This is a genomic window from Janthinobacterium sp. ROICE36 (genome assembly GCF_002869965.1).
In the GTDB taxonomy this organism is placed as follows: domain Bacteria; phylum Pseudomonadota; class Gammaproteobacteria; order Burkholderiales; family Burkholderiaceae_D; genus Janthinobacterium.
Map to the genome: position 1 here is coordinate 1 of NZ_PEBS01000031.1, position 56,201 is coordinate 56,201.

The 56,201-nt window shown below is 62.5% G+C and carries 53 protein-coding genes; 31 read left to right on the plus strand and 22 right to left on the minus strand.

The features are described from left to right. Positions 1-251 precede the first annotated feature (251 nt). Positions 252-1,133 carry a LytR/AlgR family response regulator transcription factor gene (locus CSZ94_RS14045; RefSeq protein WP_180977476.1) on the minus strand — a complete coding sequence of 294 codons (882 nt, stop codon included), beginning with the start codon at positions 1,131-1,133 and terminating at the stop codon, positions 252-254. Further along, positions 1,130-2,245 carry a sensor histidine kinase gene (locus CSZ94_RS14050; RefSeq protein WP_102122070.1) on the minus strand — a complete coding sequence of 372 codons (1,116 nt, stop codon included), beginning with the start codon at positions 2,243-2,245 and terminating at the stop codon, positions 1,130-1,132. The genes CSZ94_RS14045 and CSZ94_RS14050 overlap by 4 nt, the downstream gene beginning before the upstream one ends. Positions 2,246-2,444: 199 nt before the next feature. Here CSZ94_RS14050 and ugpQ point away from each other — a divergent pair, with 199 nt between their 5' ends. After that, a complete protein-coding gene (ugpQ, locus tag CSZ94_RS14055; protein WP_102122071.1) occupies positions 2,445-3,185 on the plus strand; it encodes a glycerophosphodiester phosphodiesterase in 741 nt (246 codons plus the stop codon). 3 nt (positions 3,186-3,188) lie between these two features. On the opposite strand, the gene CSZ94_RS14060 is transcribed toward ugpQ, so the two are convergent. Beyond that, the gene (locus tag CSZ94_RS14060; protein WP_180977477.1) at positions 3,189-5,267 is read right to left on the minus strand and encodes a TonB-dependent receptor domain-containing protein; all 2,079 of its coding nucleotides are present in this window, start codon (positions 5,265-5,267) and stop codon (positions 3,189-3,191) included. Between the two features lie 160 nt (positions 5,268-5,427). On the opposite strand from CSZ94_RS14060, the gene CSZ94_RS14065 reads away from it, so the two are divergent. The 6 genes from CSZ94_RS14065 (at position 5,428) to CSZ94_RS14090 (ending at position 12,941) form a co-directional block, all read left to right on the plus strand. Beyond that, positions 5,428-5,871 carry a Fur family transcriptional regulator gene (locus tag CSZ94_RS14065; RefSeq protein ID WP_102122073.1) on the plus strand — a complete coding sequence of 148 codons (444 nt, stop codon included), beginning with the start codon at positions 5,428-5,430 and terminating at the stop codon, positions 5,869-5,871. A gap of 119 nt (positions 5,872-5,990) precedes the next feature. Continuing rightward, positions 5,991-8,609 carry an alanine--tRNA ligase gene (gene alaS, locus CSZ94_RS14070; RefSeq protein WP_102122074.1) on the plus strand — a complete coding sequence of 873 codons (2,619 nt, stop codon included), beginning with the start codon at positions 5,991-5,993 and terminating at the stop codon, positions 8,607-8,609. Between the two features lie 229 nt (positions 8,610-8,838). Beyond that, on the plus strand, positions 8,839-9,066 hold the full coding sequence (locus CSZ94_RS14075; RefSeq protein WP_010395510.1) for a sulfurtransferase TusA family protein: 228 nt from the start codon (positions 8,839-8,841) through the stop codon (positions 9,064-9,066). Positions 9,067-9,334: 268 nt separating this feature from the next. Beyond that, positions 9,335-10,084, plus strand: a complete 750-nt coding sequence (locus CSZ94_RS14080; RefSeq protein WP_102122075.1) for an electron transfer flavoprotein subunit beta/FixA family protein — start codon at positions 9,335-9,337, stop codon at positions 10,082-10,084. Positions 10,085-10,126: 42 nt separating this feature from the next. Continuing rightward, a complete protein-coding gene (locus tag CSZ94_RS14085; protein WP_102122076.1) occupies positions 10,127-11,059 on the plus strand; it encodes an electron transfer flavoprotein subunit alpha/FixB family protein in 933 nt (310 codons plus the stop codon). 91 nt (positions 11,060-11,150) lie between these two features. Beyond that, positions 11,151-12,941, plus strand: a complete 1,791-nt coding sequence (locus CSZ94_RS14090) for an acyl-CoA dehydrogenase (protein WP_102122077.1) — start codon at positions 11,151-11,153, stop codon at positions 12,939-12,941. 110 nt (positions 12,942-13,051) lie between these two features. Here the strand turns inward: CSZ94_RS14090 and CSZ94_RS14095 are convergent, their stop codons facing one another. Then, on the minus strand, positions 13,052-13,678 hold the full coding sequence (locus CSZ94_RS14095) for a glycine zipper 2TM domain-containing protein (protein ID WP_102122078.1): 627 nt from the start codon (positions 13,676-13,678) through the stop codon (positions 13,052-13,054). Between the two features lie 134 nt (positions 13,679-13,812). After that, positions 13,813-14,247 (minus strand): NINE protein, encoded by a 435-nt coding sequence (locus tag CSZ94_RS14100; RefSeq protein ID WP_102122079.1) that lies wholly within the window; start codon positions 14,245-14,247, stop codon positions 13,813-13,815. A 277-nt stretch (positions 14,248-14,524) separates the two neighbouring features. Here CSZ94_RS14100 and rpsP point away from each other — a divergent pair, with 277 nt between their 5' ends. The 9 genes from rpsP (at position 14,525) to CSZ94_RS14145 (ending at position 21,607) form a co-directional block, all read left to right on the plus strand. Further along, on the plus strand, positions 14,525-14,776 hold the full coding sequence (gene rpsP / locus CSZ94_RS14105) for a 30S ribosomal protein S16 (protein ID WP_010395524.1): 252 nt from the start codon (positions 14,525-14,527) through the stop codon (positions 14,774-14,776). A gap of 13 nt (positions 14,777-14,789) precedes the next feature. Beyond that, on the plus strand, positions 14,790-15,347 hold the full coding sequence (rimM, locus tag CSZ94_RS14110; RefSeq protein ID WP_102122080.1) for a ribosome maturation factor RimM: 558 nt from the start codon (positions 14,790-14,792) through the stop codon (positions 15,345-15,347). A 50-nt stretch (positions 15,348-15,397) separates the two neighbouring features. Beyond that, positions 15,398-16,144: a tRNA (guanosine(37)-N1)-methyltransferase TrmD gene (trmD, locus tag CSZ94_RS14115; RefSeq protein WP_102122081.1), complete on the plus strand. Its 747-nt coding sequence runs from the start codon at positions 15,398-15,400 to the stop codon at positions 16,142-16,144. Positions 16,145-16,274: 130 nt separating this feature from the next. After that, positions 16,275-16,658, plus strand: a complete 384-nt coding sequence (rplS, locus tag CSZ94_RS14120; protein ID WP_010395528.1) for a 50S ribosomal protein L19 — start codon at positions 16,275-16,277, stop codon at positions 16,656-16,658. Positions 16,659-16,738: 80 nt separating this feature from the next. Next, a complete protein-coding gene (locus CSZ94_RS14125) occupies positions 16,739-17,398 on the plus strand; it encodes a CoA pyrophosphatase (protein ID WP_102122115.1) in 660 nt (219 codons plus the stop codon). A gap of 97 nt (positions 17,399-17,495) precedes the next feature. After that, positions 17,496-18,455 carry a CobD/CbiB family protein gene (locus CSZ94_RS14130; protein ID WP_102122082.1) on the plus strand — a complete coding sequence of 320 codons (960 nt, stop codon included), beginning with the start codon at positions 17,496-17,498 and terminating at the stop codon, positions 18,453-18,455. A 225-nt stretch (positions 18,456-18,680) separates the two neighbouring features. After that, on the plus strand, positions 18,681-19,016 hold the full coding sequence (locus CSZ94_RS14135) for a DUF3579 domain-containing protein (protein WP_029496213.1): 336 nt from the start codon (positions 18,681-18,683) through the stop codon (positions 19,014-19,016). 318 nt (positions 19,017-19,334) lie between these two features. Continuing rightward, positions 19,335-20,153, plus strand: a complete 819-nt coding sequence (locus tag CSZ94_RS14140) for an AraC family transcriptional regulator (protein ID WP_102122116.1) — start codon at positions 19,335-19,337, stop codon at positions 20,151-20,153. 2 nt (positions 20,154-20,155) lie between these two features. After that, positions 20,156-21,607 (plus strand): carbon-nitrogen hydrolase family protein, encoded by a 1,452-nt coding sequence (locus tag CSZ94_RS14145; RefSeq protein WP_102122083.1) that lies wholly within the window; start codon positions 20,156-20,158, stop codon positions 21,605-21,607. Positions 21,608-21,798: 191 nt separating this feature from the next. Here the strand turns inward: CSZ94_RS14145 and CSZ94_RS14150 are convergent, their stop codons facing one another. Continuing rightward, positions 21,799-22,539: a GntR family transcriptional regulator gene (locus CSZ94_RS14150; protein WP_046685321.1), complete on the minus strand. Its 741-nt coding sequence runs from the start codon at positions 22,537-22,539 to the stop codon at positions 21,799-21,801. 460 nt (positions 22,540-22,999) lie between these two features. On the opposite strand from CSZ94_RS14150, the gene CSZ94_RS14155 reads away from it, so the two are divergent. From CSZ94_RS14155 to CSZ94_RS14165, 3 genes are all read left to right on the plus strand, one after another. Then, positions 23,000-25,690 carry a TonB-dependent receptor gene (locus CSZ94_RS14155; protein WP_180977478.1) on the plus strand — a complete coding sequence of 897 codons (2,691 nt, stop codon included), beginning with the start codon at positions 23,000-23,002 and terminating at the stop codon, positions 25,688-25,690. Between the two features lie 123 nt (positions 25,691-25,813). Next, positions 25,814-27,118: a glycoside hydrolase family 18 protein gene (locus CSZ94_RS14160; protein WP_102122085.1), complete on the plus strand. Its 1,305-nt coding sequence runs from the start codon at positions 25,814-25,816 to the stop codon at positions 27,116-27,118. Beyond that, positions 27,115-28,227 carry an acyltransferase family protein gene (locus tag CSZ94_RS14165; protein WP_102122086.1) on the plus strand — a complete coding sequence of 371 codons (1,113 nt, stop codon included), beginning with the start codon at positions 27,115-27,117 and terminating at the stop codon, positions 28,225-28,227. The genes CSZ94_RS14160 and CSZ94_RS14165 overlap by 4 nt, the downstream gene beginning before the upstream one ends. On the opposite strand, the gene CSZ94_RS14170 is transcribed toward CSZ94_RS14165, so the two are convergent. The 11 genes from CSZ94_RS14170 to CSZ94_RS14220 form a co-directional block, all read right to left on the minus strand. After that, a complete protein-coding gene (locus tag CSZ94_RS14170; RefSeq protein ID WP_180977479.1) occupies positions 28,224-29,423 on the minus strand; it encodes a DUF5009 domain-containing protein in 1,200 nt (399 codons plus the stop codon). The genes CSZ94_RS14165 and CSZ94_RS14170 overlap by 4 nt on opposite strands. A gap of 80 nt (positions 29,424-29,503) precedes the next feature. Further along, entirely contained in the window at positions 29,504-30,820 is a 1,317-nt protein-coding gene (locus tag CSZ94_RS14175; protein WP_102122088.1) for a hypothetical protein, read from the minus strand. A 158-nt stretch (positions 30,821-30,978) separates the two neighbouring features. Then, positions 30,979-32,112: an ABC transporter ATP-binding protein gene (locus CSZ94_RS14180; protein ID WP_102122089.1), complete on the minus strand. Its 1,134-nt coding sequence runs from the start codon at positions 32,110-32,112 to the stop codon at positions 30,979-30,981. A 14-nt stretch (positions 32,113-32,126) separates the two neighbouring features. Then, the gene (locus CSZ94_RS14185; RefSeq protein ID WP_102122090.1) at positions 32,127-33,452 is read right to left on the minus strand and encodes an MFS transporter; all 1,326 of its coding nucleotides are present in this window, start codon (positions 33,450-33,452) and stop codon (positions 32,127-32,129) included. A gap of 26 nt (positions 33,453-33,478) precedes the next feature. After that, the gene (locus CSZ94_RS14190) at positions 33,479-34,327 is read right to left on the minus strand and encodes a carbohydrate ABC transporter permease (RefSeq protein WP_258000978.1); all 849 of its coding nucleotides are present in this window, start codon (positions 34,325-34,327) and stop codon (positions 33,479-33,481) included. A 13-nt stretch (positions 34,328-34,340) separates the two neighbouring features. Next, a complete protein-coding gene (locus CSZ94_RS14195; protein WP_102122091.1) occupies positions 34,341-35,210 on the minus strand; it encodes a carbohydrate ABC transporter permease in 870 nt (289 codons plus the stop codon). Between the two features lie 7 nt (positions 35,211-35,217). Then, the gene (locus CSZ94_RS14200; RefSeq protein WP_102122092.1) at positions 35,218-36,477 is read right to left on the minus strand and encodes an ABC transporter substrate-binding protein; all 1,260 of its coding nucleotides are present in this window, start codon (positions 36,475-36,477) and stop codon (positions 35,218-35,220) included. A 130-nt stretch (positions 36,478-36,607) separates the two neighbouring features. After that, positions 36,608-37,621 carry an SIS domain-containing protein gene (locus CSZ94_RS14205; protein WP_071079063.1) on the minus strand — a complete coding sequence of 338 codons (1,014 nt, stop codon included), beginning with the start codon at positions 37,619-37,621 and terminating at the stop codon, positions 36,608-36,610. Continuing rightward, on the minus strand, positions 37,611-38,723 hold the full coding sequence (nagA, locus tag CSZ94_RS14210) for an N-acetylglucosamine-6-phosphate deacetylase (RefSeq protein ID WP_102122093.1): 1,113 nt from the start codon (positions 38,721-38,723) through the stop codon (positions 37,611-37,613). The genes CSZ94_RS14205 and nagA overlap by 11 nt, the downstream gene beginning before the upstream one ends. Beyond that, positions 38,720-39,454 (minus strand): GntR family transcriptional regulator, encoded by a 735-nt coding sequence (locus CSZ94_RS14215; RefSeq protein ID WP_102122118.1) that lies wholly within the window; start codon positions 39,452-39,454, stop codon positions 38,720-38,722. The genes nagA and CSZ94_RS14215 overlap by 4 nt, the downstream gene beginning before the upstream one ends. A 2-nt stretch (positions 39,455-39,456) precedes the next feature. After that, positions 39,457-40,329: a BadF/BadG/BcrA/BcrD ATPase family protein gene (locus tag CSZ94_RS14220; protein ID WP_102122094.1), complete on the minus strand. Its 873-nt coding sequence runs from the start codon at positions 40,327-40,329 to the stop codon at positions 39,457-39,459. Positions 40,330-40,675: 346 nt separating this feature from the next. Between CSZ94_RS14220 and CSZ94_RS14225 the strand changes: the two genes are divergently transcribed. The 9 genes from CSZ94_RS14225 (at position 40,676) to bufB (ending at position 48,829) form a co-directional block, all read left to right on the plus strand. Beyond that, positions 40,676-40,963 carry a hypothetical protein gene (locus CSZ94_RS14225; protein ID WP_102122095.1) on the plus strand — a complete coding sequence of 96 codons (288 nt, stop codon included), beginning with the start codon at positions 40,676-40,678 and terminating at the stop codon, positions 40,961-40,963. A 230-nt stretch (positions 40,964-41,193) separates the two neighbouring features. After that, complete coding sequence (locus CSZ94_RS14230; protein ID WP_102122096.1) at positions 41,194-41,718, plus strand: hypothetical protein; 525 nt, start codon at positions 41,194-41,196, stop codon at positions 41,716-41,718. A gap of 51 nt (positions 41,719-41,769) precedes the next feature. Next, the gene (locus tag CSZ94_RS14235; protein WP_102122097.1) at positions 41,770-43,401 is read left to right on the plus strand and encodes an ExeA family protein; all 1,632 of its coding nucleotides are present in this window, start codon (positions 41,770-41,772) and stop codon (positions 43,399-43,401) included. A gap of 1 nt (position 43,402) precedes the next feature. Further along, on the plus strand, positions 43,403-44,101 hold the full coding sequence (locus CSZ94_RS14240; RefSeq protein WP_102122098.1) for a general secretion pathway protein GspB: 699 nt from the start codon (positions 43,403-43,405) through the stop codon (positions 44,099-44,101). Between the two features lie 100 nt (positions 44,102-44,201). Then, entirely contained in the window at positions 44,202-45,650 is a 1,449-nt protein-coding gene (locus CSZ94_RS14245) for an alkaline phosphatase family protein (protein WP_180977480.1), read from the plus strand. Between the two features lie 156 nt (positions 45,651-45,806). Next, on the plus strand, positions 45,807-46,331 hold the full coding sequence (mobB, locus tag CSZ94_RS14250) for a molybdopterin-guanine dinucleotide biosynthesis protein B (protein WP_102122100.1): 525 nt from the start codon (positions 45,807-45,809) through the stop codon (positions 46,329-46,331). Between the two features lie 57 nt (positions 46,332-46,388). After that, positions 46,389-46,589, plus strand: a complete 201-nt coding sequence (locus CSZ94_RS14255; RefSeq protein WP_102122101.1) for a YjfB family protein — start codon at positions 46,389-46,391, stop codon at positions 46,587-46,589. A gap of 300 nt (positions 46,590-46,889) precedes the next feature. Beyond that, positions 46,890-47,192 (plus strand): BufA1 family periplasmic bufferin-type metallophore, encoded by a 303-nt coding sequence (locus CSZ94_RS14260; protein WP_102122102.1) that lies wholly within the window; start codon positions 46,890-46,892, stop codon positions 47,190-47,192. A 17-nt stretch (positions 47,193-47,209) separates the two neighbouring features. Then, a complete protein-coding gene (gene bufB / locus CSZ94_RS14265; protein ID WP_102122103.1) occupies positions 47,210-48,829 on the plus strand; it encodes an MNIO family bufferin maturase in 1,620 nt (539 codons plus the stop codon). An 11-nt stretch (positions 48,830-48,840) separates the two neighbouring features. Here the strand turns inward: bufB and CSZ94_RS14270 are convergent, their stop codons facing one another. The 3 genes from CSZ94_RS14270 to fumC form a co-directional block, all read right to left on the minus strand. Beyond that, positions 48,841-49,125 carry a hypothetical protein gene (locus tag CSZ94_RS14270; protein WP_102122104.1) on the minus strand — a complete coding sequence of 95 codons (285 nt, stop codon included), beginning with the start codon at positions 49,123-49,125 and terminating at the stop codon, positions 48,841-48,843. Between the two features lie 108 nt (positions 49,126-49,233). After that, entirely contained in the window at positions 49,234-49,455 is a 222-nt protein-coding gene (locus CSZ94_RS14275) for an RNA-binding S4 domain-containing protein (RefSeq protein WP_035825476.1), read from the minus strand. Positions 49,456-49,550: 95 nt separating this feature from the next. Next, positions 49,551-50,945, minus strand: a complete 1,395-nt coding sequence (gene fumC, locus CSZ94_RS14280) for a class II fumarate hydratase (RefSeq protein ID WP_102122105.1) — start codon at positions 50,943-50,945, stop codon at positions 49,551-49,553. 171 nt (positions 50,946-51,116) lie between these two features. Here fumC and CSZ94_RS14285 point away from each other — a divergent pair, with 171 nt between their 5' ends. Further along, positions 51,117-52,220 (plus strand): type IV pilus assembly protein FimV, encoded by a 1,104-nt coding sequence (locus CSZ94_RS14285; protein WP_146009805.1) that lies wholly within the window; start codon positions 51,117-51,119, stop codon positions 52,218-52,220. A gap of 429 nt (positions 52,221-52,649) precedes the next feature. Here the strand turns inward: CSZ94_RS14285 and CSZ94_RS14290 are convergent, their stop codons facing one another. Beyond that, the gene (locus CSZ94_RS14290) at positions 52,650-52,889 is read right to left on the minus strand and encodes a flagellar protein FliT (protein WP_308410565.1); all 240 of its coding nucleotides are present in this window, start codon (positions 52,887-52,889) and stop codon (positions 52,650-52,652) included. Between the two features lie 83 nt (positions 52,890-52,972). Continuing rightward, on the minus strand, positions 52,973-53,302 hold the full coding sequence (locus tag CSZ94_RS27635) for a hypothetical protein (protein WP_146009806.1): 330 nt from the start codon (positions 53,300-53,302) through the stop codon (positions 52,973-52,975). Here CSZ94_RS27635 and CSZ94_RS14295 point away from each other — a divergent pair. Both CSZ94_RS14295 and CSZ94_RS14300 read left to right on the plus strand, forming a co-directional pair. Then, positions 53,297-55,360, plus strand: a complete 2,064-nt coding sequence (locus tag CSZ94_RS14295; protein ID WP_102122108.1) for a M13 family metallopeptidase — start codon at positions 53,297-53,299, stop codon at positions 55,358-55,360. The genes CSZ94_RS27635 and CSZ94_RS14295 overlap by 6 nt on opposite strands. 69 nt (positions 55,361-55,429) lie before the next feature. Further along, positions 55,430-56,071: a class I SAM-dependent methyltransferase gene (locus tag CSZ94_RS14300; protein ID WP_102122109.1), complete on the plus strand. Its 642-nt coding sequence runs from the start codon at positions 55,430-55,432 to the stop codon at positions 56,069-56,071. Positions 56,072-56,201 lie beyond the last annotated feature (130 nt).

Sequence of the window (56,201 nt, forward strand, 5' to 3'; positions counted from 1 at the left end):
ACAAACCACGTTCACTTTCGCCGCTTACAACCTGACGCGCATGGCGACGATCTTTGGCTGGCGTTTATCGGCGGTGGTTGGATAACTCCGTCCATAGAGTACGGAAAGCGCTAAAAAATGTCAAAAAACGGCCTGAAAAGTGGCTGAAAACTGCTTTTTAGGAAAAATGCGGCTTCCAGCCCGAAAAATTCGCATGTCTGGCGACAAAATCCGAAGGACTGGGGTCCTTTTTCAACACCCTGTTAACCGTTTTACATCTGGCGGAACAGATGGGCATATAAGGGACTGACGCGCAGTTGCGCCGGATGCTGGCGCAGGGTCAGCGACAGCTTGCCCGCGTCGTCGCGCACGGCCGTGGCGATGGCGCTGGCATTGACGATGGTGCCCCGGTGGATTTGCCAGAATTGTTGCGGGTCCAACTGGGGCAGCAACTCCTTCAGGCTCGTGCGTATCAGCGCTTCGCTGTCCTGGCAGACGACGTTGATGTATTTGTCCAGCGCTTCGAAATACACGACGTCGGCCAGCGCGATCATGCGCACGCTGTTGCCGACTGCCGCCCGTATCATTTGCAGGCGCGGCGCGGGTGGCAGCATGGCTTGCAGTTGGCTCAGCAGGCGGGCCAGGTTGTCGTCGCTGGCGGACGCTGTTTGCGTCGCCGCCATGGGGGCCAGCGTGGTGCTTGCCGCTGGTGCTGCCGTTACTGTAGCGCTTGTACCGCTGCCGCCGGCGTTGTCGCGCAAGCGCTGCTGCAGGCGTTCCACCGTCTTCCCCAGGCGCGCATCGTTGACGGGTTTTAAAACGTAGTCGGCGGCCGCATGTTCGAAGGCGGCCAGCGCGTATTCGTCATAGGCCGTGACAAACACGATGTAGGGGAAAGGCACGCCGTCGGGCCACTGTTCTGCCATCTCCTCGGCCGCTTCCAGGCCCGTCTTGCCTGGCATCTTGATGTCGAGAAATAGTATGTCGGGCTGCAGCGCCAGGCCTTGTTGCAAGGCTTGCACGCCGTTCGGGCAGGTGGCGACGATGTCGAGTTCCGGCCATAGCCGCTGCAAGGCGTGTGCGAGGGCGGCGGCAAGGATGGGTTCATCTTCGGCGATCAGGGCGCGTGGCGCGCGCAGGGTGTGTTGGCTCATGCGAGGGGGCTCGTGATGGTGGGTGGAAGGGGGAGTGTCAGGCGGGCGATCACGCCTGCCGGATGGTTGGCGGCCAGCGACAGGCTGGCGCAATCGCCATGCATGCCGTGCAGGCGTTCGCGGATATTCGCCACGCCCAGGTGCGTGCCCTTGCTCTGGCCCGGATGCGCGAGGCCCAGGCCATCGTCGCTGACGGTGAGCAGCAGCATGCCGCCGTCCATGCAGGCCTGCACATGGATATGGCCGCCTTCGATCTTCGGTTCCAGGCCGTGCTGGATGGCGTTTTCCACCAGCGGTTGCAGCAGCATGGGCGGCACCTTGATTTGGCGCAAGGCCTCGGGCAAGTCCAGTGTAAAGCGCAGGCGCGCGCCCATGCGGATGGACATCAGGCCCAGGTAGGCTTGCATCAGGGAGAACTCCTGTCCCAGGGTGGTGGACCCGGCGCGCGAGGAGGAAAGGGTGGCGCGCAAATACTGGATCAATTGATCGAGCAGCAACTGGGCACGGTCGGGGTCGAAGCTGATCAGGCCCTGCAGGTTGGCCAGGGTATTGAACAGCATGTGCGGTTCGATCTGCGCCTGCAGCAGTTGCAGTTGCGCTTGCATGGCCTGGCGCGCTACGGATTCGGCGCGGGCCTTTTCCTGGGCTGCTTCCATTTGCAGGCGAGCAATTTTTTCTCGGCTGGAGAAAAACAGCACGGCGCCGCCAGTGGCCAGCAGGGTGAACACGAGCGTGCCCATCATTTGCGTAGGCAGCATGTTCTCGATGCCGCCCACCTCCACGCCCGTCAGCCAGCTGAACAGGCCCAGGCCCAGCATTTGCGCCGCAGGCACGGAAATCAGGATGATGAGCATGAAGGGCAGGAATTTCGGGCGGTGGCCTTCGCCCCACAGGGTCAGGCGCATGCCGTCGATCAGCAGGAAGGCGATCGTGCCGATGCACATCGAGGCGACCAGGTTTTGTCCGAAATGGCTGCCCGGATTGAGGATGAAGGTGATGACCAGTGCGCAGATCACGTTCAACGCCAGCGCATAGCGCGCGTCGTGCAGCATGCGGTAGTAGGGCGAGCGGCGCTTGGCGGGGGCGTTGGCGGAGGGAGCGTCGGATTTCATGTCAGTGTCTGCTGGTAGCGATGGGGCATTGTGTGCCAGCGCAGGCCAGGGCGCAACAGGACTGCGACGAAACGGGGTAGTCGCGCCGCCATTCGCAGCGGCGCGTCGCGAAACGGGGCCGCTTTACTTTTCAGGACGGGCGCGGGATAGTATGGCAAAACAGTCTTGAAACGCTAGATTTGCAACAAAGGAAATCCCCATGTGGCCCTATCCACGCACCCTGGCGCACCGCGGCGGCGGCACCCTGGCGCCTGAAAATACCTTGGCCGCCCTGCGCTGCGGCCTGGCGTACGGCTACCGCGCCGTGGAATTCGACGTCATGCTGGCGGCCGACGGCGTACTCGTCGTCGTGCACGACCCCGAGCTGGGGCGCACGGTGGCCGGCAGCGGCGCCATCCATGACTACACGGCCGCGCAGTTGGGGGCCATGGAGGCGGGCGCCTGGTTCGGCCCCACTTTCGCGGGCGAAGGCGTGCCCACGTTTGACGCCGTGGTGGCGTATTGCAAGGCGCAGCGCATCTGGATGAATATTGAAATCAAGCCGGCGCCCGGCTTTGAGCTGGCCACGGGCGAGGCGGTGGCGAGCGCCACGCGCGCGCACTTTTCAGAGGAAATTGCTGCAGGAGAATTATTGCCGCTGCTATCGTCGTTCAGCATTGTTGCATTGGAAGCGGCGCGTCAGGCGGCGCCGGCACTGGCGCGCGGTTGGCTGGTCGAAGCCATACCATCCGATTGGGCGCAAAAGGCGAAGGAACTGGGCGTGCTGGCGCTCCATTGCGACCACCAGCAGCTGACGCACGCGCTGGCGCTGGCCATCAAAGAAGAGGGATTGGGATTGTTTTGCTACACCGTCAACACGCCCGAACGGGCCAGCGAGTTGCTGGCCTGGGGCGTGGACGGCTTTTGCACGGATCGGATCGACCTGATCACGCCGTCCTGAAGATTAAAACGTGACGCGCATTCCCACAGTCAAGTTGCGCCCCATCAACGGCGCCGCATTCTTGATGAATGAAGTGTGGCTGTACGCCAGTGCATTCGTCAGATTGTTCGCCTTGAGGTAGAACTGGGCTGGCGTCGTGCCGATGCGCGTGTCGTAGTTGGCGGAGAGGTTCAGCATATGGTAGCCCGGGGTTGTCGTTTCAAACGCGGCGACCTTGTCTTGCTTGCCCACGCGGTAGAACTCGGCCACGCCGCTCCACGCCTGCCAGTTGGCGTCAACCTTCACGCCGACGCGCTGGGCGGGGATGCGGGGCAGATTGTTATTGTTACCTGCGCCGCCGTCGGCCAGCTTGGCCCGCACATAGTCGCCGAATACGCTGGCGCCGAACATGGGGTTCAGTTGCTGGCGCACTTGCCCTTCCACGCCCGTAAACGTGGCGTCGCGCTGGGCGTACTGGATCAGCTGGAAGCCTTCGTGGCTGTCCAGCGTGCTGCCGAAGATGTAGTTGTCCACCTTGTTGCGGTAGGCGCTGGCCGAGAACGTCGTGGCGCCCGCATATTTGCGCAAGGTCAAGTCGATATTGTTTGACGTTTCCTTGCCCAGGTTTTGATTGCCCAGTTCATATGTGGCCGTGGCCATGTGCACGCCGTGCGCATACAGTTCCTCGGCGCTGGGCAAACGGTGCGTGCGGGAGATGGTCGAGCCCAGCGAATACTGGGGCGCGAATTTCCACACGGCGCCCAGCGACACGGACGTGCCCTTGGCGCTGCGGTCTTGCAAGGTGGCGCTGTCGACGGTGATGTCTTGCCATTCGTGGCGCAAGCCCGCCTCGAAGCGCCATTGGTCGAGCTTGTATTCCTCGACCAGGAAAGCCGCGTGTTTCTTCGTTACCGTGGGCGCCACGTAGGCTTCCTCGCCCAGGGCCGAGAAATCGCGCTTCGACGTTTGCAGGCCGACCACGCCGCGCCAGCCGTAGACGGGATGGTGTTCCATTTCCAGGCGCGCATCGTGGCCCTTGTTCTTGAACGTGGTGGCGATTTCCGAGCCTTCGATTTCATTGTGCTTGTAATCGGTGAACGCGGCGCGCAGGCGCAACTTGGCGAAGCCGGGCACGGGATCGCGCAATTCGCCGCGCACATCCCAGCGCTCGCTCTTCAGTTTCACGTAGGGAACGGCACCGTCTTCGTGGTCATGCTCTTCGCCATGATCGTCTTCCCCCGCACCATGGTCGTGGCCTTCGTGGCCGCCGCAATGCAGGTGCGTGCCGTGCGGGTGGCAGCTTTCGAATTCGTGGTTGTGGCCAGGCAAGCCGTATTGCGCATGCTGGCTGGTGAAGGCCAGGCCCAGGAAGCCGCGTTGACCCACCCACGACACGCCCACGCTGCCCGTGTCCGTCTTGTTGTAGCTGCCGGCCACTTTGGCACCGCCTTCCCAGCCGCTGCCGACCTTGTATTCTTTTGCGTCGCGCTTGACGCCTTCCGCGTGGAAGGCGATGTTGCCGGAGCCGCCAGTGACTTCAAAGGCGCCCGCCTTTTCGCGCGCGTTTGAATTGGCGCGCACTTCCGCGCTGCCTTCAAGGCCTTTCGCCGGCACGCGCGTGGGGATTTTCTTGTCGATCACATTGACGACGCCGCCGACGGCGCCGCCGCCGTAGGCCAGCGCGGACGGGCCGCGCAAGACTTCAATCTGTTCCGACAGCATCGGTTCGGCCGCCACGGCATGGTCGGGGCTGATGGTCGAGGCATCCTGCACTTCGGCGCCATCGGACAGCACTTTGACACGCGGGCCATCCATGCCGCGGATGATGGGACGGCTGGCGCCGGCGCCGAAATGGCTGGATGTGATGCCGGGCTGGCCGGCCAGGGTTTCACCCAGGGTCGCAGCCCTTGCCAGCACCAGTGCCTCGCCTTCCAGCACGGTGACGGGCGTGCTCATGTCGTCGCTGCCCAGCGCCAGGGCGCTGGCCGAGACGGTCACGGCCGGCAAGTTAGCCGTCTGCTGCGCCAGTGCGCTGGCCGGGGTGGCAAAGGCCAGCATGATGGCCAGTGCGAGGGGAGTTGGTTGTTGAGGACGGACGGACATGGGCAAGAATTCCTTTATCGGCTATCGGTGTTGGCGGGGTTTGGGCAGGCTGTTGCCGGATGGGGTGACTGCCAGAAGATGATAATGATAACCCATTATCATTACTGTGTGACAGTTTTTCCGGGCGGTGGAAGAAGGCGGATGGTGTATTCTGTCGGCTATGGAACGCACAACACGTCAAAAAACCGCTATTCAAGCCGCCATCGAGTCGGCCCAGCGCCCGCTGTCGGCGCAGGAAATCCTCGTACAGGCCAGTTTGCAGGTGACGCAGCTGGGCATTGCCACCGTTTACCGCAACTTGAAGTCCTTGGTGCTGGAAGAAAAGGTGCACGTGGTGACCTTGCCGGGCGAAAACCCGCGCTATGAGTCGAACACGGCCGCCAATCACCACCACCATCATTTCCAGTGCACCACGTGCCAGCGCGTGTTTGACGTGCATGATTGCCCGGGCGACTTGAAGCGCATGGCGCCGCAAGGCTTTGTTGTCGAGCGCCACGAGCTGACCCTGTACGGCCGCTGCGCCGACTGCAATGCGGTAGCCGGCGCCACTGGGGCAGTTGCCACCGCTGTGCACGCCTGCGCCAGCGGCCACGACCCGGCCTGAGCGGTCCGGCCGTCCGTGTTGGCACGGACGCAACAATGCCCGTGCCTGGCGCAATTGCCACACCCCATATCACGTATAATCTTCCCTTTAAAGCTGCCGCCACTCTTTGCCAAAAAAACATGAAATCATCTGAAATCCGCGACAAGTTCCTCAAATTTTTCGAGTCCAAGGGCCATTCCATCGTCCGTTCCAGCTCCCTGGTGCCAGGCAACGATCCGACCTTGCTGTTGACGAACAGCGGCATGGTGCAATTCAAGGATGTATTTACGGGCACGGACAGCCGTCCCTACACGCGGGCCACCTCGGTGCAGCGCTGCGTGCGCGCCGGCGGCAAGCACAACGACCTGGAAAACGTCGGCTACACGGCGCGCCACCATACTTTCTTTGAAATGCTGGGCAACTTCAGCTTCGGCGACTATTTCAAGCGCGACGCGATTCAATATGCGTGGGAATTGCTGACCAAGGTATATGGCTTGCCGGCCGACAAGTTGACCGTCACCGTGTACATCGAAGATGACGAAGCGTATGACATCTGGGCCAAAGAAATCGGCGTGCCTGTCGAGCGCATCATCCGCATCGGCGACAACAAGGGCGCGCGCTATGCGTCCGACAATTTCTGGCAGATGGCGGACACGGGCCCATGCGGTCCATGCACGGAAATCTTTTACGACCACGGCGCCGACATTCCTGGCGGCCCGCCGGGTTCGCCTGACGAAGATGGCGACCGCTTCATTGAAATCTGGAACCTGGTGTTCATGCAGTTCAACCGCGATGAAGCGGGCGTCATGCACAAGCTGCCCAAGCCTTGCGTCGACACGGGCATGGGCATGGAGCGCCTGGCCGCCGTGCTGCAGCACGTGCATTCGAACTATGAAATCGACCTGTTCCAGCATTTGATCAAGGCTGCCGCGCGCGAAACGGGCGCCACCGACCTGGAAAACAAGTCGCTGCGCGTGATTGCCGACCACATCCGCGCCGCCGCCTTCATGATTGTCGATGGCATCATTCCGGGCAGCGAAGGCCGCGCGTATGTGTTACGCCGCATCATACGCCGCGCCCTGCGCCATGGCCACAAGCTGGGCCAGACGAAACCGTTCTTCTACAAGCTGGTGGCTGACCTGGCCATCGAGATGGGCGGCGCCTATCCGGAGCTGGAAGAAGCGAAAGCAAACGTCGCCAACATGCTGAAAGCCGAGGAAGAGCGTTTCGGCGAAACTCTGGAAACGGGCATGAAAGTGCTGGAAGCGCAGCTGGCCAAGGATGCCACGGGCATCGATGGCGCCACCGCCTTCACCCTGTACGAAACCTACGGCTTCCCGCCAGACTTGACGGCCGATATCTGTCGCGAACGCAATATCAGTTTCGACCAGGTGGCTTACGACGCGGCGCTGAAGGAAAGCCAGGAACTGTCGCGCAAGGGCGGCAAGACGCACAAGGACAGCAAGGTCGAGTACACGGGCGAGAAAAACAAATTCGTCGGCTACGATCAATTGACGTTCAGCAGCAAGATCGTGGCGCTGTACGCAGCCGGCACGCCCGTGCAAGAGCTGAAAGCGGGCCAGGATGGCATCGTCGTGCTCGACACCACGCCGTTCTACGCGGAATCGGGCGGCCAGGTGGGCGACCAGGGCGTGATCGCCTCGGGCGCGGCGACGTTTGCCGTCAGCGACACCTTGAAAATCCAGGCCGACGTGTTTGGCCACCACGGCGTGCTCGCATCGGGCGTGTTGAAGGTGGGCGACGCCGTCTCGGCCGAGGTCGAGACGGCCAAGCGCGCGCGCACGATACGCAACCACTCGGCCACGCACTTGATGCACAAGGCCTTGCGCGAAGTGCTGGGCAGCCACGTGGCGCAAAAGGGTTCGCTGGTCGACCCCGATAAAACCCGTTTCGACTTCAGCCATCATGCACCGATGACGGCAGAACAGATCGCCGCCGTGGAAACCATCGTCAATAAAGAGATCCTGGAAAACCGCGCCACGCAGTCTCATCTGATGTCGTTTGACGATGCCGTCAAGCATGGCGCGATGGCCCTGTTCGGCGAGAAATACGGCGACGAAGTGCGCGTGCTCGACATCGGCAGCTCGAAAGAGCTGTGCGGCGGCGTCCACGTGCAGCGTACTGGCGACATCGGCCTGTTCAAGATCATCGCCGAAAGCGGTGTTGCCGCCGGCATCCGCCGCGTCGAGGCCGTGACGGGCGAGGGCGCGCTGGCGCTGGTGCAAACCATCAACCGCCGCCTGGTCGACGCGGCCAATACCCTGAAGGCGCAGCCGGAAGAATTGACGGCCCGCATCGTCCAGGTGCAAGACCATGTGAAGGCGCTGGAGAAGGAACTGGCCGCGCTGAAATCGAAGCTGGCGTCCGGCCAGGGCGATGAGCTGCTCACGCAAGCCGTCGATGTGAACGGCATCAAGGTGCTAGCCGCCGTGCTGGAAGGCGCCGACGTGGCCCGTTTGCGCGAAACCATGGACAAGCTGAAGGACAAGCTGAAGACGGCTGCCATCGTGCTGGCCAGCGTGACTGACGGCAAGGTCAGCCTGATCGCCGGCGTGACGGCGGACGCGACTTCCAAGGTCAAGGCGGGCGAGCTGGTGAACTTCGTTGCACAGCAAGTGGGCGGAAAAGGCGGCGGACGCCCCGATATGGCGCAGGCGGGCGGCACCGATGCCAGCGGCCTGGCGAACGCCCTGGCCGGCGTGCCGGCCTGGGTCGGCGAACGCGCTACACAGGCGTAAGCCAGAGGGCATGCGGGGTTTTCGCCCCACAGCCCCTTGAGGCGGCCCGCAGACACTGTTTGCGGGCCGTTTTGCCGTGTGGAATCTCGTTGTGACCCCACAACAGCCGATGAACTATTTTGGTGCAGCGCGTCAATGCCCCTGATTTAGAGTAGTATGTCGAAAATCAGTGCAACAAAACAATGGTGGGATATTGATGATGAGCGACACACTACTTGATACCGAGATTATGGAATTTCACAAAGAACTCGACGCGCGGGGCTTGAATTGCCCCTTGCCGATTCTGAAGGCGAAAAAGGCTTTGTCAGAGCTGCAGAGCGGGGAAGTGCTGCGCATCATGGCAACCGATCCCGGTTCCGTGCGCGACTTCCAGGCTTTCGCCAAGCAAACGGGCAATGCCCTGCTGTCGCATGTGCAGACGGGCACCGAATTCGTCTTCCTGATGCAGCGCAAATAATTCTGCCAGCCGGGGCCGCCGTGGCGCGGCCTGCTTGATACCTTGCCGTGCTGCATTATTTTTGCGTCACTTTCATGCCCTTTTGCTGCCCTGCAGCGTAGCGGCAGACTCCCTTGAAATCCCCAAAACTGGACAGTTTAGATGGATTGCTCTAACAAAAAATCGCACGATCGTGCTTAAATTCGGTTCGGGATTCAAATTTCTCTTATAATCGAACACACAATCAGCACTTGATCCGTCATTTTTATAATTTCCCAAAGGCATAGCTATGAAAGTCTTGGTACCCGTCAAACGCGTGGTCGACTATAACGTCAAGGTCCGCGTCAAGAGTGACGGCACTGGCGTCGATACCGCCAACGTCAAAATGTCGATGAACCCTTTCGATGAGATCGCGCTGGAAGAAGCGATGCGCCTGAAAGAAGCTGGCAAGGTCACTGAAGTGGTCGCCATCTCCTGTGGCGTGACGCAGTGCCAGGAAACCTTGCGCACCGCCATGGCCATCGGCGCCGACCGCGGCATCCTGGTGGAAACGACGACTGAACTGGAACCGCTGGCCGTGGCCAAGCTGGTGCAAGCCCTGGCCGAGAAAGAGCAGCCGCAACTGATCATCCTGGGCAAGCAAGCCATCGATGACGACAGCAACCAGACCGGCCAGATGCTGGCAGCCCTGCTGGGTTGGCCGCAAGCCACGTTCGCCTCGAAAGTCGTGCTGGAAGACGGCAAAGTCACCGTCACGCGCGAAGTCGACGGCGGCCTGGAAACGCTGGCATTGACTTTGCCAGCGATCATCACCACCGATTTGCGTTTGAACGAGCCACGCTACGTGACCTTGCCGAACATCATGAAGGCGAAGAAAAAGCCACTCGAGACCGTCAAGCCGGAAGACCTGGGTGTCGACGTTGCGCCACGCCTGAAGACCTTGAAAGTCGTCGAGCCAGCCAAGCGCTCGGCCGGCATCAAGGTGCCGGACGTGGCCACGCTGGTCGCCAAGCTGCGTACCGAAGCCAAAGTCATCTAAGCGCGGCCCCGCCGTTTATCCAGAACAATTACAGGACACATCATGGTCGCATTAGTTATTGCTGAACACGACAACGCTACCTTAAAGGGTAGCACTCACCACACCGTGACCGCGGCTGCCCAGTGCGGCGGCGACGTGCACGTGCTCGTCGCTGGCTCGAACGCCTCGGCCGCTGTCGCTGCCGCCGCGCAAATCGCCGGCGTGACGAAAGTCATCGTGGCCGACGCGCCATACTTCGCCGACGGCCTGGCCGAAAACGTGGCCGAGCAAGTGCTGGCCATCGCCGGCAACTACAGCCACATCCTGGCTCCCGCTACCGCCTACGGCAAGAACATCCTGCCGCGCGTGGCTGCCAAGCTGGACGTGGCGCAAATCTCGGAAATCACCAAGGTCGACTCGCCTGACACCTTCGAGCGCCCGATCTACGCCGGTAACGCCATTGCCACCGTGCAATCTGGCGACAAGGTCAAGGTCATCACCGTGCGCACCACCGGTTTCGATGCGGCTGCCGCCACCGGCGGTTCGGCTGCCACCGAAACCGTCGCCGCCGTTGCCGACGCGGGCAAATCGGCCTTCGTGGGCCGCGAACTGGCCAAGTCCGACCGTCCTGAACTGACCGCCGCGAAAATCATCGTGTCGGGCGGCCGTGGCATGGGTTCGGCCGAGAACTTCCACATCCTGGAACCGCTGGCCGACAAGCTGGGCGCCGCCATGGGTGCCTCGCGCGCCGCCGTCGACGCCGGCTTCGTGCCGAACGACTGGCAAGTGGGCCAGACGGGCAAGATCGTCGCGCCAGCGCTGTACATCGCCGTCGGTATCTCGGGCGCGATCCAGCATCTGGCCGGCATGAAAGACTCGAAAACCATCGTTGCCATCAACAAGGATCCGGAAGCGCCGATCTTTGCCGTGGCCGACTACGGCATCGTGGGCGATCTGTTCGAAATCGTGCCGCAACTGGTCAAGGAACTGGGTTAATTTCAACCCGTCCCGGTTTTGTTACTGACAAAGCCACGCCGGCCCGCCCCACACGGCGAGCCGCGCGTGGCTTTTTTCTTGGAGAGAGACGATGAGCTATCAAGCCCCGCTGAAAGACATGTTGTTCGTGATGAAAGAACTGGCCGGCCTGGCCGAAATCCATACTTTACCTGGCTGCGAAGACGCCACGCCCGACACGGCCGAGGCCGTGCTGGAAGAGAACGCCAAATTCTGCAGTGCCGTGGTGGCCCCCCTGAACTGGCCCAGCGACAAGGAACCGAGCTTCTGGCACGACGGCCAGGTCACCACCTCGAAAGGCTTCAAGGAAGCCTTCAAGGCCTACGGTGAAGCGGGCTGGCAGGGCGTACAGCATCCGACCGAGTTCGGCGGCCAGGGCTTGCCCAAGCTGCTGGCCACGCCGTGCATCGAAATGCTGAATTCGGCCAGCATCTCGTTTGCCCTCGTGGCCCTGCTGTCGGACGGCGCCATCGAAGCGCTGTTGACGGCCGGCAGCGATGAACAGAAGGCGGTCTACCTGGAAAACCTGGTGTCGGGCAAGTGGACGGGCACCATGAATCTGACGGAGCCGCAAGCGGGGTCCGATCTGGCCGCCGTGCGCACGCGCGCCGTGCCGCAGGGCGACGGCACGTATAAAGTCTTCGGCACGAAAATTTTCATCACCTACGGCGAGCACGACATGGCGGAAAACATCGTCCACCTGGTGCTGGCCCGCACGCCGGACGCGCCCGCTGGCGTGAAAGGCATCTCGCTGTTCATCGTGCCGAAATTCCTCGTCAATGCGGACGGCAGCCTGGGCGAGCGCAACGATGCCCATTGCGTCTCCATCGAGCACAAGCTGGGCATCAAGGCCAGCCCGACGGCGGTATTGCAATTCGGCGATCATGGCGGCGCCATCGGCACCCTGGTGGGCGAGGAAAACTGCGGCCTCGAATACATGTTCATCATGATGAACGCAGCCCGTTTCGGCGTGGGCTTGCAAGGTATCGGCCTGGCCGAGCGCGCTTACCAGCAGGCCGTGGCGTTCGCCAAGGACCGCGTGCAATCGCGCGACCTGGCGGGTTCGCCTGGCCCCGTTTCCATCATCCACCACCCGGACGTACGCCGCATGCTGATGTCGATGCGCTCGCAAACGGAGGCGGCGCGCGCGCTGGCCTACGTGGGCGCGGCCATCAGCGACGTGGCGCACCACCATCCGGACGCTGCCGTGCGTGCGGAAAGCCTGGCCACCTATGAATACCTGGTGCCGGTGATCAAGGGTTGGTCCACGGAAATGTCGCAGGATGTCACGCGCGACGGCGTGCAAGTGCATGGTGGCATGGGTTTCATTGAGGAAACAGGCGCGGCTCAGCATTACCGCGACGCCAAGATTCTCACCATCTACGAAGGCACGACCGCCATCCAGGCGAATGACCTGGTGGGGCGCAAGACGGTGCGCGACGGCGGCGCCGTTGCCAAGGCCATCATCGCCCAGGTGCGCGCCACGGAAGCCCAGTTGGGCGAGCTCTCCGGCGCCGACTTCCAGGCCATGCAGCGCCACCTGGCCGAAGGCAGCGCCGCGCTCGAAGCGGTGGTGGAATACGTGGTGGCGAACATGAAGACGGATATCAAGGCCGTGTTTGCGGGCAGCGTGCCGTATCTGACACTGGCCGGCATCGTGCTGGGCGGCTGGCAAATGGCGCGCGCGGCCGTGGTGGCGCAGCAAAAGCTGGGTGAGGGCAGCGGCGACGCCTCTTTCTACAAGGCAAAAATCGCCACGGCGCGCTTCTTTGCCGACCACATCCTGTCGCAAGCGCCGGGCTTGCGCGCCACCATCATCGACGGCAGCGCGGGCGTGATGGCTTTGTCGGAAGAGCAGTTTTAAGTTGCCTCCTTGCCGGTGAAAACCGGCAAAATGCAAAAAAAGCGCTGGAGAGTGATTTCCAGCGCTTTTTTATTTCTAGCAAGAATGCTTGGGAAAGCGTTCAGGCATTCTTATCGGCGGGCGATGCCGTTGCCGGAATTGCGTACCAAGTCGCCAGCCGCCAGGCCAGGGTCCTGGTCAAACGCGAAGTCGGCCTTGGCGCCCGTTTCATATTGCACGGTGACGGTCCACGTCTTGGCATTCTTCATGTGACCTTCGACTTGCTTGCCTGCGTAAGCGCCGCCAGCGGCGCCGGCCAGGGTGGCCAGGTCCTTGCCGCGTCCGCCGCCGACCTGGCGGCCCAGCAGGGCGCCTGCCACGCCGCCGCCGATCAGGCCCAGCGCGCCGCCTTCGCCCGCTTTTTCAGCGACGTTGACTGCCAGCACCTTGCCGCAATCGGCGCAGATCTGATGCTGTGGCTGCTTGGCTGGCTGGCTGGCGTAGGAATTGCCTGCCTTTTGCGCGGCCTTGGCGTTGATGATGGCTTGGTTGTATTCGCCCTTGGCGTCGCGCAGGCATTGCATGCGGGTTTTCGAGGTGGTTTCTTCTGCGCACAGTTTCTTGTCGTCCGCATAGCGCGTGCTGGCTTGCTTCGTGTCGTAGGCGTATTGCGCCTTCGGCGACAGGTTTTGCGCGAAGGCGGATGTGCTGAACAGGGCCGTGATGGCGACTGCGAGGATGAGTGGGCGACGAATCATGATCTTCTCCTAGGGGTGTTGAATGTGCCAGTAATGCCGGTATTGTGACTGCAGTATAGAGGAAAATCATGATTGCTTACCAACACTTACATGTGCGTGCAAGGGGGCGGAGTGATGCTGTTCCCATGGGGAAATTAACCGTAGGCGCCGCCTGTGTACAGCAAATCGAACAGGCGCGCCATGGTGGCGATCAGCACGCCGGCGCCTAGCATCAAGGTAGCGACCAGCACCACGGCCAGGGGCCAGCCCGTGTCCGACAGGCGGCCGGAGGCGACGTTGTAGCGGGCATCCCACTTGTCATCCGGCATCAAGCCGAGGACCAACGCTTCCAGGAAGCCGCCCAGGGCGGACAGGGTCAGCGGCAGTATCTGGTAAAACCAGTCGGCCTCGGGAAACAATTGGCGCAGCAGCAAGGTGGCGGGCAGGGCGGCCAGATGCAGCCAGCCCCAGCGGTCTTTGGCGCCATGCAGGTAGAAGCGGTGCGCGCCCAGCATGCCCAGCAGGAAGGCCAGCAAGGTGGTGAATGCCTTGTTCTTGTGCGACTGTTGCAAAATGGTGGCGGTGGTCATGGGACTCCAGAGTTGCTCATCGGTAAAGATTGCCAGTATCGGCCATCGTCTCGCACAACGATAGCACTTTCCTGTGGCGTTTATGCAATGATTTGGCGTGATTTAATGCCATGGCCGGCACGATAGGCGCAGACGCCTATTGCGTCTTCGTCCACGACTGGTCATAATGTTTGATTAGCCCAAATTACACGCCCGTCATCATAACGCTTGCTGCCTGGCGGTAAAGCGCGCTATAATTTGCGGCTTTTTCCGCCTCAGCACACTTTTTGGAAATATTATGGTCGTTATTCGTTTAGCTCGTGGAGGCGCCAAGAAGCGCCCGTTCTTCAACATCGTCGCTACTGATTCGCGCAATCGCCGCGACGGTCGCTTCATTGAGCGTATCGGTTTTTACAACCCGATGGCGCAAGGTGGCGAAGTTCCACTGCGTATCACCGCAGACCGTCTGGCCTACTGGCAAGGCGTTGGCGCACAATTGTCGCCAACCGTTGCTCGCCTGGTAGCCAGCAACAACAAAGCAGCAGCTTAATTAGATCACTGGTTTGACGGTCAAGACTGCATCCGGGGTGAAAGTCCCCGATGACCTGGTACAGGTAGGCTATGTCTCCGGTGCTTATGGCATTGCTGGCGGGGTCAGGATCACTCCTTTCTCCGACGACGCGGATGCATTATTAAGCGTCAATACCTGGTGGTTTGATAAACCGACCTTGCATGATGTTCAAGTCAGGCAAGCGAAGTTACACGGCGGCGACGTCGTGGCCCAGCTGGTGGGTGTGGTCGGGCGGGATGCCGCAGAAGCGCTGAAAGGCGTCTCTGTGCAAATTCCGCGTAGCCATTTCCCGACGCTGACGGCCGATGAATTTTATTGGTCCGATCTGATCGGACTGACAGTTGAGAATTTGCAAGGCGAGTGCCTCGGCACAGTGCACGACATGATGAGCAATGGTCCGCAGTCGATCTTGCGCGTTACGCCCGTCGCCACTGCCGATGAGACCGTTGAAAAGGCGCCTGAGCGCCTGATCCCGTTTGTTGCTCAGTTTGTCATCAATGTTGACAAGGCTGCCAGCAAGATCACGGTCGACTGGGGCCTCGATTATTAAACCGCCTGCGCTTTATATTGCGCCGGGCAAACTTTGCAGGATGGTGAACGATGCAATTTGATGTCGTGACCCTGTTCCCGGAAATGTTTGCCGCGCTGACGCAGTCGGGTGTGACCCGGCGCGCCTTCGAGCAGGGTAAATGTGGCTTGTCGCTGTGGAATCCCCGTGATTTCACGACCGACAATCACCGTACCGTGGATGACCGCCCGTATGGCGGCGGCCCCGGCATGGTGATGATGGCGCGTCCCCTCGAAGCGGCAATGAATGCCGCGAAGCAACGCCAGACCGCATTGGGACTGGCGGCGCCGCGCGTGGTGTTCATGTCGCCGCAAGGCCGTCCGCTGACGCACGAGCGCGTCACGCAGCTGAAAGCCGAGCCTGGTTTGGTGATCCTGTGTGGTCGCTACGAAGCCGTGGACCAGCGTTTGCTGGAGCGTTGCGTCGACGAAGAAATTAGTGTCGGTGACTTTGTCCTGTCGGGCGGTGAATTGCCTGCCATGGCGCTGATGGATGCGGTGATCCGCCTGTTGCCGGGTGTCTTGAACACCGAGGCATCGGCCATCGAGGATAGCTTCGTCAATGGCTTGCTCGATTCGCCGCACTACACGCGGCCGGAAACATATGAAGGCATGGCCGTGCCGCCCGTCTTGATGGGTGGTAATCATGCCGAGATCGTCAAGTGGCGCCGCCAGCGCATGCTGGAAGCGACCGCGACAAAGCGGCCTGACCTGCTGGTCAGTGCACGCGCAGCCGGCTTGCTCAGCAAGACCGACGAAAAATTCTTGGCCAGCCTGTAAGCCGTCTGCGGACGACCGGCAGGGTGGCCAGTAGTGCCGGGCATGTTGCCCAAATTGTGTTACCCATCCTCTACCGGGCGGATACTTGCTATCCACAGTGCGCCGGCATGATGGTTTTCGGAGTTATAAAATGGACTTGATTCAACAATTAGAGCAGGAAGAAATTGCTCGTCTGGGTAAAACCATTCCTGAATTCGCACCAGGCGATACCGTTATCGTCAGCGTCAACGTAGTCGAAGGCACGCGCAAGCGCGCCCAGGCTTACGAAGGCGTCGTTATCTCCCGTCGTAACCGTGGCCTGAACTCGAACTTCATCGTTCGCAAGATCTCGTCCGGCGAAGGCGTCGAGCGTACGTTCCAACTGTACTCGCCGCTGATCGCTTCGATCGAAGTGAAACGCCGTGGTGATGTTCGCCGCGCCAAGCTGTACTATCTGCGTGAGCGTTCGGGTAAATCGGCGCGTATCAAAGAAAAATTGCCAAATCGCCGCGTTGTGGCGAAAGCAAGCGCGTAATATCAGCGTCTGCGTTGGGAAAAGGGGTGCCGTATTGGTGCCCCTTTTTTTATTCTGAATTACTAATGGGACAAGCTGCCATGGCCACCATCGCATTTGATCCACAACAACTCGCCATCGATAGTATCGCCGGCGAGGCGGCGCTGGACGCCGTGCGCCTGACGCCCGACTGGCTGCGTCAGCGCCTGGCCGAACAGCCTGACTGGCAGCCAGAGATTACCCAGGATTTCCTTTCCGTCCGTGCCGTGCCCGTGCGCGCCGCCGTGCTCATTCCCCTGGTGCAACGCCCGCAAGGCTTGACCATCTTGCTGACCATGCGCACCAACCACCTGAGCAGCCATGCGGGTCAGGTCAGCTTTCCCGGCGGTCGCAGCGAAGCCTTCGATGCGTCGCCCATCGCCACGGCCTTGCGCGAAACGCAAGAAGAGGTGGGCCTGGCGCGCGAGCATATCGAAGTGCTGGGTTGCCTGCCCGACTACCTGACGGGCACCGGCTACCAGGTCACGCCCGTGGTGGGCCTGGTGACGCCGCCGTTCGAACTGCGTGCCGACCCGTCCGAAGTGGCGGAAATCTTTGAGGTGCCGCTGGCCTTCCTGATGGATGGCCTCAACCATCAGCGCCTGTCGGTAGAATTGCCCGGTGGACGGCGCTCGTTCTACGCCATGCCGTACGAGCGCTTCTACATTTGGGGCGCCACCGCCGGCATGCTGCGTAATCTGTTTCACCTCTTGCGCGCGTAAAATGGCGCCCCGCACGTAATAAGTTTGATTCCAGCACTGCACTGCGCTATCGTAGCGGGCATTGCGGTATTGCTGAAAAAGACAAAAAGGACGTTTGATGACATTTCTCTCCATACTTTGCGCATTGCTGATCGAGCAGCTCAAACCTTTGCGCGCGGACAATCCGATCTACGCCGAAATCAAGAGCCTGGCAATGCGCATGGAGACCTGGTTCAATGCCGGCCACGCCAACCATGGCCGCATGGGCTGGTTCCTCATGATCGGCGTGCTGATGCTGCCGACGGCAAGCGTGTACTGGCTCTTGCAGCATTATCAGCTGACCCTGCTGGCCTTTGCCTGGAACGTGCTCATCGTCTACCTGACCCTGGGTTTTCGCCATTACAGCCATTACTTCACTTCGATCCAGCTGGCCCTGAGCGCCGGTGACGAAGCGACCGCGCGCACCTTGCTGGCAGACTGGACCAAACTCGACACGGTGGGCATGGAAGCGAGCGAAATCGCCCGCATCGCCGTGGAAAAAGCCCTGATCACCACGCATCGCAATGTGTTTGGCGTCTTCTTCTGGTTCCTCATGCCGCTGGGCCCTGCCTGCGCCGTGATGTATCGCGTGGCCGAATACCTGGCACGCGCCTGGAACGAACCCGAACACATGCGTAATGAAGCTTTCGGCCAGTTTGCCGCGCGCGCCTTTTACTGGATCGACTGGATCCCCGTGCGCCTGACGGCCGTGGCGTTTGCCGTGGTCGGCAATTTCGAGGATGCCATTTACGCCTGGCGTAATTTCGCCCAGCGCTGGCAGGACGAGGCCATCGGCATCATCCTGACGGCTGGTGGCGGCGCCATGGGCGTACGCCTTGGCACGCCTGCGGAAACGGCGGCGCGCGTGCTGACGACGCCGGATCTGGCCGTCGATGACAGCGACAGCGAAAACGATATCTTGCCCGGCGAAGAGCCGGGCGCGCGCGCCTTGCAGAGCACAGTGGGCCTGGTATGGCGCGCCTTGCTGCTGTGGATGCTGCTGCTGCTGTTGATGTCGGGCGCCGTTTTCCTCGGCTGACGCGGGCGCACACGCGCTGTCCATGCGCCTTGCGCGTGGAACAAGGTTAAAATGGGGGCTGGCGCGTTACGCGTGCCGGCCCCTGTTTGCAGGGTTGGGGCAGATCGAGGTAGAACCCAAGTCTTCTATAAGATATAATACTGACTTACCGCAGCAAACGTAGTTGAATTACCAGCCCGGCTTACCCGCCGGGGCCATTCACGCAATCCAGTCCCGACAAGCCACATGGCCGAGTTATCTCAAAAAACAGGGGAACTCTCAGACGAGTTCTTCATCCTTGGTCTCACCAGCAATGGCAAGCAATTCCGACCCAGCGATTGGGCCGAGCGCCTTTGCGGAGTGATGTCCTGTTTCAATCCCGAAGGTGGCGGGCGCAATGCGCACCTCCAGTATTCGCCCTACGTGCGCCCGACCGTCGTCAATGGCGTCAAGTCGGTGGTGGTCAACACCAAGCTGCGCGAGATCGAGCCCATGGCGTTTCACTTCGTGCGCGAGTTCGCCAAGGATAACGACCTGCAGATCGTCGAAGCCTGCTTCCTGCCGCCCCCCGAAGAAAAGTAAGACCCGTTCATTTGATCTGGCGCAAAGCCCGCCACGGCCGGGCGGCGTAGCGTGGACACTCTGCCTCAAACGCAGTGGCGACATGCGTATCGGCGACATCTGTACCCTGCACACCATTCATCGCGTCGCGCTTTGCGGCCGGCGATGCTCACCGGCTCGGCGCCCCCATACAGAGTACCGTTGCGCTTCTCCGCCACAAATCACTGCCGCTCGCTACGGCTTTGTCAGGTGTTCCGCTCGCCCGGTATTGCGCAATTCCGGTCAAGTCACGGCTTGCTGAAAATGCTACAGTCGCTGCTCGTTCAAGGGGAAGCGTTCATGCATTATCTGGCCAAGGCACTCTGGTATATCGAATCGCATTTTGCCGACAATCTCTCGCTCGGCGATATCGCCCACGTGGGCGGCGCCTCGCCCTGCCACCTGACGCGCGCGTTTGGCCTGGCCACGGGCCACTCCGTGATGCGCTATGTGCGGGCGCGCCGGCTCAGCGAGGCCGCCCTCTTGCTGGCGCAGGGCGCGCAAGACATTCTCAGTGTTGCGCTGCAGGCTGGCTACAGTTCCCACGAAGCATTTACACGGGCGTTCCGCGACCAATTCCAGATCACGCCGGAAAGAGTGCGGGCCCAGCGCCACGTCGACAACCTCGCACTGGTGGGTGCCATCAAAATGGATGTGGCGCCCGGCGTGGCCCTGCAAGCACCGCGTTTCGAGCAGGGGCCCGCCTTGCTGCTGGCGGGCCTGGTCGAACGGTATCGCGCGGAAACGTCTGCCGGTATTCCCGCCCTCTGGCAGCGCTTCCTGCCCCATGTGGCGCCCGGCCAACTGGTGTATGGCGTGTGCTGCAACAATGACGAGGCGGGCAATTTCGATTACCTGTGCGGCATGCCCGTAAGCGATTTTTCCCAGGCCCCCGACGGCTGGACGCGGCTGCGCATCGCGCCGCAGCGCTATGCCGTGTTTCGTCACCGGGGCCATATTTCCACCATCCGCGCCACCTGGCACACGCTGTGGAACGCGTGGCTGCCGCAGTCCGGGCTGGAGGTGGCGGACGCGCCTGATTTTGAACGCTACGACCAGCATTTCGATCCCGCCAGCGGCATCGGCGGCGTGGAAATCTGGCTCCCCTTGAAAGCCTGAGCATGTTCCCAACCCTGACTACGCCGGCTGCCGGCGGCGCCGCGCTGCGCCAGCGCCTGCTGCAAACCGCCGCCGCGCTGGCGGCAGGCCTGCCCCTGTACTGGATGCTGGGGCCGCAGCCGCTGGGCTGGCTCGCCTGGTGCGCGCCGCTGCCTGTGCTATGGCTGGCCCTGCGCGCGTCGCGCCGCGATGCCGCCTGGATGACGTTCCTTGCCGCCATGTTGGGCCTGTCATCCAACGTTGCCTATTTTCGCCTGCTCATGCCCTTGCCGACTGTACTGGCCGTGATGCTCGTCAAGGCACTGCTGTGGTTGCTGGTGGTGCTGGCCACGCGGCGCCTCGTGCTGCGCTATCGCTCCGGCTGGACGGTACTGGTCTATCCCGTGCTGTGGGTGGCCATCGATACCCTGATGGCAGCCTTGCTGCCCGACGGTAACTGGGGCAGCCTCGCGTATTCGCAAGCCGATAACCTTGCTATATTGCAAGTGGCGGCGCTGGCGGGCGTGCCTGGCTTGCTGTTTTTGCTGTGCCTGTTGCCATCCGCACTGGCCTTGCTGCTGGCCGGCGGGCGCGCGTATGCGCCAGCGGCGGGCGCGACCGCGTTGTTGCTGGCGGCCGCGTTCGCCGGTGGCGCCTGGCGGGTGCAGGGAGCGCCTCCACCAGACGGGCCGCTGGCCGGGCTGGTTGCCATCGATGACTTTATCGGCCCGGCCACGCCGCCGGCGCGTGCGCAAGCCATCTGGAACCAGTACGCGCGCCACGTCGAGCAACTGGCCGGGCAGGGCGCCAGCCTGGTGCTGTTGCCGGAAAAGATAGCCGTGCTGGCGCCGGCACAGGCGGGTGCCGTGCGGCAGCGTTTCCAGGCGCTGGCGCGCAGCACGGGCGCGTGGATTACGCTGGGCATCGGTGTGCAAGACGCTGCCGGCCGACGCAACCTGGCCTGGTTGTTCGCGCCCGATGGCGCCGTGCCTGTCAGTTATCAGAAACATCATTTGGCGCCGCCCGAGCGCGATTTTCTTGCTGGCAGCGCCTATGCCGTGCAGCCGGTGTCGGGGCAGGCGATGGGGTTGGCCATCTGCAAGGACATGCATTTTGCCTCTCTGGGGCAGGCGTATGGGGCGGCCGGGGCGCAAACGATGTTGGTGCCGGCCTGGGATTTCCAGCTCGACGCCTGGATGGGCGCGCGCATGACGGTGGTGCGGGGCGTGGAAAACGGTTATGCCGTGCTGCGCGCGGCGCGTGAGGGCGTGCTGACGGCCAGCGACGCGTATGGGCGGGTGCTGGCGGAGCGGGCCAGCAGTGCCATGCCGGGCAACACCCTGCTGGCGCCGCTGCCGGCAGGCGCATCCGTCGCCACCTGGGCAGGATGGCTGGGGCCGCTGTTCGGCTGGCTGTGCGTGGCGCTGGGCGTGATTGTGCTGTGCCTGGGACGCCGCACCGCGCCTGCTCCCTGATGGGAAGTGTTGCGTTTTGCTGCAATGCGCAAAACCGCATTGCGCCGCTTTTTTATACTGTTTGAGAGGCTGCCACATAATCGCTGCCGATGACTGCACCATTGCCGTGCCTATATCGGCGCGATGCCGACCTATATATTGCACTGCAATAAGTGGTGTTATCTGGTATTGAGAAATTCGCGCACCTGGTATTAATTGGTACTTAATTCGGCCACGAAGTCATACATATCGCCGCGAAAGTAGGAGCGGCAAAATTCCACGGCGCGGCCATCGCGCAAAAAGCCCAGCCTTTCCACCGACAAGCCCGCGTCGCCTTCCTCCGCCTGCAGCAGGCTGGCCTGCTCGCCCGTCAGTAAAAGCGCGCTGAGGCGCTGCAAGGCGCGCACGGGCCGGTTGCCCGCCTGTTCCAGCGCGTCATACATGGAGATATCGACAGCGTCCAGCGCCGGCAGGCAACTGGCGACGATGGTGGCGTACTCCAGGCACATCGGCACCTCGTCCGCATAGCGGATGCGGTGAAAGCGGTACACGGGCGCGCCCGGCGACAGCCGCAGGCGCAAGGCCTCTTCCGGCGTGACAGTTCCCTCTGCGCGCTTGAGCCAGACACTGCGGGGCGTGCGCCCGCGCGCCCGCATGTCCTCGGAAAATGAGGTCAGCTTGGCGAAATTCTTCTCGATGCGCGTATTGATGAAATTGCCCGAGCCGGGCCGGCGCACCAGCAAGCCCTCGTTGACGAGGCCATCGATGGCCTTGCGCACGGTAATGCGCGAGACGGCCAGGTCGCTGGCCAGCTGGCGCTCGGCCGGCAGGGCTTCGTCGGGGCCGAGGATGCGCTTGTCGATTGCTTCGCGCAGCGCGCGCTGCAGTTGCTGGTACAGGGGCAGGCTACTCGTCTGCCCCAGGCCTTGCATGATGTGAGCCAGGGTTGTCATACGCTGAGGGTCTCCGTTACGGCGCGTTGCAGACGCGCTCTGTATCTGTTTTGTGTCGCTGGATAATACCAAAAAAGACCGTTATAAAACCAATTTGAATTATCAGGCCGGCAATTTATGCCTGGCCTCGCTGGTATTTACCCCGCTCGTACGGGCTACAGATTGATTCAGCTGAAGTGGTCTGTGTGATTCAAACAACGTTATAAAAAATAAGTTGCAACTGGTAGTGTTCTGGTATTGGATAGTAGTATATTGGCGTTGAATTGGTTTTGTAAGTGGTTGTGCCGAAGGGTCTGCAGCATGCCGGCGAGAGTGGGCGGGCTGGAAAGAAGACCTACGTTAAAAATGAAAAGGTTCCAATCGTGGAGCCTAAATCAAGGGGGAGTACATGAAACGCAATTTGACAGCTAGCTCTGCAGCACGAAATTTGACGCCTATCGCCGCTGCTGTGGCTATGTTGATGGCAGGCGCGAGTTTCTCGGCGTATGCGCAGGAAGCCGTGGCCAAAGAAGCCAAGCCGGCAGCAACGGCTGATGCTGACGCCGGTCAGACCGTCGTCGTGACGGGTATCCGTGCATCACTGGAACAATCCTTGAACCAAAAACGTAATTCCGACAGCCTGGTTGAAGTGATCACGGCGGAAGACGTGGGCAAGATGCCAGATAAGAACGTTGCTGATTCCCTGCAACGCTTGCCAGGCGTCAGCGTGGCCGCTGCCGGCGGCGGCGAAGGCAGTTTTGGCGAGAACGACCGTGTCGCCCTGCGCGGCACACCGTTCGGCCTGACCCTGACCACATTCAATGGCCATTCGGTTGGCAGCGGCGACTGGTTTGCCGACAACATCATCGGTGGCGGCCGCAGCGTCAGTTTCTCGCTATTCCCTTCGGAACTGATCGGCCGCGTGACGGTGCATAAAGGTTCGCAAGCCAACCTGCTGGAAGGCGGCGCCGAAGGCGTTGTCGATATCGAGAGCCGCAAGCCGCTCGACTTCAAGAAATCCTTGACGGGTCAGGTCAGCCTGGGCGCAGTCTATTCGTCCAACTCGGGAAAGAAAGATCCCCAGTTCAGCGGCATGATTAACTGGAAGAATGAAGCCAGTACGCTAGGTGTATTGGTGCAGGGTTTCCATCAGAAACGTACGCTGAGCCGCGTCGGCCAGGAAAATCAGATCTGGTACGACAAAGTTGAGCCAGGTTCGGCCATGGCCCAGGGCATTCCTGGTGCAGCTGGCGCCATGACCAACTATTTGGGTGGCACCGCCTGGTTTGAACAGCAGCGTACCCGCGATGGCGGCCTGATCGATATCCAGCTCAAGCCATCGAAGGACCTGATGCTGGACCTGACCCTGTTCCACTCGCAGCTCGACGCGCCTAACATCAACCACAACTTCATGCAATCGCTGGGTCGCGCAATCGGCAATACCTGGGCTTCGCCTGGCTATCCTGGAGCGAATGTCAGCGGTACCGTCAGCAATGGCGTCGTGACCAGCGTCAATACCACGATTCCCGCCAATTGCCCGACTTGCGCCACGATGTCCGGTTCGGTGCAGGAAATCTTTAGCCGTCCTGTCGCCAAGAGCAAGTCTGACTTCATTAATCTGGATGGTAAATATCGCGTCAACGACCGCCTGATGTTGACCGGTAAGCTCGGCACCACCAAAGGTGTCGGCGAAACCGTGAGTGGCGCGCTCGGTGTTTGGATGCCTTGGACTGGCGGCGGCTACGCCATGAACGGTGCAAACAATCCGATCAGATATAACATACCTGGCGCTGACAAGTTTTCGATCGGCGGCAATATCGATGATCCGTACACCTATGGCTCGCATGTGAAGGCCGTGGACAAGGAAACGTATGGCCAGGTCGATGCTACGCTGAAACTCGATTTGCCTGCCATTTCGTCCCTGCAGTTTGGCGTGCGCGTAGCACAGCACGAGCGCAAACTGGATGCGATCGGCATCAATTCGAATGTCGCAGGCAACACGGCTGCTGGCGCCCTGGGCAATCCAGCCAACCTGCCATTCGGCGGCCTGACCTCGTTCCCAAGTGGTTTTAACGACCTGGGCACGAATGGCGCGGGCTATTGGACGTTCTCGCAAGATGCCGTGAATGGCTGGCTGAGCAAGTATGCCAACTATTCCGGCAACCTGCGCCAGAATGAATTCAACATCAAGGAGCCGACCCAATCGGCCTATGCAATGTTGAATTTCGGTGCAGACAGCTTCTCGGGTAATATCGGCGTACGTTTTGTGCATACCAAGGAAGATGTCGACCGCTACGAATTGAATCCGTCGGCACAGTATGTCATCAAGAACTATACGAATACGTATAACGACTTCTTGCCTAGCGCTAACTTCCGCCTGGATGTGACAAAAGATGTCGTTGGCCGTTTCGGCATCAGCCGCACGATGGCGCGTCCTGAACTGGGCATGATGGCTGGCCTGGACTTGCGCGATCAGCAATTGTTCGGCATCGTCGGCAATCCTGACCTGCGTCCGATCCGTGCCAACAATGCTGAAATCGGCGTGGAATGGTATTTCGCTCCGAAGTCGATGCTGTCGGCTGGTGCTTTCTACTCGGCACTGGATGGTTATGTGACGTATGGTAGTGGCAAAGCAACGTTCTTCAATCAGTTGCAAGGTAAAAACACCGAGTACGTGATAGGCACCCCGATCAACACGACGGCTGAAGTCAAAGGTGTGGAACTGGCCTACGTGCAAGCGCTGCCAGCTGGCTTTGGTGTCAATGCCAACTATACCTATACGGATGGCAAGGAAACCGGCAAAGCAGCAGGTTCGGCTTGCGGCGCCTTGGTCAGCCCGGATTGCACGCTGATCGGTACGTCGAAAAATGCATACAACGTTGGCGGTTTCTTTGAAAACGACAAGTTCAGCGCGCGTTTGACGTACAACTTCCGTTCGGGTTACCTGAACGGTACCAGCCGTAACAGTGCGGCCTTCCAGTCGTCGATCGGTAGCCTGTCGGCATCGATTGCCTATCAGTTGACCGAAAACCTGGCAATCACGCTCGATGGCAAGGACTTGAACAATCCGACTGTGCGTTCCGTCATCCATACTCCGGGTGCCGGCGATATGCCAGGCGCGCTGTACAAGAACGGCCGTCAGATCTACCTGGCGCTGCAAGGCAAGATGTAAGATGTTTTATGTAGTGGATGCCTGCCGGCGGACACCCGGCATGGCATGACAATGGCGGAGCGCAACTGGCTCCGCCATTTTTTTATTGCAAGATGGTTTTCTTTATATTGTGGGATACCTCCGATGACATTACATGCAATGCTGGCTTGCTTCGCCTGCGCGTTGCCACTGGCCGCTTCCGCCGCTCCGGCCTTCGCGCCGGAAGTGGTGGCTTATTATCCCGGCTGGAAATCGGCCGATTTTCCCGTTAACGGGCACAATATTCGCACCGGTAATGTCAGCCTGATCCAGTACGCGTTCGCCGACATCTGCTGGGATGGCGAACATGGCAATCCCGCACCCGAGGGCGGCGGCGTAAGCGCCTGCCTGGATGCGCAGGGCCAGCCGTCTCGGCCGGCCAATGGCAGCATCGTGCTGCCGGAGCCGCAAGCCGATGCCGACAACTTGCGCAAGCTCAATGCGCTCAAGCAAAGTCATCCACGGCTACGCGTCCTGCTGTCGGTGGGCGGCTGGATCTGGTCGAACCGCTTTTCGGACATGGCAGCCACGCCGGCCGCGCGCCAGGCATTCATCGCTTCCGCGCTGGAACTGGTGCGCCGGCATGGCCTCGATGGCATCGATATCGACTGGGAACATCCGGCGAGTGGGGGAATCCCCTGCATCGAAGGCAAGGTCTGCCACCGAGGCGACGACAAGGAAAATTATGTGCGCCTGGCTAGCGAGCTGCGTAGCGCCTTCGACCAGGCGGGCAAGCAGGCGGCCGGCCGCCAATACCTGATCACCATCGCCGCCGGTGCACACGCCAGCCTGAGCGACGACAGCGACACCGCGCCCGGCTGGATGGCCCGCCTGGCGGCGCAGCTGGACTGGATCAACCTGATGACGTATGACTATCGCGGCGTGTGGGATGCCGAGAATGGCCAGTTGGCGCCCCTGTATGCCGATCCCGCCGACCCGCAGCGTGAAAAGCAGCTATATGTGGACGCCACTGTGACGCGCTTCCTGCGCGCCGGCGTGCCTGCCGCCAAGCTGGTGCTGGGCGTGCCCTTCTATGGCTATGGCTGGAGGCAGTGCGCCGCCGGTCCCCGCGGCGATGGTCTGTACCAGCCTTGCCAGGGCGCGGCCAGCGGCAATGACGGTACGCCGACCTTCACTTACCGGCATCTGCTGGAGCAAGGTTATCTGGTCGACGGCAAGGGCGCGCGCGGCTTCCAGCGCCATTGGAACGCCGCGTCGCAAGTACCGTATCTGTACAACCGCGACAGCGGCGTCTTCATCAGCTATGAAGATGCGCAGTCGCTGGCCCATAAAGTGCGCTATATCCGTGACAAGGGTTTGCGCGGTGGCATGTTCTGGGAATTGAGCGGCGATGCGCAGCAGGTGCTGGGCACTGCCCTGGCGCCTGTCTTGCAGGGGGCGCAGCCATGAACCAGCGCTACCTCGCCCTCGACGTCCTGCGCGGCCTGACCGTGGCCCTGATGATCGTCGTCAATACGCCCGGCGACTGGGGCAGCGTGTATGCGCCCCTCCTGCATGCTGAATGGCATGGCTTTACGCTGACGGACCTGGTGTTTCCCAGCTTTTTGTTTGTCGTCGGCAATGCGCTGGCCTTTGCGCTGGGCAAGTATGAAAACCTGGGCCATGGCGCCGTGCTGGCCAAGCTGTGCAAGCGCAGCGCGCTGATCTTTTTATTGGGCTTCTTGCTGTACTGGTTCCCCTTCTTCAAGCTCGACGATGCGGGCCAGTTCGCCTGGTCGCCCCTGTCGCACACGCGCATTCCCGGCGTGCTGCAGCGCATCGCCGTATGCTACCTGGCCGCCGCCCTGATCTTGCATTACTGGAAGACAAGGGGCGCGCTGGTGTTTTGCGCCTGCGCCTTGCTCGGCTACTGGGCCATCCTGGCGACCTGGGGCGATTACAGCTTGCACGGCAATGCGCCGGCCAAGCTGGATTTGTTCCTGTTGGGCGATAGCCATTTGTACCACGGCGAAGGCCTCGCCTTCGATCCGGAGGGTATCCTCGGCACCTTGCCAGCTATCGTCAACGTGATTGCCGGCTACGTGGCGGGCAGTTTCCTGCGCCAGGCGGTACCGGCGCAACTGCGCTACAGCCTGGTTCAGCTGGCCGTGGGCGGCGTCATCTGCGTGGCCGTGGCCCTGTGCTGGAACGAAGTGTTTCCGATCAACAAGAAGCTGTGGACCAGCTCTTACGTGATGCTGGGCATCGGCCTGGATTTGCTGCTGCTGGCGCTGCTGATGTTCCTCATCGACGTGCGCAAGATCACGGGCTGGATGTATTTTTTTGAGGTTTTCGGCAAGAACACCCTGTTCATCTACCTGGTGTCGGAAGTGCTGGTGATCATCGCGTTTACCGTGCGCATCGGCGGCGGCAATCTGTACCAGTGGCTGTACCAGCAATGGTTTACAGGCTGGGCGCCGGCGCGGATGGGATCCTTGCTGTTTGCCGTCAGCTTCATGCTGTTGTGCTGGCTGATCGCCTACGCCATGGACAAGCGCAAGATCTACATCAAGGTCTAAAACTTCAGCTTCAGGCCGTAACGGGTGGCCAGCGCGGTGAACAGCAGCATCAGGGCGGTGACGGCGGCGGCATTCCACAGGCCGGCCGCGCCACCCGTTTCCAGGTAGGGCCACCAGAAGCGCGGCAGGTGCAGCACGGCCGCCAGCTGCTGCCACAGGTCGGGCACGATGTAGGCGAACAGGGCATTGGTACCTGCGGGCAATAACACCAGCGCCCAGGCGCGCCAGCGCCACACGTCGATGACGACATAAAACACCAGGAACAGGGCCAGGATGATGGCGCTGCACACCAGGGTATACGATTCCGTCGCCGCAATCTTGTTGATATGGTGATACGGCCGCAGCAGCAGGCCGGCCGCCAGCAGGCCCAGCGCGAACCACGCCATGAAGCGGATGCGCTGCCCATGGCTCAACGCGGCGCCGCGCAGGAAGAGCTGGCCCACCAGGGTGCCGGCCAGCACATTGGCCGCCGTCGAGCCCAGCACTTGCGGCACGTTGACGATGGCGTTCACGCCAGCCGGCAGGAAATCCAGGCTGCCCGCCACACCACCCATGTACAGCGCGATCAGCAGGGAAAACACGCCCATCAGCGCCGTGCCGCTGCCCCGGCACGCCAGGTACAGCAGGCTGCACAGCAGGTAGGACCAGCCTATCATGCCGAGGATGCCCCACCACGACGGTTGCAGCCAGGTGCTGGAAAACTCGTTGTTCAGTTCACCACGGAAGGTCGCCAACAGGAACAGCATCAGGAGGCCGCCGGCAAGCAGCTCCAGCTTGCCCGCGCCCTGGCGCCACAGCAGTATCATGGCCATATAAAACAGCAGGAAATAGACGGCTTGCGGCAGCAGTGCCGCCTGCGCATCGTAGCGGTAGGCATTCGCCAGCACCACGCCGGCCAGCATCAGGCTGGCGGAGCGCCATAGCAGGCGCCCCAGCAAGGCTGGCGTGACATGGCCGCAATGGCGCTGCAAGGCCAGCGGAATGGCCATGCCCACCATGAACAGAAAGCCGGGAAAGACCAGGTCGGGCAGGGTGATGCCGTCGGCGCGCGGTCCCGCATGTTCGAGCCACCAGGCAATGCCGGGCATGCCGGCCAGATAGTTGACCCAGATCATGATGACGATCACGCAGCCGCGAAAGGCATCCAGGCTGGTCAATCGTTCAGGTACAGGTTCGGGGGCAGTGGCTGGCGGCATGGAAGGATGAAAAAGGTCGAAAAAAAAGCAGCCCCGGCGTGAGCCGGGAACTGCCTTGCGCATGTTGCGGGGAGCAGGAATTACTGTGCCGCTGCTGCCGGTGCCGCCGCTGCCGTGGCAGGACGGTTCAGCCACAGTACCCAGTAGCGGGCCAGATCGCTCACGCCATCGCTGCCCTTGACCGTTTCCAGGACCTTGATGGCGTCATCTTTCTTGCCAGCCATGGCGTAGGAATAGCCGAGGCGCAGCTTGGCATCTTCCGGACGCTTCAGGCCGCCCTTGGCGATGCCTTTCTGGATCAGGTCGATACCTTTGTCGAACTGGTCCATCGTCACGAAGGCGTAGCCCAGGTTGGTCAAGCCCGTGCCATCCTTGCTCTTCATGGCCGAGGCTTCGCCGCTGGCGATGCTTTTCGCATCGTCGGCAGCAGCCTTGTTGGCCTGGTCGCGTAGTTTCTTGTGCTTGGCGGCATTCGCGCCCGTGCCCAGCACGCCTTTGGCAAAGCCCGCGTCGAGGACTTTTTTCGCTTCTGTCGGGAAGGCGTTCTGCAGGGCAATTTCAGCCATGTCGCTGTAATCTTGCGGCGGCATGGTGCCCACGGCCTTGAATTGCAGGCGCAGCACGTCCAGCGCAAAACGGTCGGAATAGCCGGCCTTGCCTTGCGTGCGGCTCAGCAAATCGCTCCAGTAATCATCCGAAGGGTAGTAGCGCACCAGGTTTTCCATGGCGACCAGGTAGGTGGCCGGATCCTTGCTTTTCGAGCCCGTATTGGCCAGCAATTGCAGTTCTTCGATGGTCGGCGTCTTGCCCGCTTGCTGCTTGGCCGTCAGGTCGGCCATCAGTTCCTGTTTTGCGCGCACAAAATCATTGCTGAAGTAATAGGCGCGGATGATGTAGGGGCGCACGGTGGCCACGTCGCCCGTTTCCGTTTGGTAACGGGTGAACCATTTGATGGCGTTCGGGTAATCCTTGGCGTTGTAGTGGTAGTTGGCCAGGGCCTGGATGAAATCGCCCTGGGCTTTTTTGTCCAGCTTGCCCGATTCGATCACCGCTTCCAGCGCCGTCATGGCCATAGTTGCATTGTTGGTGGTGGAGGCCAGCGCCACGCGCAGGCGGTTCAGCACGAACAATTCGTACGGCGTCAGGGCGGGAATGGCGGCAGCCTGGTCGATGCGGCTTTGCACGTCGGCATAGTTTTTCGCATCCATCGAGGCCTTCACGGCGGTCGGATCGAGCAGTTTGAATACTTCAGGACGCACCGTGTCTGCGGGCACGGCGGCGGGCGCACCGGCGGCAGCGGCTGGCTTGGCATCCTGCGCGTGCGACAGGGCCGGGAGGACGTTCAGGCCGATGGCGGCCAGGATCAGGCTGAGACGGGCAAGACGGAATTGGGACATTGGTTATCCTTCAATCAATAACAAAAATACGCACCGGCACTGGCTGCCGCAGCATCGCGCAGCGGCATCGCAAAGGGGCAGGGAATCTTAAAAAACACATTTCTGCCATTCCGACCGGATAAGTCAAACGGCGGCAACATGATAAACAGCGGCTATTGTCACATAAACTGCTCGGCTGGTGCGGCAAACGTGCGCGCCAGTGCTTGCCCTTTGGCATCGAACAGCAGGCAGCGCTGCGGCGGCAGATGCAAGCACATGGCGTCGCCCGCCTGGCGCAAGCCATCCTCGGCCGGCAGCTTGACTGCCAGCATCCCGGCCACACCTGGCATGCTGGCGTAAACGATGGCCACGTCGCCCAGGTATTCGACATGGCTGACAGTGGCCTCGATCACGTTGTTGTTCGCCGTCTCCCCGTGTTGCAGAACCACATGCTCGGCGCGCACGCCCAGAGTCAGCTGCTCGCCCGGCGCCACGGCATCACCGTGCGCCTCGACCTCGATCACGGCGCCGCCGGGCAGGCGCACGGCCACCGTGCCGGGTCCGCAGGCAATGGCCTCGCAAGCGATGAAGTTCATCTTCGGCGCGCCCAGGAAGCCGGCTACGAACAGGTTGCCCGGATGGTTGTACAGCGCGTGCGGACTGCCCACCTGCTCGATGCGCCCGCCGTTGAACACCACGATGCGCTCGCCCAGGGTCATGGCCTCGACCTGGTCGTGCGTGACGTAGATCATGGTGGTTTTCAATTCCTGGTGCAGGCGCGAAATTTCCACGCGCATCTGCACGCGCAGCGAGGCGTCGAGGTTCGACAGCGGCTCGTCGAACAGGAACACCTTGGGTTTGCGCACGATGGCGCGGCCGATGGCCACGCGCTGGCGCTGGCCGCCCGACAGGTCCTTCGGTTTGCGTTTGAGCAAAGGCGTGATCTGCAGGATCTCGGCGGCGCGCTCGACGGCGGCCCGCACCTGCGCCTTCTTGTGTCCCGCCAGGCTCAGGGCGAAGGCCATGTTTTCGTACACCGTCATGTGCGGATACAGGGCGTAGCTCTGGAAGACCATGGCCAGGCCCCGTTCGGCCGGCGCGATATCGTTGGCCAGCTTGCCGCCGATATGCAGCTCGCCGTCCGTGATGTCTTCCAGCCCGGCGATCATGCGCAGAAGGGTTGATTTACCGCAACCTGAAGGTCCCACGAAGACGACGAATTCGCCATCGCGGATATCGAGGTCGATGCCGTGGATGACCGGGTGCTTGTCGTCATACAGCTTGACGATATTCTTTAAAACGATATGTGCCATGAGGTGGTTCTATCCTAGCTGGCGCTGGCTGGCGCGGATGTGGCGCCGGCTTCAGCTTGGTCGGAAGGGGCCTTCGGTCCGATGCGCATGAAGCGCGACAGGATCAGCACGGGCACGGCCGACACCAGCACCCACAGGAAAAAGGTCTTGTAGCCGAGCGCCGTCTGGATGTCGCCGCTGATCATCTTGAACAGCACGAAACCGAGCTGCATCACGCCGGTGGCGAACGCATAGTGGGCCGTCTGGTACTTGCCGACGGAGACCACCTGCATCATGAACAGGATCAGGCCGACGAAACCGAAGCCATAGCCGAACATCTCCACGCTGAGCGCGGCCGTGATCAGGGTCAGATCGGTCGGCATGCTGTGGCTCAGGTAATAGAACACCAGGTTCGGCAAGTTCATGGCCAGGATCAGGAAGAACATGGCGCGCTTCAGGCCCAGCCAGGAGGTGAAATAGCCGCCGCCTATGCTGCCCAGCAAAAAGGCCACGGTGCCGGCCGTGCCGTACACGGCACCCACTTCCGTCGTCGACAGGCCCAGGCCGCCCAGTTCGCGCGCTTCGCGCAGGAACAGGGGGCCGATGGTCTGCACTTGCGCCTCGCCGGCGCGAAACAGGATGATGAAGGCGATCATGCCCCAGATGCCGGGCTTTTTCAGGAAGTCCACCAGCACGTCCCACAGGGTGCGGCTGATGCCGGCCACGCTCTTGTCGGCCACGGCCGCGTTACGCACCTGCGGCAGCGCCCACAGGTGATACGCGGCCAGCGACAGCATCATGGCGCCGATGATCAGGAAGATCACCGACCAGGCGGGCTTGATGCCGATTTTTTTCTCCAGGTAGCCGGCCAGGATCACCAGGCCGCCCAGCGAGATGAATTTGCCGGCGTTGAAAAAGGCGCCTTGCCAGCCCGCGTAGGCCGCCTGCTGCTTGTCTGACAGGCTGGCGATATACAGGCCGTCGCAGACGATGTCGTGCGTGGACGATGCCAGCGCGGCGACGAACAGCACGGCGATGCAGGCGGCAAACCACAGCGGCGTTTGCAGCGCCAGCGCGATCAGGCCCAGGCTCAGGCCACCGGCGAACTGGAACAGCACCACCATGGTCTTCTTGCTCGACGCCAGCTCCAGGAAGGGGCTCCACAGCGACTTGAAGACCCAGGCAAAGCCGATCAGGCCCGTCCAGCGGGCGATCTGGTCGTTCGGCACGCCCATGCTCTTGAACATCAGGCCGGCCACCAGGGCGACCGCGTAAAACGGCAGGCCCTGGGCAAAGTACAAGGTGGGCACCCAGGAAATCGGGCTGCGGGCGCTGCTGTTACTGATGTTCTTGTCGTTCATGGACACTTCCTTCTCGAGAGACGTTTTCATTTGACTGCGCCGTCCATGCCGCGCATGAAGAAGCGCTGGGTAAACAGGAAGGCCAGCAGGGTCGGCACGATGGTGATCAGGGTGCCGGCAGCGATCACGCGCGTGCTGCTGCCAAACGTGCCGCGCAAATACAGCACGCCCACCGACAGGGGGAATTCATCGGGTTTGCTCATGACGATGGAGGGCCAGATGTATTCATTCCACGATTCGACGGCCGTGAGGATGCCGACGGTGGCCAGCCATGGCGTAATCAGGGGCAGCATGATGCGGCTGAAGATCACCCATTCGCTGGCGCCGTCGACGCGCGCCGCGTCGATCAAGTCTTGCGGCACTTCCTCGAACGCCTGCTTGAGCAGCAAAATGGCCACGGCCGTCACCACGTTGGGCAGGATCACGCCCGTGTAGGTGTCGACCAGGCTCATTTGCGTGATGGTGATGAAGTTGACGAGAAAATTCACCTCCGACGGCAGCACCAGGGTGGCCAGGATCAGGCCGAACACCAGCTTGCGGCCACGAAATTTCAGGCGCGCCAGCGGATACGCGGCCAAAGAGCACAGCAGCAGTTTCCAGAACACGGTGAATACGGCGATCAGCACCGAGTTCTTGAAAAACGACCAGATCGGAATGGCCTGGAACACTTCGGTGAAGTTCTCAAAGGACGGCGCCCTGGGCCAGAAAGTGGGCGGGAAGGCGAAGATATTGCCTTGCGTGGAGATGGCCGTCACCAGGGTCCACCAGAACGGGAAGACGCAGACGACGGCGATCGCGCACAGCACGGCATAGTGGCCGGCATAGTGGCCTATGCGTTGCAAACGCGTTTTCAGGGGGCGGGAACGGCTTGTCATGGTCATTGCCCTGTCAGCGGTGCTTGGGTTCGAGGTAGCGCAGGCAGAGCAGGGCGATGCCTATGCAAAATAGCGACACGACGAAGCTGGCCGCCAGCGCGCGCGGCAGTTTCAAGTGTTTGAGGCCCTGGTCGTAGGCGTAGTACAGCGCCGTGAAGGTCGAATTCATCGGCCCGCCCTGCGTCAGTACGTCGACTTCCTGGTAAGCCTTCAGGGCCGCCAGCACGGACAGGATGGAGCACAGCATGATGGTCGGGCGCAGCATCGGCACGGTGATTTTCCAGAAGCGCTGCCAGCGGTTGGCGCCATCGAGCATGGCTGCTTCCTGCATGTCCGACGGAATCGATTGCAGCGCCGCCAGGTACATCACCATGTACCAGCCCAGGCCGCGCCACAGGGTGACGAACATGACGGCAAACAGGGCCAGGCTGTCGTTCGTCAGCCAGCCCACGGGCGCGTTCACCAGCTTTAACGTCAGCATCACGTAATTGAGCGCGCCCTGTTCGTGGAACATGAAGCCCCACATGATGCCGACCACGGAAACAGTGGTCACTACCGGCACGTAGAAGGCGGCGCGGAACAAACGGATGCCGGGCAGGCGGTTGTTCACCAGTACGGCCAGCACGATGGCCCCCACCTGCACGAAGGGCACCATCAGCAAAAACATCAGCGAATTTTTCAGGCCCGAAACGAACATCTCGTTGTTGAAGATGTAGCGGAAGTTATCCAGGCCGACGAAGCGCGTCTCGCGTATCAGGCTGTAGTCGGTAAACGCCAGCACGGAGCCGTAGCCGACGGGCCAGAAGGAAAAGGCGGCCAGCAGCAGCAGGGCGGGGGCGAGAAACAGCCAGGCTTGCACTGTGTGGCGGTGGGCGAGTTTCATGCTGTCCTCAGTGGCGCGGCAGGGTGGCCAGCTTGCGGTTCCAGATGGCGACGGCCTGGTCCAGCGCCTGCTTGACATCCTGCTTGCCCGTCACGCCCGCCTCGACGGCTTTGACCAGCGAGCGGCGCAATTCGTCGTAGTCGTCGATGCCGGCGACGTACAAGGTGCGCGAGTGGTGCATCGACAGGGCGCCGGCGGCCACCGCTTTTTCCGCCGCGCCTGCGTTCTTCGGCGTGGCGAGGAAAAACGGGTCGGCCGCCGCCTTGACGGTGGTGGGGAAGACGCTGGCCTGGCGTGCGAAGGCCAGCTGGTTGTCGTCGTTCGTCAGGAAGCGCGCAAACTTGCCCACCGATGGCAGCAAACGCGCCGGCACGCCTTTCGGGATGGCGAAGTGCACCAGCCAGCCGCCGTCGGCGATGCCGGTGGGGCCCAGCGGCGCGGGCGCCACGTCGGTGATGGCGTAGATGTCTTTCGCATCGCCGCGGATGCGCTGCATGGCCGTGGGCGGCGCCAGCAGCATGCCCAGGCGGCCGCCCTTGTAGGCGTCGATGACGGCCGGGAAGTTATCTTCGGCGAACAGACTTTCCTTCAGCAGGCCGCCCACCTTGTAGGTGTCGGCCAGCTTTTGCACCAGCGCCACGTGCTGCGGCGAATTGAAGACGGCGCGGTTATCGGTAATCACGGCCAGGCCCTGCTGCATGAACAGGCCGTCGATCTTCGACAGGGCGGGGGCGATGCCGGCCTTGCCTGTGCGTTGCGCAATCTGGCGCGCGAACGCCAGCTGTTCATCGAGGCTGGCGGGGCCGCGCGTGAGCCCGGCCTGCCTGAAAATATCGGTATTGAAGGCGATCACCGCGACATTGCTGTACATGGGAAAACCGTAGGTGCGGCCCTTGAAGCGCAAGTCTTCCAGGGCGCTGGGGATGTAGCTTGCGCGCGCTTGCGCGATCAGGCCATCGACGGGCGTGAGCAAACCGTCGCGTGCAAATTCGTCGGCCCAGGGCACGTTCAGGCTGACCAGCGCGGGCGGCGTGCCGGCCACGATGCGCGTGACCAGCTTGGTCTGGATGACGTCCCAGGGAAAGTCTATCCATTCGATCTTGACGTCGGGATTCTGCGCCTCATAGCGCGCCACCACCGCATTGAAATACGGCGTGAACTTGGGCTTCATGCTGAAGGTCCAGAATTCGATTTTTTCGGCAGCCCATGCCTGTGGCGCGAGCAGGCCCGCGCAGGCAACAACTGCCAACAGTCTCTTGATCGTCATGTTTATCCTGGAGCGCAAGGCTCCAATGTCTATGAGTCTGCGGCGCGGGTACATGCCCTTGCCGTCGCTTATATTCGTGCTGCTGCCGGCAGCCGCGCCCCTTGTCGGGAGCGCAGCTGCCGCCTACTGCTTAATTTGTCTTCGTGACCTTGCTCAAGTGACGTGGCGCATCCGGGTCCATGCCGCGCGCGGCCGACAGTTTTGCCGCCATCACGTAGAAGGACTGGATGGCGACGATCGGATCGAGATCCGGCGTGGCCGCCACGGGCAGGGTCAGGTCGCGTTCGGCCACGTCGGCGGGCGCTGCCAGCAAGACCTTGGCGCCGCGGCCGCGCATTTCCGTGGCCAGCTGCAGCAGGCCGGCCTGGGTCGGGCCGCGCGTGGCAAAAATCAGCAGCGGGTAGCCGTCTTCGATCAGGGCCATCGGGCCATGCTTGATTTCGGCGCCGCTGAAGGCTTCCGCCTGCAGGGCCGAGGTTTCCTTGAATTTCAGCGCTGCTTCCAGCGCCACGGGGAAGCTGATGCCGCGTCCCACGACCATGATGTTGCGTGCCGGCGCCAGCACGTCAATCGCCGGCGACCAGTCGACGCGGGTCGCTTCGAGCAGGGCTTCGGGCAACGCTTCCAGGCCAGCCTGCAGCTCGGGGTCGTTCTGCCACTGGGCCACCATGCGCGCGCCGGCGACCAGGCTGGTGATGAAGCTCTTGGTGGCGGCGACGCTTTGTTCCTTGCCGGCGCGCAGGGGCATGGCCCACTCGGCGGCGTGCGCCAGCGGCGAATCGATGTCGTTGACCAGGGCCACGGTGGTGGCGCCGCCGTCGCGGAAGTAGCGGATCGGTTCGACCACGTCCGGGCTCTGTCCCGATTGCGAGATCGAGATGGCCAGCGTATCGCGCGTCACCAGCGGCGACTTGTTCAGGGTCACCAGCGACATCGGCAGGGACGCGACGACACGGCCCAGGCGCGCCATGATCAGGTAGGCGACGTAGTTGCAGGCGTGGTCCGAGCTGCCGCGCGCGATGGTCAGGGCGGTCGAGAACGAGGTGCTCCTCAATTTGCGGCCCAGTTCCGCGTAGCGCTCCGTGTCGCTCGCCAGTTGCAGGGCGACGCATTCGGCGGCGGAAATGGCTTCTTTAAGCATCATTGAGGTCACAGATTTCTCCTTCTATATACACAGCTTTGAGTTTGAGATCGCGATCGAGTACCACCAGATCGGCGTAAGTACCGGGGGCCAGCCGGCCACGTTCTTCCAGGCCCAGGTAATCGGCGGCGTTGGTCGACACGCGCTTGGACGCGTCGGCCAGGTCCAGTCCCAGTCCCACCAGGTTGCGCAGCGCCTGGTCCAGGGTCAGGGTGCTGCCCGCCAGGGTGCCGTCGGGCAGGCGCACGCCGCCCATGCATTTCTGCACGGCGTGGCGGCCCAGCATGTATTCGCCGTCCGGCATGCCGGTGGCGGCGGTCGAATCGGTGACGCAGTACAGGCGCGGGATGGCGCGCAGGGCTACCTTGATGGCGCCCGGATGCACGTGCAGCAGGTCGGGTATCAGTTCGGCGTATTCGGCGTGCGCCAGCGCGGCGCCGACCATGCCTGGCTCGCGGTGGTGCAGGCCGCTCATGGCGTTGAACAGGTGCGTGAAGCCCATGGCGCCATGCTCCAGCGCGGCCACGCCGTCTTCATAGGAACCGAGGGTATGGCCGATCTGTACGCGCACGCCGGCGTCGGCCAGCGAGCGCACCAGTTCCAGGTGGCCGGCGATTTCCGGCGCCACGGTGATGACGCGCAGCTTGGCCAGGGTTTGCAGGCGTTCGATTTCGGCCAGGGTGGCGGCGCGCGCGTAGTTGGGCTGCGCCCCGAGCTTGCCGGAATTGATGTACGGGCCTTCCAGGTGGGCGCCCAGCACGCGCGCCGTGTTCGGGCGGCGGTGGTTGGCGGCGATGCCGATGGCCGTTAGGGCCATGTCGATATCTTCCGGCGGCGCCGTCATGGTAGTGGCCAAGAGGCTGGTGGTGCCGTGACGCGCATGGATGGCCGCGATGGTGTAGACGGCGTCGCCGCCTTCCATGATGTCCTTGCCGGCGCCGCCATGCACGTGCAGGTCGATAAAACCCGGCAAAATATAATCGTCGCTGTTGCCCGACGGGTGGAGGGAATTGCCCGTGATGCTGTCGACGCGCTCGCCGAAGGCGATGGCGCCGTGAATCCAGCCGCCGGGGGTAAGGATATTGCCTTTGATAGTGCTGCTCATCTGCGCGACTCCGCTACGAATTCATAATAATCACTGCGGCAATACGAGTGGGTCAGTTCCACCGCTGCGCCGTTGTCGAGATAACTGACACGGGTGATGTGCAGCATGGCTTCACCCGTCTTGATATTGGCCAGTTTGGCCTGTTCCGCCGTGGCGTTGACGGCGCGGATATGCTGCAGCGCGCGCATCGGGATGGTGCCGCGCGACTCCAGGTAGCCGTACAGCGAGTCCGTCACCTGCTGCGGGTCCGGCATGTACAGGGCGGGGATGGTGGTCGTCTCGATCGCCATCACCACGTCGTCGGCCGTGCGCAAACGGCGCAAACGTGCCACCGGCATGTGCGGCGACAGGCCCAGCGACAGCAGTTCCAGCGGCGCGGCCGAGCCGATATCGCGCTGCAGCCAGCGCGAGCCGGCCGTGAAGCCCCGCTGGCGCAATTCTTCCGAAAAGCTCGTCAGGCGCGACAGCGGCTGCTCCAGCTTGGGCGTGATGTAGGTGCCCGAGCCGCGCTTGCGCGTCAGCATGCCCCGGTCGCACAGCATGTCGATGGCCTTGCGCGCCGTGACGCGCGAGATTTCCAGGATGTCCGACAGCACGCGCTCGGAAGGCAAGGCCTGGTTGGCGCGCCAGTCGCCGCTGGCGATGCCGTCCGACAGCATGTTCGCCAGTTGCATGTAGAGCGGCGTGTCGCTGGCCGGATTGGGTTTGAAGGCAGACAGTTTGGCCAGCATGGTCATTGCTCCTGCAAGTGCTTGCGTATCAGGCGCAGGCCGCCTGCCGCCGAGTCGCCCTGTGCCGGCACGACCAGTTGCAACAATGCCGCCGGCAGGTAGGCCGACAACGGTGCCGCCAGGCCGCCGCACAGGGCCACGGGCAAGTTGCCGGCCGGGTCGAGGGCTCTGGCGATGAGGGCGATCTGCTGGCCCGCATCGATCAGGATGGTGCGCGCCACCGCATTGCTGGCCGCGTGTTCGAGCACCAGCCGCGCCAGTTGCGCGAAAGTGGTCTGGCTGGCAGCCGCCAGCCACACCTGCATGGCATTGCGCTGGCCGCCGCAGGCGTCGATGACGGCCGTGGCGAAGGCGCTGCCGGGCACGCGCCCGTCGACGACCTGCTGCGCATGGTTGACGGCGCGTATGCCGATCCAGGCGCCGCCCGCTTCGTCGCCGGAGGGGAAGCCCCAGCCGCCCACTTCATGGCGGCTGCCGTCCGCGTGCAGCACTTCGCCCACGCTGCCGGTGCCGATGGCAACGATGGCGCCCGGCTGGCCCGCGTGCGCGCCCAGCAGGGTGGTCAGGGCATCCGATTCGAGTGCCACCAAGGCATAGCCGGGATTGTGTTCGACGAAGCTGGCGGCCCACTGCTTGTTGTGCACGCCGGCCAGGCCCAAGCCGATGGCCATGCGTTGCAGCGACGGCTGCTCCAGGCCGGCCGCGCGGAAGGCCACGGTGACGGCATGCGCCACGGAAGTCCAGGCGCGTTCGATGCCCAATCCCAGGCCGGATGGACCGCTTTGTCCCTGTGCCAGCTCCTGGCCATCGAGGCGCGCCAGGCGTACGCGGGTGCCGCTGCCCCCGCCGTCGACGCCGATTATGTATTCGATCATGTTGTGCAGTCCCGCGTTTGGTTGGATGCGCCTGTCTCGGTTCTTTTATTTGTCGGGAGGCGTAAAGCTGAAGGCACTATATTGTCGCCTCGATGGCTTGTCAACAGGTATTTAAGTGGTATTAGAAAATGCCTTGTGCGATATCGCGTCATGCCCGAGGGAGTGATTGCAAGTATTTGTTAATAAAGGGGTTTTTGTGTTCCGTGAATGGTATTGAAATTGGCCTTGTTTAATGCCAATTTTCCCCGGGTGGTCTATGTCTGGTGTTGCGCTATTGCTTATATGCATGCTTGGCAAGGGACGCCATGAAGAGTAAAGTCCGCCTTTTACACTGAGTTGGAAGAGCATGATGAACGACAAGGCAGCAAAGAGCGAGTACTGGGACGACTGGCAGCAAGAGGCGCTGGCCGCCGGCGTGTCGGCGCCGCTGGCCGCGCTGGGCATGGAAATGATGCGCACGCACCGCAAGAACCGCTGGCCGAAGGATTTCCTGGGCCGCGAAAGCGATGGCCCGGTCATGCTCGAAATGTGCCTGGAAGACGAGGCGGAAACGGAATTGTTCTTTATCGAGAACCTGTATCCCTACGATGCAGCGCTGATCGAAAAGACGCGCCGCCGCCTGTGCCTGCATTGATAGTGCGCTGATGCCTGACTGGAACGGCCGCCTTGTGCGGCCGTTTTGCTTTTCGGGTGGCATTTTCATGGGGGAGTGTCATAATGGCTCAGGCATTTTCGCCCAGGTATGGAGTAAATGATGAGCAAGGCACAGGACAGCAAGAAGGAAGCCAAGAAGGAACCGGCCAAGAGCATGAAGGAAAAGAAGGAAGCCAAGAAGGTCAAGAAAGAAGAGCGCAAGCGCTGATCATGCGCGTGCGCCGTGCATTGATGCGCCAGTGGCGTGCGCCGGCCCTGCTGGCGGCGTTCGCCCTGCTGCTCTTCGGTGTACCCGTGTCCGGCGTGCTGGCGCAGCAAAAGGCAGCGCCGTCCACGTTCGGGCAAGTGGTGGGCAATGCCGTGCTGTGCATCGACCAGATCGACAACAAGGCCTTTTATGCCTATTTGCTGACGGCCTTCGGCCCTGCCTACAAGCATGAAGGGGGCGCCTACTGGTTCCGCACGGACGCCACCTTGTGGGGCGCGCCGATTACCGACGTGATCGTCAGCGACGACACCAGCCCCCTCGTCTTCATGGGCGTGGTGGCCGATTCGACGCCGGAAAAGCTGGAACCGGCCATCCGCAGTGCCTCGGGCCTGCGTTTCAATAAGCTCGACAGTTCCGCCTTTCCCGTCCGCGGCTCCATGCCTGGCAGTAAAATCGTCTACTTCCGTAGCAAGGCGAAAGTGTATTGCGCCAAATACAAACCGTTGCCGCCCGCGCGTACCCGCTGAGGGTACCGGCTTGCCGCCGCGCATTTTGATCGTTTCATCCGCAGGGTCTCCATGTACACGCATTATTTCCAGCTCAAGCAATCGCCGTTCTCGATCGCCCCCGATCCGCGCTACCTGTTCATGAGCGAACGCCACCGCGAAGCGCTGGCGCACCTGCTGTATGGCGTGGGCAGCGGCGGCGGCTTCGTGCTGCTGACGGGAGAAATCGGTGCCGGCAAGACCACCGTGTGCCGCTGTTTCATGGAGCAGATTCCGGAAAACTGCCAGCTGGCGTATATCTTCAATCCGAAACTGTCCGTCGAGGAGTTGCTGCTGTCGATTTGCGAGGAATTCCGCATCCCCGTGGCGCCCGGCGTGGCCAGCGTGAAAGGCTATGTCGACGCCATCAATGCACACCTGCTGGCCAGCCATGCGCAGGGCAAGAACAATGTGCTGATCATCGATGAAGCGCAAAACCTGTCCGCCGCCGTGCTGGAGCAGCTGCGTTTGCTGACCAACCTGGAAACGAGCGAGCGCAAGCTGCTGCAGATCATCCTGATCGGTCAGCCGGAACTGCGCGCCATGCTGGCCCGGCCCGAGCTGGAGCAGCTGGCGCAACGCGTGATCGCCCGCTATCACCTCGGCTCGCTGACGGCCGAGGAAACAGCCAGCTATATCCGCCACCGCCTGGCCGTGGCAGGCAGCACGGCGCAGACGCCGTTCGCGCCCCGTTTGATGGCGCAGATCCATGCCTTGAGCCACGGCGTGCCGCGCCGCATCAATCTGCTGTGCGACCGCGCGCTGCTGGGCGCCTATGTAGAAAACCAGCAGCAAGTGACGCGCCAGATACTGCGTCGTGCCGCCGAGGAAGTGTTTGCGGAAGAGGGCAAGCCGGTTGCCGGACGGGGCCTGCGCTGGCCGCACGTGGCGGCCGGCGTGCTGGCCGGCGTCGTGGTGACGGCCGCGCTGGCCTGGCATTTCATGCCGCGCGCTGGCGCGCCCGTACCGGCGACCGTCGCACCGGCCTTGGCCGCATCCATGCCGGCGGCGTCCGCAGCGGTGGCCGCGTCCGCGCCCGCCAGCGTGCCGGACCGCAACGCCGTGCTGCGCCAGCTGGCCGCCCTGTGGGGCGAGCAGTTGCCAGCCGGCGACGCTTGCCAGGCGGGTGCGCGCGCCGGCCTGCGTTGCCTGCACAGCCGGGGCGGCATCGCCGAACTGCGCGTGCTGGACCGCCCGGCCATGCTGGCCTTGCGCGATGGACAAGGAGTGGAACAGCTGGCGCTGCTGACGCGCTTGCAGGGCGAGACGGCCACGCTGATGCTCGATGGCAAACAACAAAGCCTGCCCCTGGCCCAGCTGGCGCAGCGCAGCGATGGCAGTTTCACGACGTTCTGGCGCGCCCCGCGCAACTGGCGCGACGAAGTGCCGCTTGGGGGGCGTGGCGCCGACGTGGACTGGCTGGCGCAGCGGCTGGCGCAACAGCGGGGCTTGCCGGCACCGGCCGCCAACCTGCCGCTCGATGCCGAGATGCAAGGCCAACTGCGCGTTTTCCAGCAGAGCCAGAACCTGCGGGCCGATGGTCTGGCGGGTCCGAAAACGTATATACGCCTGATGCAACTGGGTGACAACGGGGAGCCGCGCCTGAGCAGCGCAGCTCCTGCCGTGGCAGCGGCCGCTGCGACGGCGATGGTGGCGGGGAAATAAGATGTCCTACATACTTGAAGCACTGAAAAAATCGCAGGCCGAGCGCCAACTGGGCGAGTTGCCGTCGATCCACGCACCGCAAGTGCAGCTGCACGCTGGCGCCGCGTCTTCTGCTGCGCGGCGCGCGCCCGTCTGGCTGGCGCTGGGTGGCGTCAGCGTGGCCGTGGCTGCCGCGCTGCTGCTGTGGCAGCCTTGGCAGGCGGGCGCGGCGGCGCCTGTTGTCCCTGTTGTGCTGGCCCAGGCTGTGCCCGCGCCCATGGCTGCCGCGCCAGCAGTGCCCGCGCCGGCGCCCGTGCCGCTGGCTGCCCCGTCCGTGCCGTCAGCAGCCACCGCCGCGCCCGTGCACCATGCCAGGCGCGTGGCGGAACCGAAGCAGGAGACGCCCGGCCAGGCCGCGCCGCCGCCCGTTGTGGCCCCGATGCCTGCAGCGCCGCCCGCGTCCACGCCCACGCCCACGCCTGGCGCCGAGGAAAGCGTGCCCGCCATGCGCGACTTGCCCGAGCCGATACAGCGGCAAATCCCACCGGTCGCCATCGGCGGCTATATTTATTCGAAGAATCCGGCCGACCGTCTGTTGCTGATCGACAAGGTCCTGCGCCATGAGGGCGAGGAGCTGGCGCCCGGCCTGGTGCTGGAAAAGTTGCAGCCGAAGGCGGCCATCTTCAGTTTCAAGGGCTACCGCTACCGCGTGCTGTATTGAGTTGTTGCGCATCAAGGCCGGGCCGCCATCGCTGAACCAACCTGGCCTGGCCTGGTCGAACCAGGGTCGCTGCGCCCGTGCGCGTGGCCGGGGAGTTCCCATGATTGCTGCTGCAGCTGCAGGTGAGGGTGCGCTTGATATGGATGCGCCGGAAAATCTGGCGCGCATCGACCATATCGTCGTGCTGATGATGGAAAACCGGTCATTTGACCACATGCTCGGCTATCTGAGCCTGGAAGGCGGGCGCGCCGACATCGACGGCTTGCAGGCCAGCCATGCCAATGTGCATGCGGGCGTGGCCTACCCCGTGCACCATTTGCGGCGCACGGCCTTCGGCCCGCAGCAAGACCCGTCGCATACGGGCCTGTCGGTGGCGCAGCAATTGCAAAACACTAACGGCGGCTTTATCGACGACTATGCGCAAACGCATCCGGGCGACCCCGACATCGATCTGGTGATGGGGTACTACAATGGGGCCGACTTGCCCATGTATGATTTCCTGGCGCAGCAGTTCTGCGTCTGCGACCGCTGCTACAGTTCCGTGCCGGGTGCCACCTGGCCCAACCGCCTGTATGCGATCAGCGGCAAGGCGGCCGGCAGCCGCGACAGCAAGCGCGTGCCCGAGTATGCAAACAAGTCCTTCGTGCGCCACCTCGAGCATGCCCTGGTCAGCTGGAAATTTTATTCCGCCTGGAAACCCTGGAGCCTGGCGCTGACGGACGACCATTACCGCTCGTCCGAGTTTTACGAGCCCTTCGGCTCTTTCGGACGCCGCTATGGCTTCATCGGCGATGCGCTGGCGGGCACCTTGCCCTCGGTCAGCTGGATCGATCCGCATTTTTTTGACAATGACGACCATCCGCCGGCCGATATCCGCGCCGGCCAGGCGCTGGTGGCGCAGGTTTACCAGGCCCTGTCGCGCGGTCCGGCCTGGGCGCGCACCCTGCTGATCCTCAGTTATGACGAACACGGCGGCTTTTTCGACCATGTGCCGCCGCCCGTCGCTGTGGACGATGAGCCCGCGTTTCGCCAGTACGGTGTGCGCGTGCCCATGTTGCTGGTGTCGCCGCTGATCGCGCCGGGCAGCGTCAGCCACGAGGTGTATGACCACACGTCCATCATCAAGACCATCTTGCAGCGCTTTTGCCGCGCCGCCGATGGCGCCTTGCCCCAGATGGGCGCGCGCGTGGCGGCCGCCAGCGGCCTGGGCGCGGTGCTGACCCTGGCGCAGCCCCGCGCGGCACCGGCCGTGCCTGCGGCGGTGCTGGCGCAGCGGGCCGCATGGGAAGCGGATGTGCGGGCGCAGGACTTCGCCCCGCTGGCGCAGGCTGGCGAGCTGGCCGCCGTTGCCGCCGTGCCCGTGCAATCGGATGCCGAAGCGGGCGTGATCGCCGCGCATCGGCAATTGGCGCGCTCGGCCAGGAATGCACAGGCGGGGAATGGCAAGACAACGCCCCGGCCTGCTGGCCGGCGCCGGCGGCAGGCTGGCAATCCAGCGCACGCCGATGCGCTGTCCGGCAAGGGCACGGTCGATGGCGGCGGCCGTTGAGCCAGACACCGTCCGCAGGCGATGCCATGCAGAAATCCTGTGGCGCTTGATCTGGACGATGAGCTGGAAGATTAGGTGGAAGATGAGCTGGGCAATGCACGGCGCTGGCGCCGGTGGGGCTGCGTATAATCACTGCTTCTCAATCAAGGAGTGACCATGCACGATGCGATGCCTGCACACCCGGTACTGGGTGTGATCGGCCGTTCCGGTAGCGGCAAGACGACCCTGCTGGAATTTGTGGTGAAGGAATTGGCGGCGCGCGGCTTGCGCGTCAACCTGGTCAAGCACAGCCACCACGATCTGGCGCTGGAGCCGCCGCAAAAAGACAGCGCCCGGTTGCGCCTGGCAGGGGCGGCGGAAGTGCTGGTGGCGTCGCCGTATCGTTTTGCTATCGTGCATGAGCTGCGCGGTGCGCCCGAGCCGAGCCTGGCGCAGCAATTGTCCCGCATGGGGCCGGCAGACCTGACCCTGGTGGAAGGCTTCAAGACGGATCCCATCCCCAAGCTGGAAGTATTTCGCCCGGAAGTGGGGCAATCGCCCCTGTATCCGCATGACCTGCAGGTGATCGCCGTCGCCTCCGACAGCCCGGCGCCGGCCGACTTGCGCGAGGGCGTGCAATGGCTGGACTTGAATGCGCGCGAGCAAGTGCTGGCCTGGCTGCTGCACAGACTGAAAAAATAAGCTAAAGGTTTGCCGCTGCCATCCGTTAATACTGGTAGAACCTCATTGGAGAAACGTATGGACGTCGCAAGTATTGCTCAACTGTCAACCACGATGGCGGAGACAGGTACGCGGCAAGCCGTCGGTTTGACTGTCTTGAAAAAAGCCCAGGATATTCAAAGTTCGACTGCCACTGCCTTGCTGGCCGCCCTGCCGCCAGTCCAGTCGGCACCGAGTCTGCCGTCTCACCTCGGTAACCGCATCAACACCACAGCCTGAGCGCAGGTCTGTAGCGCCAGTCTGGCGCTCGCTATGCCCACACCACCGTCGCCGACAGTGGCGCGTGGGTGTTTTTGTTTTTCTTCGCGGCAATCGTCATCTTGCCCGACATTCCGCCTTCCTTTCTGTCTTCATCAAGTTGACTAAATGATCATGGTTCGCCATGGCCGGGCCGATTTAGTAAAATGCTGCCCAGCACTGCGCGTTGCGCATGGTGCAGCCTGGTGCGTACCGTGAATGCCGCGTGCTTGCTTACCGCGATTACTTAGCCATTACTTTGACCCCTGCAGAGGATTTCCCATGAACAAACGTCAAGCTCTCATCGCCGCCGCCCTCGCGGGCATTTGCGCCGGTACTACCGTCAACGCGGCCGCGCACGATGGTCCCGCCCCCGGCGACAAGGAAAAATGCTACGGCGTGGCCAAGGCCGGGCAGAACGAATGCGCCTCGTCCGACGGCGCGCATTCGTGCGCGGGCCAGGCGGAGGCGGACAACTTGCCCACGGAATGGACCTATGTTGCCAAGGGCACGTGCGAACAGGCGGGCGGCTCCGTCAAGCCCATCAAGGCCGGCAAGGCCGCCAAACCGGCCACGCAGCCGTAAGCTCTCGCCGCTTGCCCATGCCGCAGCCACTGCGAGCGCTTGCCGGCGTTGGCTTGCGCGCCGCGCACTACCGCGACTTCCTGGAATGCCGGCCCAAGGTGGGCTGGCTGGAAGTGCATACCGAAAATTATCTGCAGCCGTCGGGCTGGGATAGTCATGTATTGCAGACCCTGCGCCAGGATTACCCCGTCAGCCTGCATGGCGTGGGCCTGGGCCTGGGTTCCGCGCGCGGCTTTTCCGAGGCCCATTTGCAGCGCGTGCGCGCCGTGGTGGAGCGTATCGAGCCGGCCCTCGTGTCGGAACACCTGTGCTGGGGCGCCGTGGCGCAGCAGCAACTCAATGATCTGTTGCCGCTAGCCTTGAATGGCGCCGCCCTGGAGTTGCTGTGCGCCAGGGTGGGGCGCGTACAGGATGTGCTGAAAAGACCGATCTTGCTGGAGAATGTCTCTACTTACCTGCGTTTTGCCGACGATGCCATGAGCGAGGCGCAATTCCTGGCGGAGCTGGCGCGCCGCAGCGGCTGCGGACTGCTGCTCGATATCAATAATCTGTATGTGAACCAGTGCAACCACGGCGAAGATGCCCTGCTTGCCCTGCAAAGTATCGCACCGGGCAGCGTGGGCGAATTGCACCTGGGCGGCCATCTGCTGACGCCGCAGGCCGTGATCGACCACCACGGCGCCGCCGTGGCCGATCCCGTCTGGCACTTGTATGCGGCCGCCTTGCTGCGTTTTGGCGCCGTGCCCACCCTGGTTGAATGGGATACGCATTTACCGCCGCTCGATATCCTGCTGGGCGAGGCGGACAAGGCGCAGGCCATGCTGGCGCGCCATGCGCCACATTCGCCATGGCAGGGAGCGCTGCTGGCGGCGCCGCCGGCCGCTCCTGCCGAAGCACTGGCGCAGCAGCAGCAAGCCTTTGCCACGGCCTTGTTTGATACTCTGGCAGCCCTGCCATCGTTCGCGGGAGAGGCGGTGCTGGAGCGCTTTGCGCTGTATCGTGGCAATCTGAGCGCCACTTGGCGCCGCACCCTGGGCCACGCATATCCCGTCGTGCTGGCGCTGGTGGGCGAGGATTTCTTTGCTGGCCTGGCGCGCGCGTATGGCCGCAAGATGCCATCCGATAGCGCCGATTTGCAGCAGTTTGGCGCCCGTTTCGCCGATTTTTTGGCTGCGTTCCCACCTGTGGCCGTAGTTCCCTATTTGCCCGACATGGCGCGCCTGGAATGGGCCTTGCACCTGGCCCATTACGCGCCCGATGCGCAGGCGCTGGCGCCCGATTCGCTGGCCGCCTTGCATCCTGATCAGCTGGAAGTGCGCCATTTGACCTTGCATCCTGCTTGCGCCTTGCTGGCATCGGACTGGCAAGTGGCGGCCTTGTGGCAGGCGCATCAAGAGGGGCTAGGGCAGGGGATGTTTCCGCACGATATGCAAGTGGCGAGCTGGGCACTGGTATGCCGTCCGCACTGGAAGGCGCAGGTGCTGCTAGTGGATGCCGCCGCGCACGCGGCCTTGCTGGCCTTGCAGCAAGGCCAAACGTTTGGCGCCGCGCTCGATGTGGCCTTCGAGCGGGACCCGGCATTTGACCTGGCGACACACTTGCGCCAGTGGCTGGTGCATGCGGTGCTGGCAGCGTAATGGTTTAGGGTTTACTCGAAGGCCCGCAGCAAGCGCGCTTCGCCCGTCTGATCGCGGTACAGGGCATTCGCCGCCAGGGTAGCGTCCATCATGCGCGTCACTTGTTCTTCTTCGAAGCGGGCCAGTTCGGCAGCGGCCGCGACAAGGGCCAGTTCCAGCCTGGCCCGCGCGCTCTGGTACAGGCTGCTAGTGTATTTGTCTGTGTTGCGCAGCAATTCTTCCGCGTTTTCTATCACCTGGCGCAAGTCGCCGATCAGGCGTTCCTGGCTGCGCGTACCTTGTTCGGGATGGTCCATGGCGCTTCCCTTCTGCAATCGATATTTATCTGACAATAACGACATGTTGCAGCTTGATGCAGGCAGCCGGCTGGACGCATGGGGCCGCTTTCGCGCCCCATGCCGGGGTCAGACCGGGGCGACGACCGTGATACGGATATCGCCCACGCTGACGACCTGGCCGGCGCGGATCTTGGCGGTCTTGCGCAATTCCTTCTTGCCATCGACCTTCACCACGCCGCTATCGACCATGACCTTGCCTGCGCCACCGCTGTCGCACAGGCCGACCAACTTCAACAGCTGGTTCAGCTCGACGAACTCGGATGTTAAATCAAAGCTTACTTTTTGCATTGTATCCCTTATTGCAACGATGTGTTTTAAACACTTTATGACGACCTCAGCTAATCCATAGTTTACCTGAAGCCGCCAGCAATGCAGGGTGGAAGTCAGCTTTTGTTGGGCCTTGTCATCTCCAGTGGCACGATCCACGCACTGAATTGCTCTTCCGTCACAAAGCCCAGGGCCAGCGCCGCTTCCTTCAAGGTCGTGCCTTCATGCTGCGCTTGCTTGGCGATTTGCGCCGCCTTGTCGTAGCCGATATGCGGCGCCAGGGCCGTGACCAGCATCAGGGAACGTTCCATCAGTTCGGCGATGCGAGCACGGTTCGGCGCGATGCCGTGCGCGCAATGCGCGTCGAAGCTGCGCATGCCGTCGCCCAGCAGGCGCGCGCTTTGCAGAAAGTTGTGCGCGATCAGGGGCTTGAAGACGTTCAGCTCGAAATTGCCCGAGGCACCGCCCACCGTGATGGCGACATCGTTGCCGAACACCTGGCAGCACAGCATGGTCAGCGCTTCGCACTGGGTGGGATTGACCTTGCCCGGCATGATGGAGCTGCCTGGCTCGTTTTCGGGGATGCTGATTTCACCGAGGCCGGAACGGGGGCCGGACGCCATCCAGCGCACGTCGTTGGCGATTTTCATCAGGGCCGTGGCCAGGGTTTTCAGTGCGCCATGGGCGGCGACGAGCGCATCGTGGGCGGCCAGCGCAGCAAATTTGTTGCTGGCCGTTTCGAACGGCTGGCCCGTCAGGCGTGCCAGCTCGGCAGCGATGCGGCCTGCAAATTCCACGTGGGCATTCAAGCCCGTGCCCACGGCCGTGCCACCGGCGGCCAGTTGCAGCAGCGGCGGCAACGATGCCGTAATGATGTGCTCGGCAAAGTCCAGTTGCGCCACGTAGCCGGAAAATTCCTGGCCCAGGGTCAAGGGGGTGGCATCCTGCAAATGCGTGCGGCCGATCTTGACGATGTCGGCAAACTCCGTGGCCTTGGCGTCGAGCGTGGCGCGCAGCTGGCGCAGCGGCGGCAAGACTGTATTGGCGACGGCCAGGGCGGCCGCCACATGGATGGCGGTCGGAAAGATGTCGTTCGAGGACTGGCCCAGGTTGACGTCGTCGTTCGGGTGCAGCAGGCGCTCGGCGCCCCGCAAGCCGCCGATCAGTTCGGAGCCACGGTTGGCCAGCACTTCATTCATGTTCATATTGCTTTGCGTGCCGGACCCCGTCTGCCAGACGGCCAGCGGGAATTCTGCGTCATGCTTGCCGGCCAGCACTTCGTCGGCCGCCTGCGTGATGGCGATGGCTTTCTTGCCATCCAGTAATCCCAAGTCCAGGTTGACGTGGGCGGCCGCGCGCTTGACGGTGGCCAGGGCGGCGATCAGTTCGGGCGGCATCTTTTCCGTGGAGATATGGAAGTGCTCAAGCGAGCGCTGCGTTTGCGCTCCCCAAAGCCGGTCGGCGGGTACGTCGATCGGGCCGAAACTGTCGCGTTCAATTCTGCTACTCATGACATCCCTTTCATCGATAGAGGTGAAACGAGTGTACTCCAGACGTCAAAAAGGCACAGGATGATGCTGTATTGCATCATTTTTGCCATGGCGCATCTATATTTTTGCGATTTCCTGCCGTTAAAGACAGGCGAGTTCCCCTTTTTATCTTGTTATCAAAGCGATCAGTCCATGCAAAGCAGCATTGTTACCCGTTGGTCCCTGATCGCGTGCGCCGCCGCCAGCCTGGCCTTGCCGCCCGTCATGGCGGCCGAACTGGGCGAGATGGCGGTGCTGTCGCACGTGGGCCAGCCCTTGCTGGCCGAGATCGAATTGACGGCCCTGGCGCCCGAGGAAACCAATGGCGTGACCGTGCGCCTGGCCTCGCCCGATGTGTACCGGGGCGGTGGCATCGGCATGGATCCGGCCCTGCAAACCTTGACGATCAGCCCGCTGGAACGGGGTGGCCGGCACTATGTGCGCGTGGCCACCCGGCAAGCGATCCAGGCTGCTCATGTGCATTTATATTTACTATTGGGTAACGGCAGTGGCGCCATCGTGCGCCTCGGTACGCTGTGGCTGACGCCGGCACCGCCCGCCGCCGTCGCCGCCAGTGCGCCAGCCAGGGTCGCCATTCCAGCGCCCGTGCCGGCGACCGTGTCATTGCCGCGCGCCGTAGCCACCGCGCCGCCGCCCGATGCCGCCGCGTTGGCGGCCCGCGCGCGTGCCGAGGGCCTGGTGCGCCCGGCGCGCGTGTTTGTGCCGCCACCCGCCGCGCCCATGCCGGCTGCTCCTGCGTTGCGTCCGCCGCCATTGCGCCGGGCCACGGCGCCTGTGGCCGCTTGCGCGCCGCAGCCAGCTGCCGGGCAGGCGCAAGCGTGCGTGGCGCTGGACCAGAAAAACGCGGCCCTGAATGAAAAGCTCGGCGAATTGGAAGGCAAGATCGGCGTCTTGCAAAAGGCGCTGGCGCTGCCCGCCGCTGCGAGCGCTGCCGTTCCGCCTGCCGCAGCGCAAGCGCCCCATGCCAAGCCCAAGCCCCTGCATGCGGCGCCAGCGGCTGACAAGGAGACGAAAGCGGGCGGCAACGGCTTGCTGTGGCTGGGTGTGGGCACCTTGATCTTCCTGCTGCTGACGGCGTTCATCGTGTATGTCGTGCGCAAGCGCAAGCAGGCTGCAGGGCCGGGCGCGCCATCGAAATACTGGGTCTTGCTGCGCAAACCATTCCGCCGCAAGAAGAAAGAGGTACCGGTGCTGACGGAAGCGGCCGAGCCGGAACCTGAGCCGTTCTCGCGTTAATGATGCGGCAAGATCGCGCCCAGATTTGATATAAAAAAAGATATTCAAAAAAGACAGAAATGCCTGTCTATCGTGTTGCCTATTTTTTAAAGATGGTGATATGATTAATGCAGTGGACTTGCTCTACGACAAAACAGCCCCAGCCTGGCGCAGTCACCAACGATAGTGTGGCGCGGCAAACAGGTGTAGCGTTGCATAAACGCCTGGGTCTGGAAGCGGTTTGCGATGCCGACGATGTGCTCGCGAACGCCGGATGCAACCGGCAGCGAGGCGGCGCCAGGAGATACCTGGGGTTCGCCTTCCAAATCCCCCCCCCCCCTCCTTGCTTCCTGAGCGCCGCAGATGCCGCGCTCCCTGGCACGGCGGCAGACGTAAAAAAAAGCACCTGCGAGTGCTTTTTTTTTTGGTGCTGCAAGCTTGCTTGTTGACTTACATGTGGGCGCGTGATCCTGGCATGGCATTCGACAGCTGCGTCATCCACGGTTCCGTGATGGCGCGGATTTCGCGGTCATTGGCCAGGATTTGCTTGAGCAAATCGATCTTGTGCAGGCGCGAGGCGCCGGCCAGGGCAGGTACGCTGCCCGTCATGGCTGTGCTGGCGGCGCTGGCGCACTGGTTTTCCAGGGTGTCCAAGCCATCCCAATCGCTCGAACGTGCGGCCACAACCATTTTATTGGTCATTCCTGCAATATTTTCATACATCGAGAGAACGTCGTTGGAGGTCATGAGCACACCCGTAACTAGTGAATGGATTACCGCTTGTCTAGATTAACGGCGTGCTGATCCGGAACTTGAGGGTATTTTTGAAAAAAAGTGAAAATAATTTGGATATTTTTTGCTGAGCGCATGAATCGCCCGCCAAGCCGCATGGATGCTGGGTCGATGATGTCGGCGTCGATCGTTATTGAACGAATTCTTCCAGTGCTGCGCTCGGCTCGGCAGGCGGCGTGATCAGTTGCGCGGCACGGCAATCGTGCAACGATATGCCGATTTTTTGTCCGCATGCAAAAAAGTTGCCGGACGGTTTTTTTTGCCCGAAACAGGCTATGATTTTGGCTCTCATCGAAAGGATCGCTATGCACGGTTTGCGTTTTTCCTGGTCCTGGACGCCAGTCCAGGCTGCCATCTTCCTCGCCTTGGCCGGCGCCTCGCTGGCCAGTTTGCCTGCCCTGGCGCACGGCCAGGCCGCCAGCGTTGCTGTCCCTGCCGCCGCCAAGGCCTTGCCCGGCGACGACTTTTATGATTACGTGAATGGCGCGTGGCTGCGCAGCGCGGAGATCCCCGCCGACCGCAGCAGCTGGGGCTCCTTCGCCATGCTCGCCAACTCTACCAACGAGCGCATCATCGGTCTCGTCGACGGCCTGGCGGCGGCGCCACAGACGGATGCCTCCGCGCGCCAGGTCAGTGATTTTTACCGTTCCTGGATGGATGAATCGGCTATCGAAGCGCAAGGCTGGGCGCCGATTCAGCCCTTGTTGACAAAGATCAATGGCATCCGCGACCGGGCGGGCCTGGCCCGTGCGCTGGGCGAGAGCTTGCGCGCCGATGTCGACCCGCTCAATGCCACCAATTTCTATACGGAAAACCTGTTCGGCTTGTGGGTGGCGCAAGACTTGAACGACAGCACGCGCAATGTCGCCTATCTGTTGCAGGGCGGGCTGGGTTTGCCCGACCGCGCGTTTTACCAGGGCGATAGCGCCCGCATGCAGGGCTTGCGCACGGGCTACCAGGCGCATATCGCCGCCATGCTCCAGCAGGCCGGCTACAGCGATGCGCCGGCCCGCGCCGCGCGCGTGTTTGCGCTGGAGCAGCAAATTGCCGCCAGTCATGCCAGCCGCGAAGATTCGGCCGATGTCGCCAAGGGCAATAATGCGTGGCGCGCCGCCGACTTCGCCAGCAAGGCGCCAGGCCTGGACTGGAAAGCCTACTTCCAGGCGGCAGGGCTGGGCAAGCAGACGGATTTCATCGTCTGGCACCCGACGGCCATGACGGGCAGCGCCGCGCTGGTGGCGAGCGTGCCGTTGGCCACCTGGAAGGATTTCCTCGCCTTTCACGCGATCAACCATTTCAGCACCACCTTGCCGAAGGCGGCCGCCGACCAGCGTTTTGCTTTCTATGGCACGGCCCTGAGCGGTACGCCGCAACAGTCGCTGCGCAGCAAGCGCGCGCTGGCCGCGACGAATGCGGCCCTGAGCGACGCCGTCGGCAAGCTGTACGTGGAGCGCTATTTCCCGCCGGCATCGAAATCCCGCGTGCAGGACATGGTGACGCATATCGTCGCCGCCTTCTCGCGCCGCATCGACAAGCTGGACTGGATGGCGCCGGCCACCAAGGCGCAGGCGCAGGAAAAGCTCAAGACCCTGTATGTGGGCGTGGGCTATCCGGAACGCTGGGCCAGCTATGCGGGCTTGCGCGTGGTGCGCGGCGACGCGCTGGGCAATGTGCAGCGGGCGGAACAGTTTTATTACCAGCAGGAACTGGCCAAGCTGGGCCAGTCTCCTGATCGCAAGGCCTGGGCCATGCCGGCGCAGCTGGTCAACGCCGTCAACCTGCCGCTGCAAAATGCGCTCAATTTCCCCGCCGCCATCCTGCAGTCGCCGTTTTTCGACCCGGCAGCGTCCGATGCGGCCAATTATGGCGGCATCGGCGCCACCATCGGCCACGAGATCAGTCATAGCTTCGATGACCAGGGCGCGCAGTTCGACGCCCAGGGCAAGCTGCGCGACTGGTGGACGCCGGCCGACCTGGCGCATTTCCAGTCGGCATCCCAGCAATTGGTGGCGCAGTTCGCGGCCTATCAACCGTTTCCCGACCTGGCCGTGAATGGCCAGCTGACCCTGAGCGAAAATCTGGCCGACCTGGCCGGCGTGGCAGCCGCGCATGATGCGTTTGCGCTATCGCAACAAGGCAAGCCTGCGCAGGCGGGCGCGGACCGTGATTTCTTCACCGGTTACGGCGTCAGCTGGCGCAGCAAGGCGCGCGAAGCGGCGGCGCGCCAGCAAATCCTCACCGATGGTCATGCGCCGGCGCAATACCGCGCCGCCACCGTGCGCAACCTCGACGCCTGGTATCCAGCCTTCGACGTCCAGCCGGGGCAGCAGCTGTACCTGGCGCCGGAACAACGGGTGCGCGTCTGGTAAGTACGTTGGCGCTGCCGGCCGGTGAGCGGGCCGGCAGCGTAAAATGCGCACATCGATGACAGGAGCGCCATGAAGCCGACCCCACCGCAAGACCCCATCCATGCCATCACCGGGCGCACCCTGGCCCATTACGACGCCAGCGCCGAGCAGTTTTTTGAAGGCACGCGCGACCACGATGTCAGCCAGAATATCGCCGCGCTGCTGGCCGCCATCGGCAAGCCGGCGCCGTTGGCGATCCTCGACCTCGGTTGCGGCCCGGGCCGCGATCTGAAAGCGTTCACCGCCATGGGGCACCAGGCCACGGGCGTCGATGGCTGCCCCCGTTTCGTCGAGATGGCGCGCGCCTACAGCGGCTGCACCGTGTGGCAGCAGGATTTTGTCGATCTCGATCTGCCGGCCGCGCACTTCGACGGCGTGTTCGCCAATGCCGTGCTGTTCCACGTGCCCGGCGCCGCCTTGCCTGGCGTGCTAAGTGCTTTGCACGCCTGCCTGAAGGAGGGCGGCGTGCTGTTCAGTTCGAACCCGCGCGGTCACAACCAGGAGGGCTGGAACGGCGCGCGCTATGGCAGCTACCACGACGAAGAGCGCTGGGCCGCGTATGTGCAGGCTGCCGGCTTCAGTCTGGTCGAGCAGTACTACCGTCCGCCGGGCTTGCCACGCGAACAGCAGCCGTGGCTGGCCACCGTCTGGCGCAAGGACACGGCGGCGTAATCGGTGATGTCGGCGCTGTGTTAGGAACCGTACAGAGCTTTTGATCCCCACTGGGTACTATGGACACATCGACACGCACAAGGCAGTTTGCAACAGCGTGTGAGCCGCAGTACCGGCCCTTCGGGGCCGG

Coding starts and splice junctions, on each gene's coding strand:
- CSZ94_RS14045 (WP_180977476.1), bottom strand. CDS start 1,133: ATGAGCCAACACACCCTGCGCGCGCCACGCGCCCTGATCGCCGAAGAT.
- CSZ94_RS14050 (WP_102122070.1), bottom strand. CDS start 2,245: ATGAAATCCGACGCTCCCTCCGCCAACGCCCCCGCCAAGCGCCGCTCG.
- ugpQ (WP_102122071.1), top strand. CDS start 2,445: ATGTGGCCCTATCCACGCACCCTGGCGCACCGCGGCGGCGGCACCCTG.
- CSZ94_RS14060 (WP_180977477.1), bottom strand. CDS start 5,267: ATGTCCGTCCGTCCTCAACAACCAACTCCCCTCGCACTGGCCATCATG.
- CSZ94_RS14065 (WP_102122073.1), top strand. CDS start 5,428: ATGGAACGCACAACACGTCAAAAAACCGCTATTCAAGCCGCCATCGAG.
- alaS (WP_102122074.1), top strand. CDS start 5,991: ATGAAATCATCTGAAATCCGCGACAAGTTCCTCAAATTTTTCGAGTCC.
- CSZ94_RS14075 (WP_010395510.1), top strand. CDS start 8,839: ATGGAATTTCACAAAGAACTCGACGCGCGGGGCTTGAATTGCCCCTTG.
- CSZ94_RS14080 (WP_102122075.1), top strand. CDS start 9,335: ATGAAAGTCTTGGTACCCGTCAAACGCGTGGTCGACTATAACGTCAAG.
- CSZ94_RS14085 (WP_102122076.1), top strand. CDS start 10,127: ATGGTCGCATTAGTTATTGCTGAACACGACAACGCTACCTTAAAGGGT.
- CSZ94_RS14090 (WP_102122077.1), top strand. CDS start 11,151: ATGAGCTATCAAGCCCCGCTGAAAGACATGTTGTTCGTGATGAAAGAA.
- CSZ94_RS14095 (WP_102122078.1), bottom strand. CDS start 13,678: ATGATTCGTCGCCCACTCATCCTCGCAGTCGCCATCACGGCCCTGTTC.
- CSZ94_RS14100 (WP_102122079.1), bottom strand. CDS start 14,247: ATGACCACCGCCACCATTTTGCAACAGTCGCACAAGAACAAGGCATTC.
- rpsP (WP_010395524.1), top strand. CDS start 14,525: ATGGTCGTTATTCGTTTAGCTCGTGGAGGCGCCAAGAAGCGCCCGTTC.
- trmD (WP_102122081.1), top strand. CDS start 15,398: ATGCAATTTGATGTCGTGACCCTGTTCCCGGAAATGTTTGCCGCGCTG.
- rplS (WP_010395528.1), top strand. CDS start 16,275: ATGGACTTGATTCAACAATTAGAGCAGGAAGAAATTGCTCGTCTGGGT.
- CSZ94_RS14125 (WP_102122115.1), top strand. CDS start 16,739: ATGGCCACCATCGCATTTGATCCACAACAACTCGCCATCGATAGTATC.
- CSZ94_RS14130 (WP_102122082.1), top strand. CDS start 17,496: ATGACATTTCTCTCCATACTTTGCGCATTGCTGATCGAGCAGCTCAAA.
- CSZ94_RS14135 (WP_029496213.1), top strand. CDS start 18,681: ATGGCCGAGTTATCTCAAAAAACAGGGGAACTCTCAGACGAGTTCTTC.
- CSZ94_RS14140 (WP_102122116.1), top strand. CDS start 19,335: ATGCATTATCTGGCCAAGGCACTCTGGTATATCGAATCGCATTTTGCC.
- CSZ94_RS14145 (WP_102122083.1), top strand. CDS start 20,156: ATGTTCCCAACCCTGACTACGCCGGCTGCCGGCGGCGCCGCGCTGCGC.
- CSZ94_RS14150 (WP_046685321.1), bottom strand. CDS start 22,539: ATGACAACCCTGGCTCACATCATGCAAGGCCTGGGGCAGACGAGTAGC.
- CSZ94_RS14155 (WP_180977478.1), top strand. CDS start 23,000: ATGGCAGGCGCGAGTTTCTCGGCGTATGCGCAGGAAGCCGTGGCCAAA.
- CSZ94_RS14160 (WP_102122085.1), top strand. CDS start 25,814: ATGACATTACATGCAATGCTGGCTTGCTTCGCCTGCGCGTTGCCACTG.
- CSZ94_RS14165 (WP_102122086.1), top strand. CDS start 27,115: ATGAACCAGCGCTACCTCGCCCTCGACGTCCTGCGCGGCCTGACCGTG.
- CSZ94_RS14170 (WP_180977479.1), bottom strand. CDS start 29,423: ATGCCGCCAGCCACTGCCCCCGAACCTGTACCTGAACGATTGACCAGC.
- CSZ94_RS14175 (WP_102122088.1), bottom strand. CDS start 30,820: ATGTCCCAATTCCGTCTTGCCCGTCTCAGCCTGATCCTGGCCGCCATC.
- CSZ94_RS14180 (WP_102122089.1), bottom strand. CDS start 32,112: ATGGCACATATCGTTTTAAAGAATATCGTCAAGCTGTATGACGACAAG.
- CSZ94_RS14185 (WP_102122090.1), bottom strand. CDS start 33,452: ATGAACGACAAGAACATCAGTAACAGCAGCGCCCGCAGCCCGATTTCC.
- CSZ94_RS14190 (WP_258000978.1), bottom strand. CDS start 34,327: ATGACAAGCCGTTCCCGCCCCCTGAAAACGCGTTTGCAACGCATAGGC.
- CSZ94_RS14195 (WP_102122091.1), bottom strand. CDS start 35,210: ATGAAACTCGCCCACCGCCACACAGTGCAAGCCTGGCTGTTTCTCGCC.
- CSZ94_RS14200 (WP_102122092.1), bottom strand. CDS start 36,477: ATGACGATCAAGAGACTGTTGGCAGTTGTTGCCTGCGCGGGCCTGCTC.
- CSZ94_RS14205 (WP_071079063.1), bottom strand. CDS start 37,621: ATGATGCTTAAAGAAGCCATTTCCGCCGCCGAATGCGTCGCCCTGCAA.
- nagA (WP_102122093.1), bottom strand. CDS start 38,723: ATGAGCAGCACTATCAAAGGCAATATCCTTACCCCCGGCGGCTGGATT.
- CSZ94_RS14215 (WP_102122118.1), bottom strand. CDS start 39,454: ATGCTGGCCAAACTGTCTGCCTTCAAACCCAATCCGGCCAGCGACACG.
- CSZ94_RS14220 (WP_102122094.1), bottom strand. CDS start 40,329: ATGATCGAATACATAATCGGCGTCGACGGCGGGGGCAGCGGCACCCGC.
- CSZ94_RS14225 (WP_102122095.1), top strand. CDS start 40,676: ATGATGAACGACAAGGCAGCAAAGAGCGAGTACTGGGACGACTGGCAG.
- CSZ94_RS14230 (WP_102122096.1), top strand. CDS start 41,194: ATGCGCGTGCGCCGTGCATTGATGCGCCAGTGGCGTGCGCCGGCCCTG.
- CSZ94_RS14235 (WP_102122097.1), top strand. CDS start 41,770: ATGTACACGCATTATTTCCAGCTCAAGCAATCGCCGTTCTCGATCGCC.
- CSZ94_RS14240 (WP_102122098.1), top strand. CDS start 43,403: ATGTCCTACATACTTGAAGCACTGAAAAAATCGCAGGCCGAGCGCCAA.
- CSZ94_RS14245 (WP_180977480.1), top strand. CDS start 44,202: ATGATTGCTGCTGCAGCTGCAGGTGAGGGTGCGCTTGATATGGATGCG.
- mobB (WP_102122100.1), top strand. CDS start 45,807: ATGCACGATGCGATGCCTGCACACCCGGTACTGGGTGTGATCGGCCGT.
- CSZ94_RS14255 (WP_102122101.1), top strand. CDS start 46,389: ATGGACGTCGCAAGTATTGCTCAACTGTCAACCACGATGGCGGAGACA.
- CSZ94_RS14260 (WP_102122102.1), top strand. CDS start 46,890: ATGAACAAACGTCAAGCTCTCATCGCCGCCGCCCTCGCGGGCATTTGC.
- bufB (WP_102122103.1), top strand. CDS start 47,210: ATGCCGCAGCCACTGCGAGCGCTTGCCGGCGTTGGCTTGCGCGCCGCG.
- CSZ94_RS14270 (WP_102122104.1), bottom strand. CDS start 49,125: ATGGACCATCCCGAACAAGGTACGCGCAGCCAGGAACGCCTGATCGGC.
- CSZ94_RS14275 (WP_035825476.1), bottom strand. CDS start 49,455: ATGCAAAAAGTAAGCTTTGATTTAACATCCGAGTTCGTCGAGCTGAAC.
- fumC (WP_102122105.1), bottom strand. CDS start 50,945: ATGAGTAGCAGAATTGAACGCGACAGTTTCGGCCCGATCGACGTACCC.
- CSZ94_RS14285 (WP_146009805.1), top strand. CDS start 51,117: ATGCAAAGCAGCATTGTTACCCGTTGGTCCCTGATCGCGTGCGCCGCC.
- CSZ94_RS14290 (WP_308410565.1), bottom strand. CDS start 52,889: ATGGTTGTGGCCGCACGTTCGAGCGATTGGGATGGCTTGGACACCCTG.
- CSZ94_RS14295 (WP_102122108.1), top strand. CDS start 53,297: ATGCACGGTTTGCGTTTTTCCTGGTCCTGGACGCCAGTCCAGGCTGCC.
- CSZ94_RS14300 (WP_102122109.1), top strand. CDS start 55,430: ATGAAGCCGACCCCACCGCAAGACCCCATCCATGCCATCACCGGGCGC.